This is a genomic window from Flavobacterium adhaerens (genome assembly GCF_040045115.1).
Taxonomy (GTDB): domain Bacteria; phylum Bacteroidota; class Bacteroidia; order Flavobacteriales; family Flavobacteriaceae; genus Flavobacterium; species Flavobacterium adhaerens.
Genome location: NZ_JBDLZX010000012.1, coordinates 1 through 57,671 on the forward strand (window position 1 = coordinate 1; position 57,671 = coordinate 57,671).

37 protein-coding genes (1 of these 37 running past the window's edge) are annotated in these 57,671 nt (G+C 32.2%); 10 read left to right on the forward strand and 27 right to left on the reverse strand.

What is annotated here, in order from left to right; translation table 11 throughout:
• Positions 1-73: 73 nt before the first annotated feature.
• From ABEB18_RS14660 to ABEB18_RS14705, 10 genes are all read right to left on the reverse strand, one after another.
• Positions 74-625, reverse strand: coding sequence for a tetratricopeptide repeat protein (locus ABEB18_RS14660; RefSeq protein WP_348800065.1), 552 nt, complete (start codon positions 623-625; stop codon positions 74-76).
• A gap of 195 nt (positions 626-820) precedes the next feature.
• Positions 821-2,077, reverse strand: coding sequence for a dicarboxylate/amino acid:cation symporter (locus ABEB18_RS14665; RefSeq protein ID WP_348800066.1), 1,257 nt, complete (start codon positions 2,075-2,077; stop codon positions 821-823).
• Between the two features lie 102 nt (positions 2,078-2,179).
• Positions 2,180-3,241 carry a chorismate synthase gene (gene aroC / locus ABEB18_RS14670; protein WP_348800067.1) on the reverse strand — a complete coding sequence of 354 codons (1,062 nt, stop codon included), beginning with the start codon at positions 3,239-3,241 and terminating at the stop codon, positions 2,180-2,182.
• Positions 3,242-3,755: 514 nt separating this feature from the next.
• Positions 3,756-4,889 (reverse strand): N-acetyl-alpha-D-glucosaminyl L-malate synthase BshA, encoded by a 1,134-nt coding sequence (gene bshA, locus ABEB18_RS14675; protein WP_348800068.1) that lies wholly within the window; start codon positions 4,887-4,889, stop codon positions 3,756-3,758.
• A 169-nt stretch (positions 4,890-5,058) separates the two neighbouring features.
• Positions 5,059-5,673, reverse strand: a complete 615-nt coding sequence (locus tag ABEB18_RS14680) for a phosphatase PAP2 family protein (RefSeq protein WP_348800069.1) — start codon at positions 5,671-5,673, stop codon at positions 5,059-5,061.
• Positions 5,674-5,691: 18 nt separating this feature from the next.
• A complete protein-coding gene (locus ABEB18_RS14685) occupies positions 5,692-6,174 on the reverse strand; it encodes an ABC transporter ATPase (RefSeq protein ID WP_348800070.1) in 483 nt (160 codons plus the stop codon).
• A gap of 45 nt (positions 6,175-6,219) precedes the next feature.
• Positions 6,220-7,011, reverse strand: a complete 792-nt coding sequence (locus tag ABEB18_RS14690) for a (Fe-S)-binding protein (RefSeq protein WP_348800071.1) — start codon at positions 7,009-7,011, stop codon at positions 6,220-6,222.
• A 69-nt stretch (positions 7,012-7,080) separates the two neighbouring features.
• A complete protein-coding gene (locus ABEB18_RS14695; protein WP_348800072.1) occupies positions 7,081-8,415 on the reverse strand; it encodes a 4Fe-4S dicluster domain-containing protein in 1,335 nt (444 codons plus the stop codon).
• A gap of 4 nt (positions 8,416-8,419) precedes the next feature.
• Positions 8,420-9,379: an MlaD family protein gene (locus tag ABEB18_RS14700; protein ID WP_348800073.1), complete on the reverse strand. Its 960-nt coding sequence runs from the start codon at positions 9,377-9,379 to the stop codon at positions 8,420-8,422.
• 53 nt (positions 9,380-9,432) lie between these two features.
• Positions 9,433-10,569, reverse strand: coding sequence for an N-acetylmuramoyl-L-alanine amidase family protein (locus ABEB18_RS14705; protein ID WP_348800074.1), 1,137 nt, complete (start codon positions 10,567-10,569; stop codon positions 9,433-9,435).
• A 134-nt stretch (positions 10,570-10,703) separates the two neighbouring features.
• Here ABEB18_RS14705 and ABEB18_RS14710 point away from each other — a divergent pair, with 134 nt between their 5' ends.
• Both ABEB18_RS14710 and ABEB18_RS14715 read left to right on the forward strand, forming a co-directional pair.
• Positions 10,704-13,379, forward strand: a complete 2,676-nt coding sequence (locus ABEB18_RS14710; RefSeq protein WP_348800075.1) for a putative LPS assembly protein LptD — start codon at positions 10,704-10,706, stop codon at positions 13,377-13,379.
• Positions 13,380-13,416: 37 nt separating this feature from the next.
• Positions 13,417-13,797, forward strand: a complete 381-nt coding sequence (locus ABEB18_RS14715; protein WP_348800076.1) for a RidA family protein — start codon at positions 13,417-13,419, stop codon at positions 13,795-13,797.
• On the opposite strand, the gene ABEB18_RS14720 is transcribed toward ABEB18_RS14715, so the two are convergent.
• The 5 genes from ABEB18_RS14720 to ABEB18_RS14740 form a co-directional block, all read right to left on the reverse strand.
• A complete protein-coding gene (locus ABEB18_RS14720; RefSeq protein ID WP_348800077.1) occupies positions 13,778-14,152 on the reverse strand; it encodes a methylglyoxal synthase in 375 nt (124 codons plus the stop codon). The genes ABEB18_RS14715 and ABEB18_RS14720 overlap by 20 nt on opposite strands.
• A gap of 4 nt (positions 14,153-14,156) precedes the next feature.
• The gene (locus ABEB18_RS14725; RefSeq protein WP_348800078.1) at positions 14,157-15,008 is read right to left on the reverse strand and encodes an N-acetylglucosamine kinase; all 852 of its coding nucleotides are present in this window, start codon (positions 15,006-15,008) and stop codon (positions 14,157-14,159) included.
• Between the two features lie 116 nt (positions 15,009-15,124).
• Positions 15,125-16,129 (reverse strand): type I glyceraldehyde-3-phosphate dehydrogenase, encoded by a 1,005-nt coding sequence (gap, locus tag ABEB18_RS14730; RefSeq protein WP_348800079.1) that lies wholly within the window; start codon positions 16,127-16,129, stop codon positions 15,125-15,127.
• Between the two features lie 47 nt (positions 16,130-16,176).
• Positions 16,177-17,163, reverse strand: a complete 987-nt coding sequence (gene pfkA, locus ABEB18_RS14735) for a 6-phosphofructokinase (protein ID WP_348800080.1) — start codon at positions 17,161-17,163, stop codon at positions 16,177-16,179.
• Between the two features lie 315 nt (positions 17,164-17,478).
• Positions 17,479-21,867: a translocation/assembly module TamB domain-containing protein gene (locus tag ABEB18_RS14740; protein WP_348800081.1), complete on the reverse strand. Its 4,389-nt coding sequence runs from the start codon at positions 21,865-21,867 to the stop codon at positions 17,479-17,481.
• A 266-nt stretch (positions 21,868-22,133) separates the two neighbouring features.
• Here ABEB18_RS14740 and tsaD point away from each other — a divergent pair, with 266 nt between their 5' ends.
• From tsaD to ABEB18_RS14770, 6 genes are all read left to right on the forward strand, one after another.
• A complete protein-coding gene (gene tsaD / locus ABEB18_RS14745) occupies positions 22,134-23,156 on the forward strand; it encodes a tRNA (adenosine(37)-N6)-threonylcarbamoyltransferase complex transferase subunit TsaD (RefSeq protein ID WP_348800082.1) in 1,023 nt (340 codons plus the stop codon).
• A 2-nt stretch (positions 23,157-23,158) separates the two neighbouring features.
• Positions 23,159-23,866, forward strand: a complete 708-nt coding sequence (locus tag ABEB18_RS14750; protein WP_348800083.1) for a 16S rRNA (uracil(1498)-N(3))-methyltransferase — start codon at positions 23,159-23,161, stop codon at positions 23,864-23,866.
• Between the two features lie 8 nt (positions 23,867-23,874).
• A complete protein-coding gene (locus tag ABEB18_RS14755; RefSeq protein WP_348800084.1) occupies positions 23,875-24,513 on the forward strand; it encodes a DUF4159 domain-containing protein in 639 nt (212 codons plus the stop codon).
• A 213-nt stretch (positions 24,514-24,726) separates the two neighbouring features.
• Complete coding sequence (locus tag ABEB18_RS14760) at positions 24,727-25,818, forward strand: AI-2E family transporter (protein ID WP_348800085.1); 1,092 nt, start codon at positions 24,727-24,729, stop codon at positions 25,816-25,818.
• Position 25,819: 1 nt separating this feature from the next.
• Entirely contained in the window at positions 25,820-27,001 is a 1,182-nt protein-coding gene (locus tag ABEB18_RS14765) for a THUMP-like domain-containing protein (RefSeq protein ID WP_348800086.1), read from the forward strand.
• Position 27,002: 1 nt separating this feature from the next.
• Positions 27,003-27,569 (forward strand): hypothetical protein, encoded by a 567-nt coding sequence (locus tag ABEB18_RS14770; protein ID WP_348800087.1) that lies wholly within the window; start codon positions 27,003-27,005, stop codon positions 27,567-27,569.
• Positions 27,570-28,190: 621 nt separating this feature from the next.
• On the opposite strand, the gene ABEB18_RS14775 is transcribed toward ABEB18_RS14770, so the two are convergent.
• Positions 28,191-28,772 carry a M15 family metallopeptidase gene (locus tag ABEB18_RS14775; RefSeq protein ID WP_438861451.1) on the reverse strand — a complete coding sequence of 194 codons (582 nt, stop codon included), beginning with the start codon at positions 28,770-28,772 and terminating at the stop codon, positions 28,191-28,193.
• A gap of 431 nt (positions 28,773-29,203) precedes the next feature.
• Between ABEB18_RS14775 and ABEB18_RS14780 the strand changes: the two genes are divergently transcribed.
• Complete coding sequence (locus tag ABEB18_RS14780; protein WP_348800090.1) at positions 29,204-30,526, forward strand: family 8 glycosyl hydrolase; 1,323 nt, start codon at positions 29,204-29,206, stop codon at positions 30,524-30,526.
• Between the two features lie 184 nt (positions 30,527-30,710).
• Positions 30,711-32,819 carry a thioredoxin domain-containing protein gene (locus tag ABEB18_RS14785; RefSeq protein ID WP_348800091.1) on the forward strand — a complete coding sequence of 703 codons (2,109 nt, stop codon included), beginning with the start codon at positions 30,711-30,713 and terminating at the stop codon, positions 32,817-32,819.
• 171 nt (positions 32,820-32,990) lie between these two features.
• Here the strand turns inward: ABEB18_RS14785 and ABEB18_RS14790 are convergent, their stop codons facing one another.
• The 11 genes from ABEB18_RS14790 to ABEB18_RS14840 form a co-directional block, all read right to left on the reverse strand.
• Positions 32,991-34,454 carry a RagB/SusD family nutrient uptake outer membrane protein gene (locus ABEB18_RS14790; RefSeq protein WP_348800092.1) on the reverse strand — a complete coding sequence of 488 codons (1,464 nt, stop codon included), beginning with the start codon at positions 34,452-34,454 and terminating at the stop codon, positions 32,991-32,993.
• 18 nt (positions 34,455-34,472) lie between these two features.
• Positions 34,473-37,622: a SusC/RagA family TonB-linked outer membrane protein gene (locus ABEB18_RS14795; RefSeq protein ID WP_348800093.1), complete on the reverse strand. Its 3,150-nt coding sequence runs from the start codon at positions 37,620-37,622 to the stop codon at positions 34,473-34,475.
• 53 nt (positions 37,623-37,675) lie between these two features.
• Positions 37,676-38,806: a hypothetical protein gene (locus ABEB18_RS14800; RefSeq protein WP_348800094.1), complete on the reverse strand. Its 1,131-nt coding sequence runs from the start codon at positions 38,804-38,806 to the stop codon at positions 37,676-37,678.
• Between the two features lie 273 nt (positions 38,807-39,079).
• Positions 39,080-42,373: a VCBS repeat-containing protein gene (locus ABEB18_RS14805; protein ID WP_348800095.1), complete on the reverse strand. Its 3,294-nt coding sequence runs from the start codon at positions 42,371-42,373 to the stop codon at positions 39,080-39,082.
• Positions 42,374-42,473: 100 nt separating this feature from the next.
• Positions 42,474-44,750 (reverse strand): FG-GAP-like repeat-containing protein, encoded by a 2,277-nt coding sequence (locus ABEB18_RS14810; protein WP_348800097.1) that lies wholly within the window; start codon positions 44,748-44,750, stop codon positions 42,474-42,476.
• Positions 44,751-44,752: 2 nt separating this feature from the next.
• A complete protein-coding gene (locus ABEB18_RS14815; protein ID WP_348800098.1) occupies positions 44,753-46,240 on the reverse strand; it encodes a vanadium-dependent haloperoxidase in 1,488 nt (495 codons plus the stop codon).
• A gap of 173 nt (positions 46,241-46,413) precedes the next feature.
• Complete coding sequence (locus ABEB18_RS14820; RefSeq protein ID WP_348800099.1) at positions 46,414-46,953, reverse strand: hypothetical protein; 540 nt, start codon at positions 46,951-46,953, stop codon at positions 46,414-46,416.
• Positions 46,954-47,166: 213 nt separating this feature from the next.
• On the reverse strand, positions 47,167-48,651 hold the full coding sequence (locus tag ABEB18_RS14825) for a RagB/SusD family nutrient uptake outer membrane protein (protein ID WP_348800100.1): 1,485 nt from the start codon (positions 48,649-48,651) through the stop codon (positions 47,167-47,169).
• Positions 48,652-48,662: 11 nt separating this feature from the next.
• Complete coding sequence (locus ABEB18_RS14830; protein WP_348800101.1) at positions 48,663-51,668, reverse strand: SusC/RagA family TonB-linked outer membrane protein; 3,006 nt, start codon at positions 51,666-51,668, stop codon at positions 48,663-48,665.
• A gap of 702 nt (positions 51,669-52,370) precedes the next feature.
• Positions 52,371-56,417: a hybrid sensor histidine kinase/response regulator transcription factor gene (locus ABEB18_RS14835; RefSeq protein WP_348800102.1), complete on the reverse strand. Its 4,047-nt coding sequence runs from the start codon at positions 56,415-56,417 to the stop codon at positions 52,371-52,373.
• Positions 56,418-56,874: 457 nt separating this feature from the next.
• Positions 56,875-57,671, reverse strand: the 3' portion of a protein-coding gene (locus ABEB18_RS14840; RefSeq protein WP_348800103.1) for an aminotransferase class V-fold PLP-dependent enzyme. The gene runs 691 nt beyond the window's last position; only the last 797 of its 1,488 coding nucleotides appear in the window; the start codon falls outside the window, past its right edge; the stop codon is at positions 56,875-56,877.

Sequence of the window (57,671 nt, forward strand, 5' to 3'; positions counted from 1 at the left end):
ACAGACGGTATTTTGGAGACAAACTCTTTGACAGACTAGTAATTGCGAATATAACAGGTGCATAAACGGATAATCAGTAATTATTTACTTGCTGCAAACTCTCTTCACCACTATTGAATTTGCCAATATCAAATAGAGCCCAAGTTAAATTAAGATTTGTAAAAGCCAACTTCGAAGAATCGGAAATTATTTTACCATACTCAATCGCTTTGCGGTAATATAAAATCCCTTTATTATAATCCTTTTTTTCAAAACAATACATATTCCCCAGATTATTATTAACCCTTTGTTTCAATGTATCGTTTTGAGTATTATTTGAATACAATAATGCTTTTTCGTAGTAAAAAATAGCCTTGTCATATTCGGCCAAAGAATTAAAATTTGCAGCAACTGTATTGTAGTTTTCAGCTATAAAACTATTGTCTTTTATAGCAACAGCTTTCTGCAAAGCCAACCTTGAAACCAAAAGTGATTTTTCGAAATCACAAGACTCCCTATGTTTGATTGCAGAAAAAGTTAATTTTTTAATTTCACTATGTGTAGGTAATCGAATTTGCCCATTTAACCATGTACTAGTAAAATTAAACCATAATATAAAAATTAAAACTATCCTTATTTGGGGCATAATAGATGTTGTTTTTTCAAATATACTATAAAATAGATTGCTTTATAGCTTTTTTATTGAGAATATTTTAAAAAACCTTTTTCAAATAAAAAACAAAAGCAGTTGTCTATCTTGAGCCAACTGCTTTATTTAAAATATTTTACAACCCTTTTTCTGGTATTAAAATAAAAAAATGATTGAAAGACAGAAAGTCATTTAATTTTCTTCTTCCCATTTGCCAACTACCGATGTCGCAAGTGCATTTCCTAACACATTTGTTGCACTTCTAAACATATCGCAAAAATGGTCGATTGGTAATATTAGTGCAATTCCTTCAATTGGAATATCAAACATTCCGCAGGTAGCTGCCACAACAACCAAACTTGCTCTAGGAACACCAGCAATACCTTTGCTAGTCAACATCAAAACGAGAAGCATTGTAAATTGTGTTGGATAATCTAAATGAATACCATAAGCTTGTGCAATAAAAATTCCTGCAAAAGTCATATACATCATACTTCCATCTAGATTAAACGAATATCCAAGTGGCAACATAAAAGATACTATTTTATCTTTTACACCAAAATTCTCCAATTCTTCTGTCAATTTCGGGAATACTGCCTCAGAACTTGTTGTACCAAAAGCGATAATCAGTGGTCCTACAATACGCTTTAATAACGCTTTCATTCTTGTTCCTAGAAAAATATAGCCTACAGCGATCAAAATAACCCAAAGCGAAGCAATTCCCACTAAAAAGGAACCAAAAAATTTGAAATATGTAATTATTAAATCTTGAAAATCTCGAACCGCAAAAACACCTGCTATGGCTCCAAAAACACCAATGGGTGCAAATTTCATCACGTAATTCACCATTTTGAGAATAACATGAGAAACAACTTCAAACAAATTGGTCACAGGCTTTCCTTGATCGCCCATTGAAGCTACTGCCAATCCAAAAAATATTGAAAAAATTACAATTTGTAATATTTCATTCGTTGCCATTGCCTCAAAAAGACTTTTAGGAACGATGTGTTCTACAAAATTATCAAAAGATAAATTTTGAGTTTTGGACGTTACATCCGATGCACTAGCCAAATCAACATCTGACAAATTCAAACCTACACCAGGCTCAAGTACATTCACATAAAACATCCCAATCAACAACGAAATAAATGAAGCGGTAAAAAACCATCCCAAAGCTTTCCCTCCAATTCTTCCAACAGCTTTTATATCCCCTAACTTTGCAATTCCAACGACTAAAGTAGTTAATACTAATGGAGCAATAATCATTTGCACTAATCGAATAAAGATTGTTGCCAACATTTTGATTTTGCTACTAAATTCTTGAGCCGCCTCAGTTGCTACAGAATTATGAATTGCAACTCCTAATAGCGCTCCTAAAAGCATTGCAATAAGTATTTGACCTGTTAATCCTTTAAAAAAGGAAGTTTTTGGGGTTTCATTTATAGACATTTTATTAATTTCAAGGTTAAATTTCAATATTTAGCTCGTCAAAATACTGAATATGCTTTTCATTTTTTTTAGAAAAGCTACTTGCATTGAAATTACAATCAATTACAAATACGTTTTATTCAAAAGGAAAAAATCTGCCAAAACAATAGCAGCCATTGCTTCAACAATAGGTACCGCCCTTGGAACTACACATGGATCATGACGTCCCTTTCCAATCATTTCGGTAATATTCCCTTGATTATCTAAAGATTCTTGCTTTTGCATTAAAGTAGCAACTGGTTTAAAAGCAACTCTGAAATAAATATCCATTCCGTTACTTATACCGCCTTGAATTCCTCCAGAACGGTTCGTTTTGGTAGTTCCATCAGGATTGTATAAGTCATTATGTTCACTTCCTTTCATTTTTACACCTTCAAAACCACTTCCAAATTCAAAACCTTTTACAGCATTGATAGACAGCATGGCTTTCCCTAATTCGGCATGCAATTTATCAAAAACAGGTTCTCCTAAACCAATTGGCACATTTTGAATTACACAACTTACAGTTCCTCCTACTGTATCTCCTTCTTTTCGAATTTGACGAATGTATTCTTCCATCTCTGCTGCAGATTTTTCGTCTGGACAACGCACTGGATTGCTCTCTATTTTAGAAAAATCCAATTCCTGATAAGGAGTATCCATAAAAATTGGTCCTACAGACGAAACATAGGCATTGAATTTTATCTCAGGCAACATTTGTTTCGCAATAGCTCCCGCCACTACTCTACTAGCCGTTTCACGAGCCGAACTACGTCCTCCGCCTCTATAATCTCTTACACCATATTTTTTTTCATACACATAATCGGCATGACTTGGTCTGTAATTATCTTTGATATGAGAGTAATCGTCTGATTTTTGATTGGTATTTGGGATAATAAATCCTATTGGAGTTCCTGTCGTTTTTCCTTCAAAAATCCCGGATAAAAATTGTACATCATCTGGCTCTTTTCGTTGGGTAACAATAGCCGATTGTCCAGGTTTTCTTCTTGTCATTTCGAGCTGAATTGCATCAAAATCTAATTCAATTCCAGAAGGGCAACCATCAATAATTCCTCCTAATGCTTCCCCGTGTGATTCTCCAAAAGTGGTTATTCTATATAGTGTTCCGTAACTATTTCCTGCCATTTTTAAAAAGTTTTTGGCAAATGTAAGTTTTATGAATTAAACTAAAAATTATAAACAGCTATTATTTCACATAATATCGTAACAAATCTTTAAGATCGAAAGGTAAGTAAGCAATAATCTCTAAAATTGATAATTAATCCAACAATACAATCTCTTCTTGTTATCAAATTTAGTTTTAAAAATATTACTGTCTGGTAAAACTTTTTAAAAACTTAGCTAAGTATTGAATTCGTTCATCTCACAAAATTTTCCTGTAATAGAGCTTGGCTTTGGATGTTTCTCACAAAGTCACAGAGCCATAAAGAAAATCCTAAAAAATTGCGTCTTAGTACCTTTATGAGAGTATAATTTTGTAAAATTTGTATAAATAGAAACTTTGCCAAAAATTACTTTAAAAAGTTTTTTTTACTGGACAATAATATTTTGAAAACAAAAACAGTAGCAAACCAAAGCTCACTACTGTTTGAAAATTGTATGGTCAATAATCCAAATCCTTTTGGGAAAATCACAACAGTTATTGGTATTTGTTAATTGCCTTTTGATATAAGTCTTCATAAATTGGCAAAACATTTTTTATATCAAATTTTTCTGCTACTTGCAAAGCATTCTTTTTAAACTTTTCGAGTTTGTTTTTGTCTTTTAAAATTTTCAAAGCATTTTTAGCCATTTCGTCAACCTCTCCAACATCGCTCAAATAACCAGAGACTCCATTTTCATTAACCTCTGGTAAACCTCCTGAATTACTCGAAATCACTGGAACTCCACAGGACATTGCTTCAAGAGCAGCCAAACCAAAACTCTCCGTTTCTGAGGGTAACAAAAACAAATCGGTTAGACATAAAATACGATCGATTTCATTACTATTTCCAAAAAAAATCACTTTATCTTCAATTCCGTACTTTCTACATAATTTCTCTGCTTTTTCTTTTTCTGGGCCATCACCAACCATCATTAATTTAGCAGGAATCTCTTTTTGAATTTTGTAGAATATCTTAACTACGTCTGGAATTCTCTTTACTTTTCTAAAATTACTGATATGCGTTACTATTCTTTCATCAGGATTTGCCATAACAGAGCGATTACAAGGAATAGTAGGATCATATTCATTTTTATCCAATTCAATAAAATTGGGTATCACCTGAATTTCATTTTTTATTTTAAACAATTTCAAAGTATCGTCTTTCAAACTTTGAGAAACAGAGGTCACATAATCCGATTTATTGATACTAAAAGTAACTGCGGGTTTGTAAAAAGGGTGATTGCCAACCAATGTAATATCGGTTCCGTGCAAAGTTGTTACCATCGGAATATCAATTCCTTCATCTTTTAGCATTTGTTTAGCCATATACCCAGCATAAGCATGAGGAATTGCATAATGTACGTGTAATAATTCTATTTTATACAACTTAACCATATCGACCAATTTGCTAGACAAAGCCAATTCATACGGTTGAAAATGAAATAAAGGATATTCTGGAACAATCACTTCGTGATAATGTACATTCGGATTTAATAATGCCAATCGTACTGGCTGTCTATACGTAATAAAATGAATATCGTGACCTCTTCTTGCTAATTCCAAACCTAATTCTGTTGCTACAACTCCACTTCCTCCAAAGGTTGGATAACAAACAATTGCTATTCTCATAAATATATTATTGGATTTTTGTTGATTATACTCTTTATGCAATCTCTTACATCTAACCGAAATATAAATCACTTTTAAGTCTAACGAAAATAAGGAGATTAGACTGGTTTTAAATCAAAAAAAAGTTAAATTTAACAGTTGATAAAATCAAGATTGCCGAAAAAACAAATTATTCCCAAAGCTTTTTTTGGTGCTTTCCTCGCTTCTTATTAATCCATTTATTTAGTTTATAACTTAAAAAAGCCGAACCACTACCAACAATAGCGCCGACCAAAACATCCGACGGGTAATGTACTCCAAGATGCATTCTTGAATACCCAACAGCACTTGCCCATACAAAAGAAGGGACAACTACATACCATTTTGGATATATCATACTCAAAGATGTTGCTGTCGCAAAGGCTAAAGAAGTATGAGCTGATGGAAATGAATAACTAGATTCCTCTGTAACATTATCTAAATCAGGATATGTCACATAAGGCCTTTCACGCTTGGTTATACTTTTTAATGCTACCGAAATAAATGCAGAAGCGGCTAAACTTTCACCAATAAAAATAGCCTTTCTTGTTGAAGTACTATCCTTTTGAATCAAACCAATTGTATAAACTATTACTGGAGCTCCAATACAAACAGGAAATGCACTATTAGTAATGCCTTCCATAAAAGGATCTATATGTGTATTTCGATCAAGATTTACATCTCTTAAAATATCAATATCTAAATTTTGAGCATTCGAGTACGAAAAACAAAATAACGACCATAGAAGTAAAATGATTTTACGCATCTTGAAGGAACAATTTTATTAAAAAAATCTACTGTGCCAACTATCTGCTGCAGGAACTTCCCAAGCAACATTAAATTCTTCAATATTATTAACCAAGTTATTAAAGACAATTGTGTTTTCGGTAACTGCTTTATCTTTAACCATTTTTTTAAACTCTATTAATGGTTTATGAGCAATATGCTCCCCTACTTTGAAAGTAACATTCATTTTATCTAACAAATCGACATCGTATTTTTTTTCTAAGCTCTGAATAAATTCAACAGAAGAATCTATAGAACATCCTGTAGCAGCCTGAACTTCTTGATTTACAGCCAAAATTATAAATCGATTGTATTTTAATAAATAGGAAGACTCCAGACTAGTTCCGTGTGCAGCCCATTCGTTAAGAAATGACTGCAAATCATTTTCAATTTCAGAAAACTCGGCATCCGAAAATTTTCGATTGGATTGATAAATCCAAACCCTAGATTCTACTGGTAAATTTTCAAAAGGAACGTACATAATAATTTTATTTTTTAGGGTTATGCTGTTTGACTGTGATATGAATTACAAATCTTGTGCATTAGCAATCAATTCGGCAATATCCATTACTTTCACATCGCCTTCTCTTTCTTTGTTTTTTACGCCATCTGTCAACATCGTATTACAAAAAGGACATGCAGCAGCAATGATATTAGGTTGTGTTTCTAGAGCATCTTCTGTTCTTTCTACATTGATTTCTTTGTTTCCAGATTCAGCATCTTTAAACATTTGCGCACCACCCGCTCCGCAGCACAAACCATTTGCTCTAGAACGTTTCATCTCTGTCAACTCAACATCCAATTTTTTGATTAAGTCTCTAGGTGCCTCATAAACATTATTAGCTCTACCTAAATAACAAGGATCGTGAAAAGCAATTTTTTTTCCTTTAAACTGTCCTCCTTCAATAGTTAATCGTCCAGAATCTAATAATGATTTAAGAAATTCGGTATGGTGAACAACTTCATAATGACCTCCCAGTTCTGGATATTCATTTTTCAATGTATTGAAACAATGCGGACAAGCTGTGACAATTTTTTTAGCTTCATAAGCATTCAAAACCTCAATATTCATCATGGCTTGCATTTGAAACAAAAATTCATTTCCGGCTCTTTTGGCTGGGTCTCCTGTACAACTTTCCTCTGTACCAAGAACAGCAAATTCAACATTGGCGCGGTTCAAAATTCGGACAAACGCTTTTGTAATTTTTTTTGCTCTATCGTCAAAACTTCCTGCGCAACCTACCCAAAACAAAACTTCAGGTTGTTTTCCTTGAGCCAGCATTTCAGCCATTGTTGGCACTATTAAATTTTCTGACATAACTATTTATATTATTTTACAAAAATCGAGAGTATCGAATTTGTACATTTTTTATTTTATCACCTAGAATTAATTCTCGTTTTTCCAATTTAAACGATCTTGTTGGCTATACTGCCAAGGAGCTCCATTATTTTCAATATTAGACATCATGGCATTCAGCGGCATTGGTGCTGCACTTTGTTCCATAACCAGATAACGTCTCATATCCATAATAATAGAAAGTGGACTAATATTTACTGGGCATTCTTCTACACAGGCGTTACAAGAGGTACACGCCCACAACTCTTCGGGAGTGATATAATCGTTTAATAGTGATTTATTATCTGGAACAAATACTCCTTTATTGGTATCGATATTACGTCCTACCTCTTCCAATCTATCTCTAGTATCCATCATAATCTTACGCGGAGACAATTTCTTTCCTGTTTGATTTGCAGGACATGAAGATGTACAGCGACCGCACTCAGTGCAAGTATAAGCATTGAGTAATTGAACCCAATTTAAATCCTGTACATCGCTGGCACCAAATTTTGTTGGAGCAACGTTTTCAGAAACTGGCACAGCGGCAAATGGGTCTGCATTGGGATCCATCATTAGTTTTACCTCGGCAGTAACCGAAGCCAAATTATCAAACTTGCCCTGAGGGTTTAAATTAGCAAAATAAGTATTAGGAAAAGCCAATAAAATATGAAGATGTTTTGAATAATATAAATAATTCATAAAACATAAAATCCCAACAATATGCAACCACCAAAAAATTTCATTGAGCAACAGTACCAATTCGTTTGACATCCCATTAAAAATTGGAGCAATATATTGACTAATTGGAAAAGAACCTGCTTTGATAAAGTGAGAATAGCCTCCTGGAACATTTTGCAAATGAAAATCGGATGCATTCATTAACAAAAACAAAGTCATCAAAATCATCTCAAAATACAAAATGTAATTGGCATCATTTTTAGGGAAACCATTTAAATCTGGATTAAAAAGACGTTTCAGCTTTATAATATTTCTTCTTATCCAAAAAGTAACCACAGCAACAAGTACTAATAATGCTAATACTTCGAAAGAACCAATTAAAACATCGTAAAGCATACCCATAGGAGCAAAAACTCTATGAGTTCCAAATAAACCATCAATAATAATTTCTAATAATTCGATATTAATGATAATAAAACCAACATAAACAAAAAAATGCAATATCCCAGCTACTGGGCGCTTTACCATTTTAGATTGCCCAAGAGCAATCATTGTCATATTACGCCATCTGGCTTTTGAATTGTCGTTACGATCAACTGCAATACCGAGATTGATATTTCTAATGATTTTTTTAATATTCAAATAAAAATATCCAAAGCCGATGATGAGAATAATAGCAAATAGAAGTGAACTAAGATAAGTCATACTACTAGTTTTTAGCTTTTGTTATAGTATCAGTAGGAGCTACATAAGGTTTATTTTTTTTACCAAAAAACGACACATTTACATATCGTGTAGGATTTAATCTAACATCTTGCAAAAGCAATTCTAATTCTTTAGATGTTCTTTCTAAATTTTGGTACAAAGCCTCGTCTTTCATTAATTTCCCCATAGATCCCTTACCAGAATCTATACCAGCCATAATTCCGTCAAGTTTGTTCAATGTAGAGTTTAAACTTTTGACCGTTGTACCTAAATCAGCCTTGTTTAAAGAATCAGAAATTTTCACAAAATTATCTGATACTTTATTAAAATTAGACACAACACCTTTTAACTGACCTTTATTTTCCTCAAGAATAATATTAGCATTCGAAGCTACTTTATGAAATTGCTCCATGGTAGCACTCAACTCGGTCAAGCTTTTTTTCAAATCAGCTTGTCCTTTTGCATCCAAAACTGAATTAAAACTTACAATTAATTGATCGGCACTTGTCATTAATTTTTCAAGTTTTGCCATAACGGGTGTGACTTTTTCTCCAACAGAATCCATCAAACCAGCATCGACACCGCCTTTTAGATAATCACCACTTTCAATTATATTTTTATCCGCAAAATTAGGATGTATCGCTACTTGCTTGTCTCCCAAAAGACCAGCTCCATAAATCGCAGCTGTACTTGTTTTGGATATTGGAAAGTCAGTCTGAATTTGTAATTCTACTAACAAACTTCCTTTCTCTGTAATTGTAATTGTTTTAACCTTTCCAACTATCAATCCATTTATGGTTATAGGTGCCGAAGGTGCAAGTCCTTCAACATTCTCGTATTCAACATAAATTTTTTTATACTTATTGAATAAGTCTTTTCCCTTTAAAAAATTATATCCCCAGATGAATAACAAAATTGATGTTATAACTAATATTGCAGTCTTTATTTCTCTTGTAATTTTCAAAATTTTTATTTTTTTTATTTGGGTAAAATTAATATAAATATTCGATTATAGTTTTATTTCAATGCCTCTTGGATACTGATTTTTTTTCCGTTTTTAAAAGCAATTAAAAAAGCCGTATCATAACCTTTTGATTTTGCTTCATTTAATTTAACTCTCGCTTCTTCAATATCAGATGATTCACCATATAAATATTTATAAACATTATCTTCAAACACTACAGAAACATCTTTCAATCCTTTAAAATTCCATGGTTCTAATGCTATTTTATTTTTACTAGCAGAAAGTTGAATTTTATAAATGGAACCTATAGTATCTTTCTTTATAACCGCTTTAGTAGTATCGATTGTTTCGGAGGTTTTTACGGGATTTTCTTTTAATATTTGCGAAGGTTTCTCTCCAAAAGTTTCGGCAGCCCCATCACCAAAGTATTCTTTTTTGTAACTTATAATAGCATCTGCAATGGCTTTTGCAACATCGTTTTGTCCTTGCTCAGAATTTAGCAAGTCTCCCTCTGTTGGATTAGAAATAAAACCTGTTTCTATTAAAACTCTTGGCATATATGCTTTATGTAGCACCATAAAAGGGGCTTGTTTTACTCCTCCATGACGTAACTTTTTGCCCAATAAAGCAAAAGCATCTTCAACTTTACTTGCCAATGAAATACTATTTTCAAGATACTCTTCTTGCATCAAAGTCATACCGATCATAGTCTCGGGAGAATTCGGATCGAAGCCTTCGTATTTTTGCTTGTAGTCTTTTTCAAGGGTAATTACGGCATTCTCTTTTTTGGCTGCTTCTAGATTTGAAGCAATTTTATTCATCCCCATCACATAAGTCTCGGTACCGTCTGCTGCTGTATTTTTATTAGCATTACAATGTATTGATACAAAAATATGCGAATCGGCTCTATTGGCAATATTGGCACGTTCTACCAAATCAATAAACACATCTGTTTTTCTTGTATAAATTACATCGAAATTTGGCTGCGCTTCTAATATTTTACCCACTTTAAGTACAATAGCCAAAGCAATATTTTTTTCAATTCTACCACTATATACTGCCCCAAAATCATGAGCACCATGACCTGCATCGAGAGTAACTTTGAAATTTGTTGACTGTGCATAAGTATCTACAACCAACATAACTAATAATAAAGTAAAAGCTATTTGAATTTTTTTCTTTACATTCATTTATCTAAATAGTTAATTTAATTAAAAGACATCCTTTATAATTTTGCGATTTGTTTATTTTTGCCAAAAAAAATATAGTAATTTTGCCTCAAGAACATTCTAATCTTCACTTTACAAAAATAGTATTTATACCTTTGCATACAAACTTATTTAATATCGTTTTACTATCGATTTTCCTATCATTGGGTTGTTCTAGTTTATATTCTCAAGACATAAAAAAGAGACAATCGGCAATCCCAGCTAGTAAACAAGAAAGCAAAAATCCTAATACAGAGTCGATTAAAAAAGATTCAATAGCTAAAACCACCAATGATACCATCAAATTAGATACTCTTAAAGTAAAAAAAAGTACTCTAAACGGAATCGTAAAATATAAAGCAAAACAATATACAAAAATGGAGCCAAAGAAAAAGCTCATTACTTTGTATGACAATGCCGAACTGTACTACCTAGATGTTGAATTAAAATCGGGTATTATAGTAATGGATTACGAAAAAAATGAGGTTTACGCTGGTAGAATCAAAGATTCCTTAGGGAACTATACTCAATTCCCAAATTTCAAGCAAGGTTCAAATGAAATCCAACCGGACTCTATTCGCTTTAATTTTAAAACCAAAAAGGCATTAATTTGGAATTCGAGAACATCACAAGGTGAATTTAACGTAAAAGCTGCAATTACAAAAAAAGAAAATGATTCGGTTTACTTTTTAAAAGGAGCCAGATTTACAACTGCAAAAGATGTTGACAATCCTGAATATTATTTTTACACGAATAAAATAAAATTTGTTCCAGGAAAAAAAATCGTTACTGGAGGGACTAATATGGTTATTGCTGGAGTTCCAACTCCAATTTATCTCCCTTTTGCCTATTTTCCTCTATCTAAAGAAACTAGTGTTTCTGGAATTATACTCCCTTCATATAGTGATTCTAATTCCAAAGGATTTTCTCTTCAAAACGGAGGGTATTATTTTGCATTAAGTGATCACTACAACTTGACCCTTACAGGAGATTACTACACTAATGGAAGTTTTGCAATGGCAGCACAATCATCTTATGCAAATAGATATCATTACCAAGGAAATGTAAACATAAGGTTTGAAAACAATATCGTTAGTGAAAGAGGTTATCCTGATTATTCGAAAACAAAAATTTACAACATCCAATGGTCCCACTCACAAGATTCAAAAGCGAGCCCAAACTCAACATTTTCGGCCTCAGTAAACTTAGGTAGTAGTGAATATTTCAAACAAACCATCAACCAAGTCAATGTTGGTTCATCATTAAACAACACACTTAGTTCCTCTATATCCTATAGTACGGTATTTCATACAATACCTGAGAGCAGAATTTCCTTAACTGCTACACATTCGCAAAACACCAATACAAAAGTGATTAATATGACTCTACCAACATTGCAATTTAGCGTAGATCGTATCTATCCATTTGCAATGAATGATGGTGCTAAAAAAGGTTTTTTCAAAAACATCAACCTACAATACAACCTTAATGGTAAAAACAACTTCGTCACAACCGATTCTTTGTTTTTCAAAAAAGAAATGTTTCAAGATGCCGAAATTGGTTTTCAACACTCCATTCCTTTAAGTACAAACTTTAAAGTTTTTAAATACTTTAGTGTTTCAACATCGCTAAATTATGACGAAGTATGGTATTTTAAAACCATAGAAAAACATTACGACAATCAAACAGCGCAGGTTGTCACTACAGAAATACCAGGATTTGATGCTTTTAGAACCTATTCTTCTTCTACCAGTATAGGAACCACCATTTACGGAACTTTTAATTTTGGAGAAGACAAAAAAATCAAATCCATAAGACACGTTATGCGACCTGCCATTTCCCATAGCTACTCTCCTAGTTATGAAAAATATTACGACACCTATGCAATTGACGGCAGTGGAGAAATGCAAAAGGATTATACCCGTTTTGAAGGCGGAATGTATGGTACACCTGGTTTGAACAGTTCAAATTCTTTTGGTTTTAATATCAGTAATACTTTTGAAGCAAAAGTAACAGATAAAGATTCGACCAAAACTGAACCCAAAAAGATAATGCTTCTGAACAACTTAAACATTTCTACCAGCTACAATGCTGACGCTACAACTTTAGCTTGGGCTCCTGTTAGAATAAGTGGAGGAACTCAATTCTTTGATAATAAACTTAGTGCCAATTTTGGAACTACATTAGACCCCTATGCTATTGATAATTCAGGAAACAGAATCAATACTTTCAATATAAACAACGGAGGAAGCCTTTTTAGAATGACTAGCGCCAATTTAACAATGAACTATTCTATATCCAGAAGAGGCGAAAAAGACAATAAAAAGAAAGATTCTCAAGCTCAACGAAATGGTGGTCGAGAGGATGATTTATTTGGTTCAGACATTGACACTGGTAGTTATAGAAAAAACAGTCAGTTTACTGATGAAGATGAAACCGAAGATGTAATAGGAGAATTCTTTAGATCAAAATTACCATGGGACATGACTTTTGCATATTCATTAACCTATGGTAATAATAACAGAGAGAAAAAGATCATTGGAAACTCGATTATGATTTCAGCCAATACTGATTTAACTCCAAAATGGAAAGCAGGTATTTCTACTGGATATGATTTTGTTCAGAACGGAGTTACTTTTACGCAATTGCGATTTGAAAGAGACCTTATGAGTTGGAGAATGGATTTTAACTGGACTCCATTTGGAACAAATGCCACTTGGAATTTTTATATAGGTATAAAATCAGGAATTCTTAGTGATATAAAGTGGGAAAAAAGAAATCAAAATTTCTAACAAATGTTTTAGTAAAACTATAAATCTAACAATTACCATGAAAGCAATAATCTATACAGAAAAAGCACCAGCTCCAATTGGGCCATACAATCAAGCAACTTTGAGCAACAATACCTTGTATATTTCAGGTCAAATTGCCTTAAATCCAACTACAATGGAACTCGTTACAGACTCAATAGAATCTGAAACCCAACAGGTAATGGAGAATTTAAAAGCAGTGCTCGAAGCCGCAGGAATGACTTTTGAAAATGTGGTAAAATCGACAATCTTCATAATGGACATGAATGATTTCGGGAAAATAAACACAGTGTACGGGGGGTATTTTAATGAAAAAACCGCTCCAGCTCGTGAAACGGTTCAAGTGGCTTGTTTGCCAAAAAATGTTAACGTAGAAATATCTATGATTGCGATGCTATAGCATTAATTAAAAGTTGTGCTGTAGCTTCGTTTGTTGCTAATGGTACATTGTGCACATCACAAACACGAATTAGCATATTAACATCGGCTTCGTGAGGGTGGCTAGAAAGTGGATCTTTAAAAAACAAAACCATTTGGGTTTTACCCTCTGCTACCCTTCCTGCGATTTGCGCATCACCTCCTAAAGGTCCAGACAGCATTCTTCTTGTTTTAAAACCAGCTGCTTCAGCTCTACCTCCTGTAGTACCAGTTGCAATAAATTGTATATTATCTTGCTGCAATACTTCACGGTTTTTAATTAGAAATTTTACAATATCTTCTTTTTTTCCGTCATGAGCAATAATTGCTATTTCCATATAATTAACTGTTTGCTATGTGGTACGCAATTAAACCATCGATAGGTCTTCTTAGCACATTACCTAATTGTAATTCGTATTTTTCAAAAATCTCGGCCAATTCATCTTTCAAATAAAAAGCAATTGAACCCACAAAATGAACTGGAACTTCTTTACAATTGTCAAATTGTTGAATATAATTTTTAATAAAAGATTTCATCCCTTTAAAAATTATCTTACGACAAAACGGGTGCTCTTTGTGTTGAATTAAAAATTTAGCAAAAGTTGCAAGATATGCATTAGGATTAGGCTCTTTGTATAATTTATTTTTAATAAAATCTGGTTCTAAATTGTATTCTTTTTCAAATTCAACTGCCAACTCATTAGGCATTTTATTAAAATAATACTTTCTGATTAACTCCTTACCAAAAACATTACCGCTACAGTCATCCATTGCGATGTATCCTAATGACTGAACTTTTTGTTCTAAAACTTTACCGTCAAAATAACTGCAATTAGAACCAGTTCCTAAAATACATACTATCGCACTTTCTCCTTTTGGAGTAGTAGCAAAAACCGCAGCATAAGTATCTTCCTCTACAACTACTATTGCATTTGGAAAATAAGCTTTAAAAACTTCAGAAAGCATAATTTTCATTCTTTCAGTTCCACAACCCGCACCGTAGAAAAATAAGTGTGTAGCCGTATTTTTGCTTTGTAAAATATCAAAACGGTCGTTCAAGCGAGAAACGATTTCGTCACCATTAAGAATTTCTGGATTTAAACCTAAAGTTTGAGTGGTAAACATGACTTTTCCATTATCATCGATTGCAATCCAATCTGCCTTAGTAGAGCCACTATCAACTATTAATTTCATATTATTTGGTTTATATTGGTTATGGTTTTTACATTTCCTTATTTAAAAATATTTAAGGAAAAAAAATACAAAATCCCACTAAAGCAAATTAATGGGATTTTATAAGGGAATATTTATTATTTTAAAGAAGAAATATGAACAGCCAAATCAATTAATTTACTTGAATATCCATACTCGTTATCGTACCAAGATACTAATTTGAAGAAAGTAGAATTTAATCCAATTCCAGCAGTAGCATCTACGATTGAAGTTCTCTTATCAGAAATAAAATCTTGAGAAACAACAGCATCCTCAGTGTATCCTAAAATACCTTTCATTGAAGTTTCAGAAGCATTTTTCAATACTGACATTATTTCTTCGTAAGAAGTTTCTTTTGCTAATTTAACCGTTAAATCTACTGTTGAAACGTCTGCAGTAGGAACACGGAAAGCCATACCTGTTAATTTTCCATTCAAAGAAGGAATAACTTTACCTACAGCTTTTGCAGCTCCTGTTGAAGAAGGAATAATATTGATTGCAGCAGCACGTCCACCTCTCCAGTCTTTTCTAGAAGGTCCGTCAGCTGTCATTTGAGTTGAAGTTGTAGCGTGTACAGTAGTCATCAAACCTTCTACGATACCAAAGTTGTCATTGATAACTTTAGCTAATGGAGCTAAACAGTTTGTAGTACAAGAAGCGTTAGAAACAATTACATCAGATGCTTTTGCTGTTTCGTGGTTTACACCCATTACAAACATTGGAGCATCTGCTGAAGGAGCTGAAATAATTACTTTTTTAGCACCACCTTTGATGTGCTCGTTAGCTGTTTCTAGAGTAGTAAAAATACCTGTACTTTCAGCTACTACATCAACACCTACTTCATCCCATTTTAAGTTAGCTGGGCTTTTTTCAGCAGTTACACGGATGTTTTTTCCGTTTACATACAATTTACCCTCTTTTACTTCAACTGTTCCATTGAATTGTCCGTGAACAGAATCATATTTCAATAAATAAGCTAAGTGCTCAACATCTAATAAATCATTAATTGCTACAACTTCAACATTATCTCTATTAAAAGATTCTCTGAAAACAATTCTTCCAATTCTACCAAATCCGTTTATTCCTAATTTTACTTTTGACATTTTAATTAATTTTAATTATTTTATTATTGTTTTTGATTTTTTTTTACTTAAATAGACATTATATCAGATACTCGAAGTAACTCTCTATCAATTTCCGATTTTCCTTTGATAGCTTGTTCTAACGGAGTCAAAACTATTTTATCTGCTAAAATTCCAACCATATAGTTTGAAGTTCCTTCTAATATACTTTCAACAGCTTTTACACCTAAACGACTAGCTAAAACTCTATCAAAACACGATGGAGCTCCACCTCTTTGCATATGACCTAATACAGAAACACGTACATCGTATTCCGGTAGATTAGAGTCAACATAATCTTTTAGTTCAAAAACTGTTTTACCAATTTTATCTCCTTCAGCAATAACCACGATACTTGAAGATTTACCAGTGGCTTTACTTTTTCGTAATGAATCTAATAAACGATCCAATCCTAAATCTTCTTCTGGAATAAGAATCTCTTCGGCTCCAGCACCAATCCCTGCATTCAAAGCGATATGACCAGCATCACGTCCCATAACTTCGATAAGGAATAGCCTGTTATGAGAACTTGCTGTATCACGAATTTTATCGATTACATCAACAACAGTATTCAATGCAGTATCATAACCTAAAGTATGACTTGTACCAAATATATCATTATCGATAGTACCTGGAATTCCCATTACTGGAAAATCATACTCAGAATTAAAGATTAAAGCTCCTGTAAAAGAACCATCGCCCCCAATAACAACCAAGGCATCGATACCTGCTTTTACTAAGTTTTTATGGGCTTTTGCACGACCTTCTGGAGTTTTAAATTCCAAAGAACGGGCAGACTTTAATATTGTCCCCCCTTTATTGATAATATTATTTACACTTCGGGGTCCAAGTTCTTTAAAATCCCCTTCAATCATTCCTTGATAGCCTCTGTAAATACCAACACATCCTATATTATGAAACGCACATGTTCTTACAACTGAACGAATTGCGGCATTCATTCCTGGAGAATCTCCTCCCGAGGTAAGTACACCTATCTTTTTTATTGTTTTTGACATTATTTTAAGTATTAAAGTGTAAATTTAGCAAATATCCAAGATATTTTTGGGGTGAATTCTAACATTTTAATAAATACATGAAATTCAAACGTTTTCGTTGATAAGTTTTTTCAAAACAAAAAAAACATTATTTTTCAATCATTTTTTTATATAAAATATTTGTTGTGGGATAATTTTTTTCAGCTAAATAATTTCTTAAAAATCAATATATTGATAACTATTTTTTAAATCAAAAAAAATAAAGCCGTTAAAATAATTTATAATCAAATTCTGTTTCTCTTAAAGATTAAAGTTTTCTCCAAATCTATCCAATCATTAATCCTCTTCTGGAAGTAAAGCGTCCTGATTTACTTTTGGCTTAGTTGTATTAGGCGCAGGAGTTTTTGATTTCTTAAAATTAATATTATTTGGATTCAAATTAGAGTCAGCATCTATTTCATTACCAGTAGTAGTACTCTTATTATTTTTATTTAATTTATTTCCTCTAAACATTTTATCCACTAACTCTTTAAAAGTATCAAAATCTACCTCGTACGATATCCCCACTCCTTGAGTATAACCAATATCTTGCCCAATATAATTGATATCATTCTCTTTATTAAAAAAATGGAGATTAAAAGATCCATCTTCATTAATCCTATACTTTATATCGATATCACCAACAATTGAGGACTCATGTACTCCACCAAATGGAACCCCGATTTTACCGTTTATTGTAATTCTTTCATTCACTTTTGATGAAACAATTGCTTCAAATCGACCATCAGTTTGAGAAGTTGGTCTATTATCCGGCGAAACAACATTAAAATTCATCTCAAACTTTTCATCGGTTGAATGCACAATACTTCCCAACATACTTGATGCCGTTTCATACAAACTAGAAGAAACGGCTTGACTGGAACCGTCTTTACTTAAAAAACTACCTGTTGACAATAAATATAAAGCTTGTGTTTGTCTAACATCTTTGTCTGAGAGTTCAGTTTGCAATTCGGATTTTAGAACACTTTTTATGGTCGGGAACTCAATCATAAAATCGGGTTCAGGACGTGTCAAATCGCCATGAATACCAATAACAACTTCAACATCTACTTTTTTATTAATACTAGAATTTTCTACCAAAAGAGCTGGATTAGCCGATGTTGTATATACTGCTTCAAGATTCAATTGTGCTTTCATTGGATTTCCTTCCCAAACAATAGAGCCACCTTTTCGAACATTGAATTTTTTATCAATTAATCCTCCGTATTTAAAATTATACGTTCCATCGTAAGGCAAGAAATCTCCCCACATGTTAAAATTACCGAGTGTATTGATTTTGAACAACAAGGTTCCATTACCTCTACCTTTCATTCCATGTCCAGAATTTCGATCTAAAATAACCTCCACCTCTGCATTTGGTGTGATCTCTAAATCAAAATCTAACTCTAGTCCATTATAATTTTTGGTTTTACTAACAATTCCTTTTTCTAAATTGAATTTTTCTTTTGGAGTTATAAAATGAATAAAACTATTTTCACTAACGCTTTCGGCATCATTTATTGGAATTTTAAGTGTTGTTCCTTTTTCAGATTTAGCATCTACTTTTATAACCAATCCATCTGTTGGACCTTTTATGGTGGCATTTCCATTAATAAATGCTGTCCCAAAATAGGCTGCATCCTCACTATCTTGCGTATCCAAAACAACCAATCTTTTAGAGCTTATTCCTAAATCTAATTTCCAGTCCGAAAAATTTTTATGCTCTATCACCCCATTCAAACTACCAGTAGTTTTATATTTAGTATCGGTCAATGAATTATTTCTAAACAAAAACTTCTCATCGGTCAAATCTATAATTGTCTTGTCTTTCAATGCGTAATCAACATTTAGATAAGGAATACCTAACCCTCCGCCATTTACAAAAAGACGACCATTTATATCTGGTTTTTTAATTCCACCACCTATAGTTGCATTTCCCGAAACCATACCTCTAATATTCGAAATAACATCTCCCCCTAGCGAACTTAGTGTGGCAAGATTGAAACGATCGAATTTTAGATTCAAATCAAACATAGTTTCTTTATTAACAATTTCGAAGGTACCGTCGGCACTAAACGACTCAAAATCTTCATTTTCTATCGTAGAATACAAGGTAAATTTCTTAAAAGTTTCATCTCCTTTAATATTAAAATTAAGAACCCCTAAGTCATAATTATTTACTTTTAAACTATCAATTTTTAGTGAAGCAGTTGGCTTATAAACAAGTTTGTTTTGATTAAAATTGACGACTCCATTGAGATTTCCATAAATTTCAAAACTATCTTGAGCATTGGTCAAAGCATTTATATCAAAATCCTTAAATTCTAAGTTAACATCTTTATAATCACTCCCCTTAAACTCACCATTAAGTTTAATTTCTTGTTGATTATTAGTAAGAATAAAATCATCCAGTTTAAACTCTGTCAAATTTTTATCAAAAATTAATCGATTATTAACGCTATTGGATTCATTTAAAAACCATAAATTATTTTTCAGCTTAATTTCTGATTTGCTAAATCCTACAACATTCTTATTGTTTTTATCAATTGTATGGTATAAGTCTAGATTGAAATAATCACTCCCTTTGGTACCTCCTTTAAACTCGGTTCTAAAAAACAAGGTATCTTTTGAAGTAACATTAATCAAACTAAAATCTCGAATTTTGTACATTTTGGTTTTAATGCTATCCAATTCGACATACATATTATATAACGGATTCTTGTTATCTATTGAAACCCGTATATTATCGAAAGAATTATCAGATGCTTTTACAGAAGGAGAGTTAAAATTAAATTTAAAGTCATTGGTATCAGAATTAATAACACCCTTTACAATAGTATTTTCACTTATTTTAATTTCTGGAAAAAAGACTTCGATAATTTTGTCATACACTTCAAAATTAAATTTTAAAAACTGCCCTTTTTTCACTTTAATTGGCTTATAATTCGTGTATAAACTTCCTAAAGAATTTGCTACGAGGTCTTTTAAAGCTGCAAATTTGAAATTCCCAACTATTGTTCCGTTAGTAATATCGGGAGCATCTATTTTAATTGTACGTATTCTTTTGGCATCAAAAGTTGAATTCAGATTAAAATCATTAAACTGATAGGTGTCTTTTGAATTGCTATAAGTAGCATTGTTTATGTAAATATTTCCATACAAATCCTCTATAGAATTTCCTTGTACATCAACAATAATATCGCCATTTAACTGAGCAATTGTATCCCTAACAAATTTTAATTTATGCAAATCTGAATTGGCAATTTTTATTTGAAAATCATATTGGTTTTCTTTTTTACTCAAATCTACCAATCCGTCGAAATTCATTTTCAGGTTAGGGTCATCAACCACAACTATACCTTTATACAATGGTAATTTAAAATTACCGTTGACTTTTATGTTTTTATAATTATATCCGTTGTAAGCAAAACTTGAAATTTCCCCTTTAACACCTGTATCTAAGTATTTTTCTGAAAATCCTTTTCCATCAACATCGATATCCATACTCACTTTAGACAAACTTTTATTATCTAAAAGCTGACCAATATCAAAATTATTTAGAATTACATCACCTTTATAAGCAACTTCACTCTCCTGATTCATATTAGTCATTTCAAATTTAGAGTTCACAACCCCTAAATCTGTTTTGGCAATAAAATTGGCATGAATAAAATCGGTTGTGAGTTGAGTATTTCCTACCAAAGATACCTTACCGATTTTTTTAACAATTTCTGGTAATTTTTTCCCTAAAACGTTGGGCAACAATTGTACTAAATTATCATAATTTGTACTCAATTGATCAAACTTCCCGTTCATGTAAAACTTTTGATATTGGTCGCCTAAAAGATTTTTAAAATTTATAAATCCAACCAAACGCGTACCTCTATTATCTTTTAGACTCAAATCTAAAAGTTTCAAATTATTTAGAGGACCTGTTATACGAGTTCTAAGTTTAAAGGTTTTATTTTCACCCAATTCATCATAAAAACAACGAATATCATTAGTAGAAATTCGTGCTGATTTTAATTTGAAATCAAATTCAACTTTATTTTCAAAATCTGAAAAATCATCTATTTCATAATTTAATGCAGCATAACCTTTGATCGAAGAATGTTCGGTTTTCAACTCCATTTTATCAAGAATCATATGTTGCTGCGTAAAACTATAATTTCCCTTTAAGTTTTTAACATAAATACCTCTATGATCCAAAAAAGACATTTTTTGAATATTCGCATAAACTTCGGGACCGTACACTTTAAAGTTGGTAACAACAATTTTTAATTTGGTAAAATCAACCGCTTTTGATGTTTCGAGATTTTCATCGGTTAAGGCAAAACGCCCATTGGATAAATCGATACTCGAAGCTGTCAACAAAAAACGTTTCTTTGATGGAGTTTCACTTTCTCCAAAAGCATCAATAAAATAATCGAGATTCGTTTTAGGTTCTTTTTTATACGTTTTTAAATTAAAAAGAACACCATTTAAAGCAATATCACCAAAAATCAAATCTCCATCGAGCATTTTTTTGGCTCCTAAAATATTAGTATTGACAGTTTTGGTATAGATTAAAGTATCTTTATGATGATCGAGAATTAAAACTTTTTTGAGTTTAACACCTCCAAAAATGGTGAGCTGTACTTCATCTACTTTTAGGTTTATACCAAAGTCTTCATTGAGACTTTTCATGACATACTGCGCCAACCTAGTTTGAACATATGGTGTAGTAATGGCTATAAAAAGCACCAATAAAAATAAAATTAGTCCAACGATAGTTCGGGATACTATTTTTTTAAACTTTTTGATACGAGTTGATTTAGTATTTTGGGTATAAATAAATTATTTGCCAACAGATGTGGCAATTTCTTAACTAAAATATTTAATTTTGGCACTGCTGTAAAAATACTATTTTTATAGTAATTCATCAAATATAGTTCAAAATTCATCTATTTCATATGCAAAATCCTGAGGTTTTTATACTTGCCATAGAAAGTTCATGCGATGACACTGCAGCCGCTATTTTATGTAACGACAAAGTTTTATCTAATGTTGTTGCTAATCAACAAATTCACAATCAATATGGAGGCGTTGTTCCTGAATTAGCCTCAAGAGCGCATCAACAAAACATAGTTCCCGTTATAGATGCCGCTTTAAAAAAAGCAAATATTACAAAAGAACAATTATCAGCAATTGCATTTACTCAGGGTCCAGGACTTATGGGGTCGCTTTTGGTAGGAAGCTCATTTGCAAAATCTATGGCTTTGGCACTCAATATACCATTGATCGCTGTAAATCATATGCATGCTCATATTTTGGCACATTTTATAGACGAAGATGGGTTTGACAAACCAGAATTTCCTTTTTTGGCTTTAACAATTAGCGGTGGACATACCCAAATTGTTAGAGTAGATGATTTTTTTGACTTGACAATTATCGGGGAAACTACTGATGATGCAGTTGGAGAAGCCTTTGATAAAAGTGCAAAAATTCTTGGTCTTCCCTACCCTGGAGGTCCTTTAATTGATAAGTATGCCCAATTAGGAAATCCAAAAGCGTATCCATTTACTAAACCTAAAGTACCTGGGCTAGATTTTAGTTTTTCTGGATTAAAAACAGCAATTTTATATTTCATCCAAAAGAAAAAACTAGAAAACCCATCATTTATAGATGAAAATATAAATGATATTTGTGCCTCTATTCAGCATACTATTATTGAAATTTTAATGGATAAATTAAAAATTGCCGTAAAAGAAACTGGAATCAAACAAATTGCCATTGGAGGTGGAGTTTCTGCCAATTCAGGAATTCGAAATACTTTAAAGGCAACCGAAAGTAAATACGGTTGGAAAACATTTATTCCAAAATTTGAATACACGACTGATAATGCCGCAATGATTGGAATTGTTGGTTATCAAAAATTTTTATCACAAAAATTTGAAAATTCTGATGTTGTTTCAAAAGCAAGAATACAATTTTAATTATGCAATTATTTTACAATCCTAACATAAACGAAACAACAAATTCATTCTCTTTTGATAAAGAAGAAAGCAAACACATTGTTAAAGTTTTACGAAAAAAAGAAGCTGATATTCTTTATGTAACCAATGGTTTGGGAGTGTTATTTAAAACAGAAATCGTATTAGCTTCGGATAATAAATGCACCGTTGAGATACTTTCAATTGAAAAAAAAGAAGCACCAAAATACAAATTACATCTTGCTGTTGCTCCAACAAAAATGAACGATCGATACGAATGGTTTCTTGAAAAAGCTACAGAAATTGGCATACAGGAAATCACTCCAATCATTTGTGATCGCTCTGAGAGAAAAATAATCAATGTTGATCGATTTGAAAAAATTATTCTTTCTGCAATGAAACAATGCAATCAATTGTATCTCCCAAAATTGAATCCTGCTATCTCTCTAAAAGATTTTTTAAAAGCAGAAAAAGAAGGAAAATTATTGATTGCACATTGCGAAGAAACAAATAAAAAAAGTCTCAAAACCATTCTTACTCCAAATACCGATTATACAATATTAATTGGTCCTGAAGGTGATTTCTCTACCAAAGAAATTCAACTTGCCTTTGAAAAAAAATACACCCCAGTTTCATTAGGCGAAACTAGATTGAGAACCGAAACTGCTGCTGTAGTAGCCTGTCATAGTGTTGTATTCACAAACGAGATTTAGACTCAGAAATGAAACATTTTTCCATATTCTTATTACTGTTTTCATTCTCTTGTTTTTCACAAGAAATCGCTTTATTAAAGTACAATGGCGGTGGAGACTGGTATGTAAATCCGACATCGTTACCCAATTTAATAAAATTTTGCAATGCCAATATCAATACCCAATTAAAACCCAAACCTAGGACAGTTACCCCTAATAGTCCCGATTTATTATCCTATCCTTTTGTACACATGACTGGTCACGGTAATGTTGTTTTTAGTGATGCTGATGTTACCAATCTTAGAAGCTATCTCGAAGCTGGTGGATTTCTTCATATTGATGATAATTACGGAATGGATTTGTACATCCGTAAAGAAATAAAGAAGATTTTTCCAAATAACGAATTAATTGAAATACCTGCAAATCATCCTTTATTTCAAAAACCGTATGCTTTCCCAAATGGTTTGCCTAAAATTCACGAGCATGATGGAAAAAGACCGCAAGCATTTGGAATTTTCATAGAAAACAAATTGGTTTTATTGTACACTTATGAGAGTGACCTTGGTGATGGCTGGGAAGATCCCGAAGTTCATAATGATCCTTTAGAAGTGCGTGAGAAAGCTTTAAAAATGGGGGCTAATATCATTAACTACATTTTTAAGAATTAAAAAACATCTTACGTTTATCAGGATTTCATAAGTGACATAATAATTCAAAAGAGATTAGATAATCATTTTGTGTGGGTTAGAAATAATTATTACTTGTTTCCCTATCTAACTTTTTGTGTATCTTTATTTTCGGGACGAGGCATTTTTTAGTTTTAAAACTCGCTAGATAAAGCGAGTTTTTTTTTTATATTTAATAAATTAAATGAGATTAATATGATAACATCAAAGATTATAGCAAATGGAATTTTGAGAGCTCTTTTTACAATTCTTATAGTTGCCTTACTACTCTTATTTCTATATCAAATCCAGAATATTTTAATTTATCTTCTCATTTCATTAATCCTTACATTAATTGGGATTCCGATACTGCATTTTTTGAAAACAAAATTAAAATTCAAACATACATTTGCCACCATAACAGTCTTGAGTCTTTATTTTTTAATCATTTTGGGTTTTATAATAATGTTTATCCCCTTGATTATTTCACAAGGGCACAACTTATCCCTTCTAAATACTGTAGAAATTGAAAGGAACTTCTTAGAATTATTTAAACAAATAAATAATTTTCTTGAACAACACCATATCGATTCCGAGGCTATTTTCAATCCAAACAATTTCAAATCTATATTCAGTTTCAACACAATACCAAACTTTTTGAATTCTGTTATGGGGACAATAAGTAATTTTGGAATGGGTTTAGGCTCAATATTATTTATTACATTCTTCTTCTTAAAAGACAAAAATATCATTGTGAATGGTGCCAAATTATTGATTCCGGATTCACATGAAGAAAAAATACTAAACTCATTAGAAAAAATTAACACATTACTTTCGCGCTACTTTATTGGATTATTAATTCAATTATCTGTGGTTTTCCTTTTATATACCATAGTCTTATTTATTTTTGGGATTCCAAATGCATTAGTAATAGCCTTTTTGTGTGCCGTTTTGAATATTATTCCATATATAGGTCCATTGATTGCCTCAATCTTGGCAGCACTATTGACAATGTTAAGTAATTTGAACTCAGACTTTCAGACCGAAATTTTGCCAACAACCATTTATGTTTTAATAGGTTTTTGGTTTGTACAATTAATAGATAACAACCTATCGCAACCCATTATTTTTTCAAAAAGTGTGAGTTCGCATCCATTAGAAATTTTTCTTATTATTTTGATTGCCGGATTTTCGTTTGGAATTTTAGGGATGATTATAGCAATCCCTTTATACACGATTCTAAAAGTGGTTTGCAAAGAATTTTTCCCAAATAATAAGTTTATCCAATATATTACAAAAAATATTTAAATTGAATTTAGAAATATTACATCCCAGAATACAAGAATTTATTAACTTAAACATTGATAATTCGGTCTCAAAATTAGCACTACAAAAAAATCCTTTCCCAGAGATAGAATGGAAATTGATTTTAAATCAAATAGAAGCAAAAGCAAAAGCAAGACACAAACTTCCTATCTGGTTTTCAACACCAAATATTTATTATCCGAGCAAAATTTCTGTAGAACAAACTTCATCAGAAGCAACGGCGCTCTATAAATCATCGCTAGTATCTGGAGAAAACCTAATTGATCTAACAGGTGGATTTGGAATAGATGATTATTATTTCTCAAAAAAAATAAAAAACGTTACGCATTGTGAAATCAATACCGAATTATCACAAATCGTGCAACACAACTATATACAGTTACAAACCAACAACATTTGCTGCTGCAATGGCGACAGTTATGAAACATTGCAAAAAACAACAACCCAGTGGGATTGGATTTATATAGACCCTTCAAGACGTAATGAAACTAAAGGAAAAGTCTTTATGCTAAAAGATTGTTTGCCAAATGTTCCAGAAAATCTAGATTTTTATTTCAAAAAAGCCAAATCAATTTTGATAAAAACTGCACCAATATTAGACCTATCAGCAGGAATCTCAGAATTAAACCATATCAAAACCATTCATATTGTTGCAGTAGATAATGAAGTAAAAGAGTTGCTTTGGGAATTAAACCATGGTTATCATGGAGCCATAAAAATTGAAACGGTTAATATTGTAAAAGATCAAATAGAAACTTTTGATTTTAACATGAATGAAAACCAATCACTCCCAAATTTGAGTTTACCACTTACCTATCTTTATGAACCCAACAGTGCCATAATGAAATCAGGAGGTTTTGACGAAATTGGTCATTATTATCAATTGAATAAGTTGCACAAACACTCTCATTTGTACACTTCAAATGAATTGGTTTCGTTCCCAGGAAGGGTTTTTGAAATCCAAAAAAGCTTTCCTTACAATAAAACTGAAATGAAATCAAATTTAGAAAATCAAAAAGCAAATATCACAACCCGAAATTTTTCAGATTCAGTTGATAGCATCAGAAAAAAATGGAAAATAAAAGATGGTGGAAATTTGTATTGTTTTTTTACAACAGATGAAAATAACAACAAAATTGTTTTAATTTGCACCAAAATAAAATAAAATGAAACACTTACTGATTATAGCATTCTGTTTTTTTAATGCTACAATTTACAGCCAAAAACCTTGTGAATATGCCTCAAATGTTACCGATTCTATTGGTACATATAAAACAACCAAAGAATATTTAATACACGAAAAAGTATTTGGAGGAAACACAGATTACATTTTTTGCTCATTGGCACTCACCGATGGTTTACCCACTTTAACATTGCAAATGATTCAAAAAAGTAAAGAATTTATAAAAGCTAATTGTTTTGATAAAAATTCTAAAATTTTCTTGCAACTGCAAAATGGAAAAATCGTCACTCTTATTCATATCGATCAAGAAAGCTGCGGCAGTTTAATAAGAGATGACAAAGGATATAATAACAGAATAAAATCTGGAATTTTTATGTTTGCCAAAGATAATTATGAAGAACTCCAAAAATCTCCCGTAACTTTAATGCGCATAAAATATTTAACGGACACTGAAGATTACATCCTTAAAAGAGAATTGACAGCGGAATTAGACGGTAAAGTGTATCGTCCGGAATCGTTTTTTATAGAAAATATTCGCTGTATAGAATAAATAAATACTCTAAAGAAAAAAAAATCATTTTTAAATGAACTTAATTATTTTCATTTAAAAATGATTTTTTTTATGCTACAAAAAGCTTCTCTTCTTTATTAGTCTTATGTGTATTAATCACGTAATTCTTCACATTTCGAACTACCATTGGAACTAATACACCAATAACCACAACTTCGACAAATGTAATACCCGACTTATTTTCTGGCCCTATACATTTAATAAAACTATTCTGCAATACCCTTTTCATCTTTCGATTTGTATATTCTTCTTTATTTAAGAAATAAAAAAACATCATTAGATTTTAAACAAAGAATTCAATTTTCAACGCTTTTAAATAATCCTTAGAACTTAAATTATCGTAAACTCTAAACCATTGTTTTTAAATAATTTATGAGGCTAATATAAAAATAGAAATCTATTAAATCACAATTTAATCGATTAAATACATGTTTTTTTACACATTTAAAGTTAAAACCTACAAAAAACACTAACCGTTGAAAATTAAACACTTATTATTTATTTATCAAAACCATGAAAAAAAAAGGAAATTTTTAATCAAAATAGTAACTCACTGATTATCTGATGAAGTAAAATTGACAGCAAAAGTTGAAGAAATAATTATGGACATTCCCATTTAAAATTTGACACAGCATCATTTAGACCTGCTTTCAAATTATAATGCCACCATTCAGAATCAAAAGAATTAAAATTTGCTTTTAGCATAATGTTTCTAAGAAAATTTCTGTTTTTCTTAATTTCAGAAGAAAAACCACCAAAACCATGACTTGCTTCTTTGCCAAAATAGTCAAAAGAAGTTCCCATATCCAATTCTTTACCATCAAAATCAACCAAGGTAATATCTACAGCTCCTCCTTTATTATGAATAGATCCTTTTGCTGGATTAGCAACATACTTAGGATTGGAAACAATCGCCCACATTTTTTTTTGAATGTCCAAAGGGCGATAACAATCAAAGAGTTTTATTTTATAGCCTTTTTCCATAAATTTTTTGTTCGCCAGAATTAAAGCTTTAACCGTTTTATAACGCAAATAACATTCATCGCATTCATAAACTTTTGACTTCAAAAAATTATCCTCGGTGGCGTATTTCATGTCATAAACAAAATCTTGACTATACTCTTTCAGATTAACAAAAGTGGTATCATTTACAGCTTGCTTATCAGTTGTAGATTGTGCCATACCAGCATTAAAATTGACTAGGCACCACAAAAAAAGTAAAAACTTAAAACAGTAATTCATATAATTTTCATTAAAAAATTTAAATAAAAATAATCAAAAAGGCTAAAAAGGAAGAATTAAAATTTATGTTCTAAAAAACTTTCAATTAAAAATTTTAAAAACCAAAACCAAAACAAGGCTAAAACACTGATTTACAGTAAAACTTACATCATTTATCTTACACAATGCTTCATTTGTAATACTCAATTTATTACAACTAAACCTACCTTTACTCTGAAATATTTTTTTTTAAAAGTCTGATGTTTGTAGCTTGTTGATTTAGTTAGTTTATTTTTAATAAAAATGGTTAAGTTAAATGAATTAATACGCAGTAATTTAAAAACAAGCTACTTCATCAGATATTTTATTTTAATATTCACCTAATAATCGACATGAAACGATATATTTATTTTTTACTATTCACCTATTCGTATTGCTGTTTTGGGCAAAACGAATTGATTACTAAAGATTGTCATAAAGATATCTTTGACAAGCGTGGAGTAATGAAACCTTGGAAAAAAGGAGCTTGGAAAACCTCAAAATACCGAAATTTATTCTTAGAAGCAGGATATAGTCAAGTAGCTATTGATGCAAAACTTACCAAAGCTTACTATGATGTTTTTGAAGGAGAGCGAAGAGTATATTTTGAAGTAGAAGACTCTTTGGCCTATGTGTCCGATATAAAAAATCACGATGTAAGGACCGAAGGAATGTCTTACGGAATGATGGTAGCTGTTCAGCTAAACAAAAAAGAAGTCTTTGATCGTTTGTGGCGATGGACAAAAAAGTATATGCAACATCAAAAAGGTTCTAGAGAAGCTTATTTTGCGTGGAGTATAAATCCAAAAACTGGAATTCGAAACTCGGAAGGATCTGCATCTGATGGTGAATTGTATTTTATAACCTCGTTACTATTTGCTTCTAACCGATGGGGGAATGATACAGGCATAAATTATTATGGCGAAGCAAGACGAATTCTAGATGCAATGTGGGCAAAAAATGGAACTGATGGCGTTACAAATATTATCAACATAGAGCATAAACAAATCACATTTGTCCCAGATAAATTTGGATACACTTGGACAGATCCATCTTACCACTTACCAGCATTTTACGAAGTTTGGGCAGAATATGCCAAAGACGGAAAAGAACAATTCTATCGAGATTGTGCTGATACGGCTCGAAATTTTCTTCATAAAGCTTGTGATTCTATTACTGGATTAACCGCAGATTACACAGAATTTAATGGTGTTCCCAAAAAACTCGGTAAAATGGGAGATGCTTTTCGATATGATTCTTGGAGAGTTCCAATGAATATTGCAATGGATTATTCTTGGTATGCCAAAGACATCAAATGGCAACAGGATTACAGCAAACGAATTCAAAATTTCCTGTTTTGCAGAGGTATTGATACCTTTGAAGACCAATTTAATATAGATGGAACCTTACCTACTTATATTTTGGATGCAGGTGGCTACAGAAAACTTAGACATTCTATTGGGCTCGTTGCAACATCAGCCACAGCTTCAATAATGGGAACACAAAACAAAAGTTGGCAATTTGTTGATGCGGTTTGGAATGCTAAATTAGAACCCTATTCTGATGGTTATTTTGACCCTTATTATGATGGCTTATTATATCTATTTAGCATCATGCATCTAAGTGGTAATTACCGTATTATTACCCCAACCAAAATAAAAACCAACACAAAATAATCACTTCGTACCTATTTGAAGTGGTTCGTTTTAAACAATCTACTATGATTATAAAACCTAGGAAATCTACTGATTTTTAATTACTTTAACCAAAAATTAGAAAGCATACTATTCTATTTTTATTTTCAAAAAATCAAAACCAAATTTCCTTAAAACAGAACGTAAACCTACCAGAAAACAATTTATGCGCAATACATTTTTACTCCTATTACTTGCTCTTTTTTTGTCAAATTGTAATCAAAAAAAAAATAAAGACGAAAATTTTGAACACACAAATGATCTAATCAATGAGTCAAGTCCTTATTTATTACAACATGCTCATAATCCTATAAACTGGAAAGCTTGGAATCCAGAAACTCTAGCCAAAGCAAAAGCCGAGAATAAACTAATCATTATCTCGGTAGGATACTCTTCCTGTCATTGGTGTCACGTCATGGAAAAAGAAAGTTTTGAAAACGATTCGGTTGCCAAAATCATGAATGACAATTTCATTTCAATAAAAGTCGATCGTGAAGAACGTCCTGATATCGATCAAATATACTTAGATGCGGTGCAAATGATGACAGGAAAATCAGGTTGGCCTTTAAATTGTATAACACTTCCTGATGGGCTCCCCATTTTTGGAGGAACCTATTTTACAAAAGATGAATGGATCAAAACATTAACCGAAATAGCTGCATTATATAAAAAAGACCCTCAAAAGGTAATAGCTTATGCCGAAAAATTAGTAGCAGGAATTCAGAAATCAGACTTAATTCAACTAAATACCAATAAAATTGATTTTAAAACTTCTGATGTGGATTTGGCAATAAAAAATTGGAGAGAAGTTATGGATTTTGAAAATGGAGGCTTTCAAAGCGATTCGAAATTTCCGATGCCAAAAGCACTACATTTTTTATTGCGATACAGCATTCAAAACCAAAATCAAACCATTCAAAAATATCTTGACAAAACCCTTACCAAAATAGCCAATGGAGGAATTAATGATCCTATTGGTGGTGGCTTTTATAGATATACAGTCGATCTCAAATGGCACATTCCTCATTTTGAAAAAATGCTGTACGACAATGCTCAACTAGTAAGTTTATTCTCTGATGCGTATTTAGTTACCAAAAATGAATTATACAAAAAGAAGGTAACAGAAACACTTGAATTTGTAGAGAGAGAGCTTATGGCTTCAAATGGCGCTTTTTATTCGTCTATAGATGCTGACAGCAAAAATCAAGCGGGCAAATTAGAGGAAGGAGCCTATTATACTTGGACCAAAGCAGAACTTCAAGATATTTTACAATCCGATTTCAAACTTTTTCAAGAATATTACAATATAAATACAACGGGTTTGTGGGAAAACGAAAAATACATTTTGTTTAAAACACAATCCGATGCTGAATTTGCCCAAAAAAACAAGCTAACCGAGTTACTAGTCAATTCAAAACTCAAAACTTGGAAAGAAATTCTTTTAAAAGCTAGAAACAAAAGACCTCAACCTCATCTTGATAACAAAACTCTTAGCTCATGGAATGCCTTAATGATAAAAGGTTATGCAAATGCTTATCGTAGTTTCAAAAATTCGCATTATAAAGATATTGCCATTAAAAATGCCACATTCTTATTAGAAAATCAATTTCAAAAAGACGGCAGCTTACACCATAGTTTTAAAGAGGGCAAAAGTAGTATAACTGGATTTTCGGAAGATTATGCTAATGTAATTGATGCTTTTATTGCAGTTTATCAAATCACGTTGGATGAAAAGTGGTTGCTAAAAGCCAAACAACTAATGGACTATTCATTGGAGCATTTTTTTGACAAAAAAAGTAATCTCTTTTATTTCACCTCCAATAGCTCAAATAAATTAATTACTCGAAAAATGGAAATTAGAGACAATGTCATCCCTGGATCAAATTCAATTTTTGCTCAAAATTTATTTCTTTTGGGACATTATTTTTCGAATGAAAATTACTCAAAAATTGCCCAAACTATGCTTCACAACGTCTCAGAAGATGCCATAAAGTTCCCTACAGAATATTACAATTGGCTGAATTTATTTTTGAATTATACTGGAAATTATTACGAAGTAGTCGTTTCTGGCAAAAATGCACTATCAAAAATCAACACCATACAAGCACATTACTTACCCAATATCCTGATTGCGGGATCTGTAAACGAAAGTTCATTGCCCATTATGGAAAGTCGTTATGTCGAAAACAAAACCTTGATTTATGTATGTGTTGAAGGATCTTGCAAACTACCTGAAACAGATGTTTTGAAAGCTATTTCGAAACTACAATACTAGAAAATAAAAAACAAATAGGTATCCAAAAAATCTTGTTTTGTTGATTTCGAATTTATTTCGGAATCTAAAAAAAAAATGATAGTTAAGCATATACAGAAGCTGAAACAAGTTCAGCTTGACAAGATTATGTCTTTTTGGATACCTCTTTGTTTTTTTTATTATACATACCGTTTAAGGATTTGGAACCATCAAACGATTGGTCGAAATTTCGCCACTGGGTATTGGCCAAATATAATTGCTACTTGTAATTAAAACTAATGGTGCTGTTCCGATAGATCCCGTTTTGGCTGGTAATGTTTTCAAATGTCTTTGCAAATCTTGCAATCTGAATCCCTCCCCCAGCAATTCTATTTGCCTTTCGACAAGAATAGTATTGATGAGTGCATCTTTACTATTGATATCTGTACTAGGAAAAACATAGTTTGGGTTAGAACGATTACGAACAGCTTTTAATAAATCAGCAGATTTTTGCAAATCATTCGCATTAGCAGCAGCCTCAGCATAATTAAGTAAAACCTCAGCATATCGAATGACTGGAACGTAATCACGAAAAGGAGCTGTTGTAATGGCAAATTTTTTCAACACTTTTTGTTTGGCCGAATTTGTTCCAATTAAACTAGATCGGGCATCATCGGCAGAAGTCAAAGCAGGATTGCTAACAATTCCAGCCGTTGCCAAAAAAAGAATAGGCTGTTTTAAATAATTAAATGCTAAAGAACTTTGTGCATCAGGAGTTTCTGTAGTAGAATTGGCAAAAGGTATCGAAAAAACCGATTCAGGCCCTATGTAGCTTCCTCCGTAAACAGTGGTTATATTAGACTCTAGTTTATGCGAAACCGAACCCGATGTAAATTGAAACGGCACTGAATACGAAACAATTTTTGATGCTTCTTCTATAACTTTTTCATAATTATTCATATTCAGATAAACTCTTGTTTTTAGAGCTATTGCAGTACTTTTATGGGCTCTGGAACTATTTAATACTGCTGATGTATAAGAATCCGGCAAATCCATTTCGGCCTCATCTAAATCTTTTACAATTTGATTGTAAACTTCCTCAATGCTACTTCTAGCCAAATCATTGTTACCTGAACTTGTTATTGCCGTTAATCGAAGTGGAACTCCCAATCCGTTTTTATCATAATTATAGGGTTTTGAGTAGGTTTGAATCAAACTCAAATAAGATAACGCCCGCACGAATTTAGCTTCGGCGATATAAAATTTAGCATCAGCTTCGGATATAACTTGAGTTTCATTTAGTTTACTAATCAATATATTAGATGCATTAATAGCAGTGTAAGCCGCTGACCAAACATTATTGACAAACTCATTGGTAGATGCCACATTTTGATTCCAAACTGCTGAACCTGTTGCTGCATTACCGTCATTTTGACCAAATTCATCCGCCCTTTGTTCATTAAAAACAATAAATCTTCCTCCGTAAAAAGTGGCTTTTTGCAATTGTCCATATAAATTATTGACTTGTGCCAAAATTTTCCCGGGTGTACTAAAAGCTTCATTTTCGGGAATATTAGTTTTAGGAACGGTGTCCAATATATCTGTACTACAAGCTGACAAACCAATAATTAGTAATGATAAGAATAAAATTGACTTTATATTTTTATACGTTTTCATATATTTTTAAATAATAAATTAAAACCTAACATTCATACCAAAAGTAAAAACACGGGCATTTGGAGGCACATTCTGATCTTTTCCAGAATTGATAGAGTTACCATTAATAGAAACCTCTGGGTCGGAACCTCTATATTTAGTAGTAGTAAACACATTTCCAGATTGCAAATAAATACGAGCCGATGCAATTTGATTTGCCAATGAAGTTCCTGAAATCGGAATAGTATAGCCTAATGAAATATTTCTCAATTTGATATAATCGCCATCTTCAACTTTAGAAGTACTACTAAATGAGAAACCTGCTGATACATTATCTCCGTATTGTAATTTTTGAATTTCGGTTACTTGACCAGGAGTCGTCCATCTATCCAAAATAAAAGTACCATTGTTAAAATAACGTTGATCCGAATTTGTTGCTCTAGTTCCATTATATAATTTATTGCCTGAAACAAAAGTGAAATTAAAATTCAAATCAAAATTCATATAACTAATTTCGTTATTAAATCCGCCTGTAATTTTGGGAAGCGAAGGGCCTTGTATTACCCCATCTTTATAATTATCAATAGCTGGTGCTGCTGATCCGTCAAGATAAGTCCATTTTGGCGAACCCGTATGATTGTATTGCACAATATCTCCTTCGCTATTGGTAAACATCATCAAACCGTTTTCGGGATTAACACCATTACAAGGCACTGCATAAATTGATCCGATAGAATATCCAACGCGTGTCATATTTTGTACTCCAAAAACACTTGGTACAAAAACATCGCTCACCAATGCAGTAACTTTATTTTCTAGAGTCGAAAAATTAAAGTTTGATTTCCATCTGAAATTTTTAGTATTAATGATTAATGCACCAACACTTACCTCTATACCTTTATTATACAGACTCCCTACATTAGAATTAATGTAATTCCCAGGAATTCCTGCTGAAAGTGATTGCGGATCTTTTAGAATCAAATCGTCAACTACATTTTTATAATAATCAAATTCAAAACTTATTCTTTCGTCAAACATTGTAAAATTAAGACCTATATCCGTTTTTGTATTGGTTTCCCATTTCAAATTCGGATTAGCAGTTTGCGAATAAGCCAAAGTCGGCTGTCCTCCGTAAGTATTAGAATTGTAAGTTCCTAATGCAGGGTAATCTCCTATTTCACTATTACCTACTACTCCATAACTAGCTCTAACTTTTAAATTATTAATAACTTTTGGAAGCGATGAATTTTTATAAAAAGATTCTTCAGATATGTTCCATCCAACTGAAGCACCACCAAAATTTCCGAATTTATTTCCTGTTGTCAATGCTGAAAGTCCATCTCTTCGGAAATTAAAACTCAATAAATATTTTCGGTTATAATCATAGGAAATATTCGAAAAATAAGACAGTAACACATTTTCAGAATACACATTCCCATAAGGCGAAATATTTATAAATCTGCCTTGATAATTAGTGTAACTCGGATCGGTTAAGTTTGATTCTTGCGCTCCCCAACCATCTGTAGTAGTCTTAATCGTTTCAAGACCTAGCATAGCCGAAAGATGATGATTTCCGTTAAAATTAGATTCATATACTAATGAATTGGTAAAATCCGAGCGACGGAAATTAGTATGAGTGTTTGTTGCAACACCATTAGATGCTGCTCCACCACCATGAACTGGGTTCAAAAAAGATTTATTGACAACCTGTAAATTATTTAATCCAAAATTAGAGCGAAATTTTAAATTTCTAACTAAATCAATTTCTCCAAAAATATTTCCTATAAACGTATTATTTTCGGAGGAAGCCAAATCTAACGCTTGAACCATTGCCAAATTATAAGCATTAATTGTACCAATCGTACTCGGATTATTGGCCCCATACCCAACACTAATTCCGTTTTGAATACTATATGAGCCGTCCTCGTTATAAACAGGAACATTAGGAGGAAGAACATAAGTCATTCTTGCCAAAGATTCATTGGTAATATATTGTGAATTATAAGCCGATGAAGACATAGAATTGCTAGGGATAGCTCCTGTTTCGGGTCCAACATTTTTACTATTACTATAGGTGAAATTTGAACCAACTCTTATGCCTTTTGTCAATTGGTGTTCGATATTGAATCGAGCAGAGAAACGCTCATATGTGTTATTTTTTATATAACTATCTTGATTGGTATAATTAGCTGAAAAAAAGTAAGAAGTCTCCTCATTTGCTCCCGAAATACTGATGTTTTGATTTTGAGAAAATCCTGGTCTAAAACCAACATCATACCAGTTAGTATCTACAATACTACCATCTGCATTATATGACAAAGCATATCCAGGAGCCTTTCCAGCATTGACCATTGCTTCATTTTTGATCATCGTATATTGTTCTGCGTTTAATAGTTTTGGTAGATTATAAGGAGTACTCATACTATACCAACTATCATAATTAACTCTTGGTTTTCCCTTTTTTCCTTTCTTTGTTGTGATAACCATTACACCATTGGCTGCCCTAGAACCATAAATAGCTGCTGCCGAAGCGTCTTTTAACACATCTATAGATTGTATGTCGTTAGGATTTATGTCGGATAAAGGATTGTTACCAATTGATCCTCCTACTGAACCTACAAAAACTGTTACTCCATCGACAACTACTAACGGATATAGCCCAGAAGTTATAGTACTTATTCCTCGAATACGCATTACTGGAGCATTGTTTAAAGCATTTGTTGGGGCAATAATATCGACACCTGTAGCTTGTCCACCCAACAATTGGTCGAAACTTGTAGCTGGTCTATTGGCTAATTGCTTGGCAGAAATAGTAGATACTGCACTCGAAAATACTTTTTTGTCTTGTTGCATATAGCCACTCGAAATAACTACTTCGTCTAATTCGTTTGAATTTTCCTTTAATTTAATTGTTATCAAATCGTTTGAACGAACAATAATTTCTTCCGATATATATCCAAGATAGGTTACTTTTAATGTAAAAGGAATTGATTGCTTTTGAATGACAAATTCGCCATTCTCATTAGTTATACTTTCGTAATTTCCGCTTTGTAGTATCGCTCCCATCAATGGCAGATCATTTTTAGCATCGATAACAATTCCCGATATATTTTGTTGTTGAGCCTGAACTATAGTTGTTAGTAAAAAAAAAAGGCACAACAGATACTTAAAATATTTTTTTTTAATCATAATAAAATTTTTAACGTCTGTTTTTTTTATGAGGTTTATTGAAGTTTTACGCATTATTTAGTCATAATGTGTTTCTTGTTTTTTCCAAAATCAAATCGATATGAGTAACCAAGATTTATAGAGTAGTCTGCAAAAGCTGCATCTCCTTGTACATGCACATATTGATTTGGATCTGTAATTACGGAATTTTGTAAATTTTGGCTAGCGATATCTGCTGCACTTTGAATACGATTTTTGACGATATTATACGGAATAAATAAACTAAAACTATGTTTATTCAATCGATACGAAAAACCATACTCGACAGCAATGACATATCCCGGACGGCGGTAAGCGACTTGTCCGCCAAATGCATCATAAGCAGGAATTCCCTCTACCCTTCCGGCAAGCGAAACCACAAAATTTTCTCTTTTATCAACAGCCACAGACAAACCTGCTCTAGCAAAATATTGATCTGGACAAGCGTAAATTTCATATCCTTCTAAACCTGGTTTAGGATCAGATTTGAAAGAACCATTTGATTCTTTAGGATTGAATAAATAATAGCCATTTGCAAACCCATACAAACGACCAACTATTTGTCTAAATACCTGAGCTTCGAGTGAAACTCCAATTCCACCATCACCTGGTTGAATGGCCTGATCCATAACCACACTTTTTGTAGTACCATCTGCTTGTGGTGCATTGTCTCTTTTATCATGACTACCTGTATTCAATTTTAGCCCTAGGCCAATCATTGCATTTCCTTTATAAGCCGTTTTGGGATCAAAAAACCAATAATTGGCGCTTATACGAGCATCTGCAAATCCCTGTGCATAAACACTATAACGCATTGTATCTTTTACTGGGCTTGTTTGCCTTAATACTTGAGAACGTTCGTTGTGTACATACGGCAACGTAACATTTAGTTGCACTCTATCGGTAATTCCGTACGAAAAATTAAGATCAACCGCATGCGAATAAATATTTACTGCATTACCTTGTTCGACCCCATTTTCGTCATGACCTCCACCAGTTGTTTGACGATGAAGCTGCTCTTCTTTACCTACAAAATGGCGCCATGAATGAAAGTAGCGGTAGTTTGTTCCTACTTGAAATTCATTTTTGTTTAAATTATAAGAACTGGCAGAATTCAAATAAAGGCCACCCATTTGTCGTACTGCAACACAACCTTGTGCGCTCATTTTCTCTGTTTGAAAAGCTATCGCAATAAACAGCAGAAAACAAAATATGCATTGTAATCTATATCTTTTTTTCATTTTGATTTTAAGTTTCAATATTCAACTTTGTGAATTTTGGTTTATAAAAATCATGAGATTATCGCTTCTCAATTAAGACTATTGCTAAATGAGAATTGAGAAAATATCCAATCCGAAATATGTTTCGGAATCAATCGAAAGTTAATTTACCTTGCAAGCATAGGATTTTAAGAATACCAATACTTGCAAGGATTTCTATTAGTTAATTCGAATGGTTTGTAAAAACGAATTGTTCTTGGTCACTAGAAAATAATTTTTATCCTTCACTTTGATTCTTTCCATATTTTTTACATCTCCAGGAGTAAAGAATCCACTTGTTAGAGGTGATATTGGTTTAAATCCACCCTTACCATTTCCTTTTAAAAACAAACCATAGCCAGCATCATTTCTTGGTGTTTCAACTTCGGAATTGAACATATTACCTGTTATTACAGCATCTAGATTGCCGTCTTTATCAAAATCATCAACCGCTATTTGATTGACACATGATAACTGTGCCTTGGTTGGAAGTTTATGAATAACAAATTTTCCGTCTTTATTTTCTAAGTATATACTAGCAAAAGATTTTACTTTATAATGCAGTGCTTCGTTAAGCGATTTTTCAGTATAAACATCTACCAAAGTCGCTTCAGAAAAACTTTGATAATCTTTAAACTTTTTCTTGATACCAGGAATTTGTTGCGATGAACAACCTCGACCTCGAACAGGAAATTGTTTCCCATCATTGTAATAACTCAGTACAATATCTTTATGTTTATTATTGTCAAAATCTTTTACATAAATATCAAAAGTTTCATCTGGAGTTGCTTGGTATTTGTAATTAAGACCATTATTTCCTAGCACATAATCCATATCACCATCTTTATCAAAATCACCTTGTTGAATACTCCACCACCATCCAGCACTATCTATTGTAAGCCCTAAATCGTTCGAAACCTCTTTGAATCCTGTTTTATTGTTTTTAAAAACACGAATTGGCATCCATTCGCCAACAACTATAATATCTGAAAAAGTATCGTTATCATAATCGGTTACAACTGCACTGGTGGCCATTCCTAAATTTTTGAATTCCTTTGGTTGGTTTTTAGAAATTTCGAATTTTACTTTATCGACTGTGCTTATATTATGTAACAAATAAGTATTTACAGGTGAAGGATATTGACCTGGCAATTGTCTTCCTAAAACTAAAAGATCTTGTTTTCCATCTTTATCATAGTCTATTGTATAAACTTTAGAACCGCTGGTTAGCATAACTGGAAGACTTTCTTTATTGGTTTTTACAAAATTACCTTTCCCATCATTTATATAAAGTCTGTCTTGCAATGCGGCATCGTTTACCAAAAATTCGTAGCCTCCGCTTACAACATACAAATCTTTATCGCCATCATTGTCAGCATCAAAAAATACAGCTCCAGCATCTTCACATTTTTTATCGGCATCGAATGCAGCAGTTTTTTTCTCAACAAATCCGTTACTGGTTTGCACAAAAAGTTTTCCTGCAAATGTTGAAGAACCTCCAATAAAATAATCATCTAGGCCATCTTGATTGATATCACCTACCGCAATTGGTGGCCCAAAAGACGACATTTTGTGTGGCAATAAAACTTGGTCTTTGAAGTCATCATATCCATTTTCCTGATGCTTAAAAGCAGGGAAAACGGATGTTACAGTTGTAAATAATGTTTTTACTGGGGCATTTTTTTCATTATTTACGGTAGCATCTTGCTCTTTAATTATTAAAGTTTGATTCGCCTTTACATTTGATAGTTTCTGAACTTTTCCATTTGTCCAAACTACTTTTACTTCTTCAATAGTGCTTGATTTACCTAAACCAAAATGCAGTTCGGGTGCTACAGATGATTGAAATCCTCTAGTCAGTGTAAGTTCTTGCATTTGAGTTTCACCTTTGTTTTTTAGGTACACACGATTTCCAAGACCTTGTTTATTTTTAGAATTTCCTTTAAACTGAATTTTTATATAATTACTTTTGGAAGCGCTAGAATTTTCAAAAACCGACGCATAATCGTCTATATTATTGATGACTATGTCCAAATCTCCATCATTATCCAAATCGGCATAAGCAACCCCATTTGAAAAACCTTTGTATTCAATTCCCCATTTTTTATTTACTTCTTCAAATTTTAAATTTCCTTTATTTTGAAACATAAAATTGTCAATCTTTTCAGAAGGAATTTCTTTTGATTTTTGGAGTAAATCTTTTGGTTTTAACTTTAAAGCTTCTAAACTATTAAAAAAATCATTGTTGTTAATTTCTCTTCGAGTACCATTAGAGATAAATAAATCCTTGTTTCCATCATTGTCAAAATCGGCAAATAAAGGTCCCCAGCTCCAATCGGTAGAAGAAGTTCCGGTAATACGGGAAACATTGCCAAAATGAGGAATTCCGTTTTCATTAACTCCCGTATTCAATTGCATACAATTGTGCATGTACTGGTAATTGAAACCAGCGTCAACAACATCCCAAAAAAGTTGCGGATTCATGCTTGACATATTTGCTTTTTTACGACGATTGTCTTTGGCATCCATATCAACCTGAAAAATATCTAAATTTCCATCGTTATTAAAATCAGCAATATCTACTCCCATTCCGTAAAATGAGTTATGAGATGTTGCCTCTTTTACAACTTCTTTGAAAGTTCCGTCTTGACTATTGAGGTACATGAAATCGGGTGAATTAAAATCATTTGAAACATAAATATCAGGCCAGCCGTCGTTATTTAAATCCCCAATGGTTGCGCTCAATGATAGTCCATAAGCTTTTACACCAGCTTCTTGAGTTACGTTTGTAAAATGGTTTCCTTCATTTCTGTATAAATGTCCAGATTCATTGTCCTTGACATGAGTCATCATTTGCACATAATCCTCTGTTGCAGAACCAAATCGTGTAGGCGGATAATTGGCAACAAATAAATCCAAATCGCCATCCTTGTCATAATCAAAAAATGTTCCTTGAACACTATTTCCGATATCATCAATTCCGTATTCTTTTGCTTTTTCTGTAAAAGTTCCGTTTCCGTTATTGATGTAGAGTTCGTTATTTTTAGGACCAAATTTCCCTCCAACACTACAATAAATATCCAAAAAACCATCACCGTTTACGTCTGCCATGGCTACTCCTGTGTACCAACGAAAATCTCCGCCAACACCAGATTTTTGGGTAATATCTTCAAATTTCAGGTTACCTTTGTTCAAGTATAATTTGTTTGACACTTGATTTCCTGTAAAAAAAATATCGATCAGGCCATCATTGTCAATATCACCAGTGGCAACTCCTCCACCCATATAGATATAATTATAGGTAAAGTAATTCAAGGAGTCATTCTCGGTCAAAGTATTGCTAAAATCAATTCCTGTTTCAGAATGTTTCAAAGCAGAAAAAATCTTCTCATCTGAATTATCACTTGAACAGTTGGTAAGCAATACTAAACATGCTATGCAAAAAAGAATTGCTCTTGTATTTTTATTTTTCATCTTAATAATTCTATAAATTTATAATTTATCTATCATCACCTTATGACCAAAACCATAAAGGCATTTCATTATTCTTTTTAGGCTTCACTATTGAATTTGCTCAAATACAAATAGCATTTTTTGCTCTTGCGGCGGGAAAAACTATTTTTTTGATATTGATTTTGGAAAATTTTTTCTCGCCTTCTATGATTTTGATGTATTGATTCGGTTGTATATTTCGGAACACCTCTTTTTTATGACTTCTAGACCAAACAATTTCGATCTCATCAATAATAGTTGCCTTTCCAATTCCGATTTCCATTCTCAATGCCGATGCTCCAAAACTTCCACCAGAATTTAGTACTCTATAAACCGATCTAGAGACACCATTTTCTCTAAAACTCACTTTTACTTTTGTATCAATAGCAGATCGATTGGTATTGGTACCTTCTAATTTCAATTTTATCCAGTGATTATTGTTTTGTCCAGGATTAAGATATAAAGCATTGTTTGCAGCATCACCAATGAAAGCTCCACCAACTTCGACAAAAATGTCTGTATCACCATCATTATCCAAATCGCCAAAAGCAACACCGTGTCCTTTTTGTAAATTCCCAACTCTACCAGAAACGGTGACATCTACAAATTTTCCGTCACCCAAATTTCTAAATAATTTATTCGGAATAAGCGATTTATAATCCGGATTTCCGGTTCCGAGATACATGTCTAAAAAACCATCATTGTCAATATCTCCAAAATTGGATCCCATTGCAAAAACAGATTTATCTAGACCAGCAGCTTTAGTAACATTAGAGAAAGTACCATCATGATTATTGCGGTACAAATACATTTTGCTACTTTCATTAGAAACATTCAGGGCTTCTTTGGCAATTTCACTGCTAATTGATCCCGTATATTGGTACCCACAAACAAAGAGATCTTGCCATCCATCGTTATCATAATCCCAAAACCATGTTGGAAAAGTCATTACATTGATAGCGCTTAATCCTGCTTTTTCTGTAGCATCTATAAATTGAGGAATCCCATTTTTGATACCAACATTCTTCAATAATGTTTTTCTTTTATTCATTCCCGAAAGAAACAAATCAATATCGCCATCATTATCATAATCGGTTGCGGTTACCCCTTTAATAAAATCAACAAGATCACAATTGGCTGTTTTGGCAACATCAGTAAATGTTCCGTCTTGATTGTTTATAAATAATTCACAAGGATTTGACTCACCAGCTGTTGACTCGTTTCCTATAAATAAATCGAGAAAACCATCATTATTAAAATCGTTCCAAGTACCTGCTTGGGTTGGAAGTTCAGAATACAAACCACTTTTTATCGTAACATCTGTAAAAGTTCCGTCTCCATTATTACGCAATAAAGAATTTGGTTGTTTCCCAAATTCACGCATCCAAGCACCTCTTAAAACCAAAATATCAATATCCCCGTCGTTATCATAGTCCGCTTGAATCATGCTTAAACCTCCTTTAAAACGGCCAATTTCTGAGATTTTCGAGTTGTTTATAAATTTCCCTTTTTGGTTATTTTGATAATAGTGCATGACACCATCCAAACTCCAATTTGAGGTTACGATATCTAGATAATTATCATTATTAAAATCGTCAACAATAACCCCTCCAGACATATTCTTATCTACTATTCCTACATTAGAAGCTACATCTACAAAAGGTTTTATGGTATAGTCTGACTTATCTTTATTTAAATCAGGAATCAACCATTGCTTAGGTACACTCGAAGGGTACCCCCCAATAGTCATATAAGCAATATTCATAAGCCACCTAGATTCATAATCATTAGGATCTATAGCCATTAATTGTTTATAAATTTCTATAGCTTTTTGAGAACCTTGTTGTTTGGTATGAATTCCGTTTTTTTGAATCGGAATAATACACGACTCCGAATTATGGTAATTAATGCAATTTTGTTTTTCACCCAATCGCAGGTAAGCAATTGCCAAAAATTTTAAGGTTTGAGAGTTATCTCCGCCACCAAGGGCTTTTTGCTTACCCAAAACAGTCTCGATAATGGCAACCGATTCGGCCTCTTTACCCAATTTTAGAAAAGCATTTCCCTGGCACAATTCGTTGAACAATTTCAAATGTCCGTCATACGATATTTTTATTATTGAATCAAAATAGGCGATTTCTTTTAGAGAAGCATACGGATTTTTGTTTACGTTGTACATCTTATTTCGAGCATCCAAAATTTTTACCATTTTGTCATTCGGATTAGAGAAATAATCACATGATTGCACAAAAAAAGATAGCACATACAGCAAAACGAGGCGTTTGATTTTTAAAAAATCAACACCACAAAATTCATTAAATGCACTTATATTAAACAACTTAGCCAAGAAATCATTCATTATCAATTGACCATTTCGTTACCGATATGCACATTATAAAATTTCCAAACTTCATGAGCCACGTTTCTACCCAGTTTGAGTCCTTCTATATTATCCGATTGGATATGATAACCACCCATAACTCTTGAAATTCCGGCCATATTGGCTGTTTCAGTAAATGTTGGAAATTTTAGTTCGACAGGTTTTCCGATGTTATCTGGTTCTGTCAACGCTCCTGGTGTACTCCAAACTGCTGAATCGCCGAAAGTATCACTACCTGTCCATAATTTGAGTGCTTCACCACAACCACCGCTAATGGTACTATGACCTGAAACATAACCTGGAAAAGAAGGACACAAAAAAGTGTCTGGCGAATAGGGTCTCCAATCTTGACCTTTCATCTCAACATTACCAAAACCTGGACCTCCCCAAGCATTTATAGTTTTATCTTTATAATAATGATGGATTAAAGCATAAGGTCTTGCGAAATCATAAAACATTTTAGTATCCCAACAAGCTATAAAGCAATCCATAGCGGTCACTTGATTAAAGAAATACATCTTTACATCTTGATCTAACGTATGTTTATCACGAATAGAAACGTTTTGAGCAAATTTTAACCAATGCCCCGCTTGTTGCACTGATTTTGGACCATCTCGCATAAACTCTACCAAAGCCTTTTGTTCGTTAGTAAGATTGTATTGCAAATAGATTAATTCGTCAACTTCTTTTTTTAATTCATCGGATCCAATCAATGGAGGTGGTCCAGGACGAAACTGATCGCCTGATTTTAATCCTACTGGTTTTACCTTATTCCAGAATGGAGTTGCACAACCAGGAGCAAATTTCCCTCCTTTTCCGTCTGAAAAATATTTTGGTTGCCAATGGTTTACATCTATCATTTCATCTGGAGAATTGATAGGTTTATAATTAACATAGTTAAAATAAGGAACTCCATTAGATCCTTCCTCTTCACCATATTGATTTGAACCATCATGTTTTCTAGCTTCAATCACAGCTTTTGCTGCTAGATTTCCAATCCCTTCTGGAGTGTTTGGGTCTAATGATTTATTATTGGGATCAAAACCCAATTCTTTCATATAAGACGTAAGCAACTCTTTATCTGAAAAATAATACTCACAAAGAGCATTATATGCCGCATAGCTGATAGCAATTTCTTTGTTTTTGAGATTTTGTTCGGCTATTGGCCTTCTACTTACGGTATTCCCGTCTAAATAAACTGGAATTGCTTTTTGATCGTATCGGCTCCAAGCATCAAAAACAGCCACAAAAGTTAACCCTAAAAAACGAGAGGTTACTGTTGGCCTAGGTTTGAATCTATCGGTGTCATTTCCTGTTACAACAATAGCAATTTGTGCCCATTTGTAAGCGATGTTTTCTTTTCCTATTGGCTCTTTTACTAGTTTTTTATCTTCTTTATTATGAGCGAGCAAACTCATATTCAAAGCACTAAACAATAGCACTTTAAACAAAAATTTATAAATTTTCATCTTGATGGTTTTAGTGGTTTTTAATAGTCTTCTTAAATCAATTAATACTAATTGAATGTTCAGTACTAAATTTTAAATACTAAAATCTATCCGAAGTTTTACACTGCAGACAAAATCTTGAGCAACAAAGAAACTTTGAACTCATTTAAAATTTAAATATGAATTACGAAATACTATACCACATCAGGAGGAGGGTAATTTGTAGAGAAATATCCAGAAAGCAGATTTACTTTTGGATGGTGTGGATATAAAGTTATAGAAGAAAAAGACTTGATAGAAGGTAGTAAATATTTAACATCCATTTGAATAAAGTCCTTGATAAAGGATTTAAACATTTTTTTGCTTGAATTCTCTTTATCCGAATTGGAATCAAATAATTGACTGTCGATAATTTTAGACAAGTCTTTATTTAGAACTTCTTTATTGGATTTTTTTAGGCAATATAATTTTAAAACATTGTTTACAATTCTTTTCTTGAAAACGTGGTATGTTTTTTTTCCAATCACAAAATCTTCGTTGGTTTCTTCAAAACCAGAATCGACAATATAAGCATATGGATTAATATGTACTTCTATAATTTCAAAATTAGAGTTATCTATTTTCTTCATCGCATTTACCCATACTTGCTCTTGTTGTTCAGCAAACATCAAATAAAGCCCTAAAACATTGTAAAACAACGTTAAGATTAAGAAAAGTGACGCAATTCTCTTCATTTTGAAAAAATCAAATCTTAAAAATATTTTATTTATTATTTGAAAATTGGTTTTGATGGAATTATAGTATCCAGTAATGACGGAATACTTTTACTTACTGTTTGCAATAAAAAAGTTTATAGGTGAGATTATGATAACATTAGTAAACAGCGCATTTAACTGCGCTGTTTACTTAATAAAAACTAACTCAAACCAAATTTATTTAATCGTTTTTTAATACCCTGGATTGTTACTGCTTGGTGGAATATTTGGATTAGAAGTTGTCTCTCTGTTAGGTATAGGCCATAATTCGCTTTTACCAACTTTGAAACCAGTTCCAGCAAGTTCTGTACTTGCAATTCCCCATCGGATAATATCGTCAAAGCGAACTTGCTCTCCTGCCAACTCTACTTTACGCTCATGAACAATGGCTGTAAAGACAGCCTCTTTAGTAGCGGTAATATTAGTTGTTAATCCTGCTCTGTCTCTAACTTCTTTGATATAAGCAATTGCAGCAGTTTGTGAGCCACCAGCTCTTTGGTTTTCACATTCTGCTTTCATCAGCAAGACATCAGAATAACGCATTACTTTGAAATTAATACTTGATTGTTGCTGCTCATCAATACGTTTGTAATAGTTTTGATATTTTTTCCAACCAGCTCTTCTATTTCCTTCAGAAGATGGAAAATTAGCAGCTGTCATAGTATTAGCATCATTATTGTATTTTGATCCTGGTACATAAAAAGTTTCGGCAAATCGTTTGTCATCTGCTTCATACTCATCTAATATATCATCGGATGGATACACATTGTACCAGCCTAAATTACCATATTCTTGACCTCTTAATGTTGACTCTGCATAACCTGTTCCAGAAGTATCGCTACCCCATTTGTCACCAGTCCCTAAAGATTCATCAAATTCGATTTCAAAGATTGATTCAGGACCATGCTCTGTTTCATCCATAAAATTGTTATAGAAATTTGTCTCAAGGGTAAAGCCTGTAACTTTGTTAAAAGCAGCCAAAGCTTCATCATATTTCTTTTGATATAACAACACTTTACCTAAATAAGCAAAAGCAGCTTCTTTGGTAGCTCTTCCTTTCTCCTCAGTAGCCTTACTTAATAGATTTTTAGACGCATAATCAAAATCTGCTTCAATCAATTTATATACTTCCTCTTTTGGACTTCTAGCAGCTCCCACAATAGTTTGAGAAGTGTAAATTGGTAAATCACCAAAACGAGGAACTAAAAGAAAATAGTAATAGGCTCTTAAAAAATGAGCTTCTGCTAAAAACTTATTCTTTTTTTCTTGTGATAAAACTGAGTTCGATAAAGCTTGAATTTTTTCTTCATTATCCAAAACGAAATTGGCTTTTGAGATTCCTAAGAAACAAGTCTCCCAATAAAACTGTATGATATCATTACTGGCATCAAAACTAAAGTTTAGGAACGGTTTTTTATTTCCTTCCAATTGTGGGTTTCCTTTATTCTCCTGAGACATATTATCTAGTGCAAAGAAGATATGTCTCGCATAAAGTCCTCTTGTTTGCAAATTGGCATAAACCGCATTTACCGAAGATTGCACCTGAGTTTCCGTAGCAAAGAAAGTTTCTGGAGATAATTCGTTAGGGTTTGTTAATTCTAAATCTTTAGTGTCACAGGAATTTATTACAAAAATCCCACTTAATATAACAGCTATATATTTTATATTTCTCTTCATCTTTTTATAAATTAAAATGTAACTTCAAGTCCAAAAATTACTGATTTTGGTTGTGGATATCTTCCCAAATCGATACCAGCAGAATTAGCTGCATTAGCATCTGTACGAGCAATTTCAGGATCTAAACCAGAATAATCTGTTATTGTAACAAGATTTTGTCCGCTTAAATAGAATCTCAATTTTGAAAAATATTTATTGAATTCATTTCCTGAAAAAGTATATCCTATAGTAACATTTTTTAATCTTGTATAAGAACCATCTTCTATATATCTCTGACTAGCAGAACTCCAGTTTGTACCGTTTCCTAATGCCCTTGGAATTGAAGAAGAATTAGTTACCACTCCATTTGTTACAATACTTCTATCCAATACCTCAGTCCCAGCATTGAACAAACGTTGCATCCCTTGCAAATCAAAAATATTAGCATTGAAAACATCATTACCTTGAACTCCCGATATAAAACAGTTGAAGTCGAAATTTTTATACCCTGCAGAAAGATTTAAACCGTAAGTAAAATCAGGATAAGGATTACCAATATTTGTTTTATCCTGTGAATTAATCACTTTATCCCCATTACGATCTACAAATCGGATATCTCCTGGCTGTACAGCTGTTTGACCAGTACCTAGAGCTGCATCAACTTCAGCCTGATTTTGATAAATACCATTAGTCTCATATCCGTAGAAATAGAATAATGGTTGACCTACTTCTAACATTGAAAAATTCTCTAAACCAGCTCTTGGAACTGGACCTCCTAACACACTTGAAACACCTGGAGCTAAAGCTGTAACTTCATTTTTATTAGTACCAAAATTTGCAAATGCCGACCAAGTAAAATCGCCTTCTCTATCATTGTATCCTAATGTAAATTCATAACCACTAATTTTCATATCAGCTATGTTCTGCATTTGGGTTCCCGCTGGAGAACCTACAGATGCAGGTAGTGGTACAGCAAATAGAATATCATTAGCTTTGTTGTTAAAATACTCAAATGAACCAGTGATTTTTTCGTCAAACAAACCAAAATCTAAACCAAAGTTATTATCTTGTTTAGCTTCCCATTTCAAATCTGGGTTTGCAGCTGTTCCAGAAGTAACACCGCCAGCAGCTGCCCCATTAATTGGATAATAATAATTCGAAGCCAAAGTTGCACTATACTGATAATCAGCAATTCTATCATTCCCTGTTGTACCTGTACTCGCTCTAAGTTTTAAAGTACTAAATACAGAATCTTCCATAAAACTTTCCTTTGCTATGTTCCAACCTAAAGCGATAGAATAGAAATTACCCCAACGATAATTTGAACCAAAACGAGAAGACGCATCTCTACGGAAAGATCCTGCAAATATATATCTGTCATCATAATCATAATTAAGACGTGCAATGTATGCCAAATTATTAGCCTCATAATTATTAGAACTTAAGTTTGCATCTTGAAGACTTAACTGATCTATTTCATTAGAAACATAATAACGACTGCTTGCTATAACACTTTGATTTTTACTTTGAATTTGAGAAATAACTCCCAAAACTTCCAAATTATGCTTATCAGCAATAGTTGTTTTATAAGTCAAGCTATTATCAATTACAATTGTTTGTCCTTGAGAATTGGTCTCGGCAGTTGTTGAAAATCCTTGATTGGATGAACCATCACTAAAACTTGGAACAAATGTATGATCCTTGGTAGTGTAATAATCTAATGAAACTTGTGATCTAAATTTTAATCCTTTATATAATTCTAATTCAGCAAAAATGTTTCCGATTATAGATAATGTATTAATTTTTTGAAATCCTAAATTGGCTACACGAACAGGGTTTTCTGCATCTTGACCATCGGCTGCCGTTGGACCTTGATAACCACCTAAATTATTTTCATTATAAACAGGTAAATAAGGTGCCATTTTGATAGCATGCTCTAATAGAGTTCTTCCTCCTCCACTACGCTCAGGATTTATTTCATTAAAAGACAATCCAATACTGCTACCTAGATTTAATTTACCAACTTTTTGTGTATTATTACTTCTGAAAGAGTAACGTTCGAAACCTGTACTAATAACAGCTCCTTCTTGCTTTAAATATTCAGCAGAATAACGGCTTGTTGAAGTCTCCGTTCCGCTTGAAAAACTCAAATTATAATCTTGCATAAGACCAGTCTGAAAAATTTCGTCTTGCCAATTAGTATTGATATTACCAAATTCAGCAGCTCTTGCCGTTAAATCGCTTCCTAAATCTTTAGCGTATTGAAGATACTGTTGAGTATTTAAAACATCATATCGTTTAGTAACGGTTTGCGATCCTAGATAAGAACTAAATGTTAATTGCCCTGGTCCTTTTTTCCCTTTTTTTGTGGTAACTACCACAACTCCGTTAAAAGCTTTAGATCCGTACAAAGCCGTAGTAGAAGCATCTTTTAAAACAGACATAGATTCAATATCATTTGGGCTTAATCCAGATAAATTACCTGTTAAAACTCCATCAATTACATATAAAGGAGCACTATTTCCCATAGTAGATAGACCACGAATACTTACAGTTGGGTTGGATCCTGGAGCTCCATTTACCACTGTAACCCCAGCAGCTCTACCTTGCAAAGCTGATTCCGCATTAGTAATTGGCACTGCAACTATATCTTTTGAATTTACAACTGCAACTGCTCCTGTTACTTTGGCTCTGTTTTGTGTACCATAGGCTACAACCACAACTTCTTTTAGATCTTGTGAACTTTCTTTTAAATTGATATTCAGCGAAGTGTTATCCCCAACACTAACCACTTGAGTTATCATACCTATATAGGTAAATATTAATTTATCGCTTGAAGTAACATTGCTAATTACATATTTACCATCAAAATCTGTAATTGTACTATTAGAAGTTCCCTCTACAGCAACACTTACACCTCCCAATGGCATACCTGTATTGTCAGAAACAACACCTTGTACAGTCTTGGTCTGAGAAAAGACAGCTTGTGCACAAAAAAATAGCAGTGCTATAATTGCTAATTTTGTTTTTACTTTCATAATTTGTTTAGTTATTTTTTTTAAAGTTTGGTTATTAGATTTATTTAAAATTCGTTAGATCTTAAATGTGTCATTCGGTTAAGTTTCTTCTATTCATTTGTTTTTTTTTAGTTAATAATTATTTTTGGTTATCTGTATAAATAGTGTCTTAATTAAAAATGAAATCGGTTGCGCATTAATAGCGAGCTCTTAAAAAAACATACAATTTTTACTAAAGAATTTTCTTCTTTACAAATAAGGATTATTTACAATTATTTTTATAAAAACTTTAACAAATTTATCTTGTTTTGCTGTAGTATTTATAAAACAAATGAAGCATAATACAATACAAATGTTGCAAAAAACACCAAAACACCTTAAAAATCAGAGGGTTTTAATTAATTAACTATATATTTCGAAATTTTGATATGCTAATTTTTTTTAACATTAAATTTCATTAAACAAATTAAAAACGTTAATTTTTTGAAGATTTTTACATAACAGAAATAAGCATAGGTTTTTTAAAAGAAGATGTTTCTTATAATTAAAATTTTAAGAAAAACTAAAACCTCCTCAAAAGAAAGATTTGTTACAGTAGGATTTCTACAGTATTATTCACAACAAAAATGTTCAAAAATCAAACACAAAAAAAAACTCCAATTGTTCAGAAACAACTTCTAAACAATTGGAGTTTTATACTAAAAAAAGTGGGAATCTAAAATACTATTCTACTTTTTCATCTTCGGTTGGTAAGTGTCCATATTTAGCCTTAAAACATTTAGTAAAATACGAAGAAGAAGAAAAACCTACTTTATAACTGATTTCATTGATATTATGACTTCCTAATTCTATTAATTGTTTTGCTTTTTCAAGCCTAACATTTCTAATAAACTCATTTACAGAAACACCTGTGAGCGTTTTTATTTTTCGATACAATTGACTTCGGCTTAAAAACACAATCGAGGCCAATGTTTCAACACTTAGTTCAGGTTCACTAATATGTTCATGAATATAATTTAATATTTTTTGCATAAAATCATTATCCAAAGTAGTGGTTTTGAGTTCTGCTTTTTTACTAATTCCCTCATAGAATTTATTAAAAATAATTTGCCTGCTTGTAATCAGCTGCGCTAAACTTGATTTTAAAATTTCTAATTCAAAAGGCTTACTCAAATACAAATCAGCCCCTGAATCTATCCCCTCTAAACGATCTTTTACCAAAGCTTTTGCTGACAACATCAATAATGGAATATGGCTGGTTTTTATATTACTTTTTATTTTCTTACACATTTCCAACCCATCCATAACTGGCATAATTACGTCTGTTAAAATCAGATCTGGCAATTTTTGAACCGCCAAGTCATATCCTTTTTGACCATTTTCGGCAACAATAACTCTATAATCTTTCTTTAATACTTCTTTTAAATAGCTCCTTAAATCCGAATTGTCTTCAACAATTAAAACCGTATGAAGCTTGTCGTTTTTTTCCTCTGCAGTTGCCATTTCCTTTTTGGACTCTAATACCTCTATTGGCTTAAAACTATTTCTCTTCTTCGTTTCAGATTTAAAAATATCTTTAGCAAACTCTTCGGTTGCAAAAAAATCTTTTCCTAATGGAAGAATTACTCTAAAGACTGTCCCCTCACCTAAAACGCTATCGACTTCAATCTTACCTCTGTTTAATTCAATAAACTCTTTTACAACCTCCAAACCAATACCTGTGCTACCATAATATGTTTTATTAAGATTATTTACTTGATAAAAACGTTCGAAAATCTTTTTTAACTTCTTTTTGTCTAATCCTGAGCCAGTATCTTCAATAGAAATCTCATAACTTTTGACTTCTTTATCGATATTTATCAAAGGAAAATACACTAGTTTATTATTTTCTTTTATTTTAACCTTTATACGACCATAATCAGGAGTTACTTTGAAAGCATTAGAAACAATATTGAATATTATTTTTTCTAACATTTTAGGATCTACCCAATCAAGTAATTTTTCTAAAGGAGACGAAAAAGTTAACTCAATTTTTCGAAAAGTTGCCTCCTCGTCAAAGTGACTCAAAATATCTTTTGTAAAACTTATAACATCAATTTCTTGCACTTGTAATTGCACTTGATTGAATTGCAATTTTCTAAAATCCATCAACTCATTTATCAATCTCGACAAACGATCAGAACTTTTATGAATCACATTCAACTTATCCAAGACTTCTTGTTTTAAATCATACGAATTATTTTTTAAAAGATCTTCTAGTGGATTTATTATCAATGTTAAAGGTGTTCTAAACTCATGAGAAATATTGGTAAAAAATTGAAGTTTTTTATTATTCAATTTTTCAATTTGAATTCTTTTTTCTCTTTCAAAACTAATAGCCTGTTTAGCCTTAAATCTATTTTGATAATACACAATAGTATAATAAGTCGCTAATCCAAAAATAACCCAATATATAAGATAAGCCAAGTCTGTTTTCCACCAAGGAGCTAAAACTGTAATTTCTAACTCCAATGGTTTTTCACTCCACACCCCTCCTCTATTAGCTGATTTTACTTTAAAAACATAATCGCCCGGAGCCAAATTTGTATAAGTTGCTGTACGAACATTTCCAACATAGTTCCAAGATTCATCAAAACCTTCTAGATAATAGGCGTATTCATTTTTACCAGGATACGAATAATTAATTCCGATATACTCTATCGTAAATACCGATTGATCGTGATTTAGTGTAATTTTTTTTGTTTCAGAAATAGCTTTACTTAATGGCGAATTTTCGCCTCTCGGAACTACAGAAGTGTTGAAAATTTTTAAATCATTAAAGTACAACAATGGTTGTTTTGTACTTTTTGACATTTGATTAGGATCGAAATAATTTATTCCTTCTAAGTTTCCAAAATAAATAATTCCATTATCATCTTTCAATACCGAATTATTATTAAACTCATTAGCCAATAACCCATCTTCTGTATTAAAATTGTAAAATTTATTGTTTTTCAAATCAATTTTTGTAATTCCAGACCTACCACTCACCCAAATCGCACCATTATTATCTTCAACAATAGCACATACTGATTTTTCTTGTACCGATTGAGGCCCATTAAACCAAGAAATCTTTTTTGTTTTCTTATTATAATTAAAAAGCCCTGAGCCGTCAGTTCCTATCCAAATTAATTTGTTTTGGGATTCATAAATTGAAAGAATAGTATGCGTACTATTGGTATTCAAAACCTTTGCCATCTCATCTCTCAAAGAAGTTACCGAAAAAGAATCACCATTTTTACGAACCTTATAAAGCCCCTTTGTCGTTCCAACCCAGATATTATCATCAGAATCTACTATAATTTTACGCACAAATGCAGAAGTCAGTAAATGTTCTTTAAACGGTTTTGAATCACACCTAAAAATTATATTCTTTGATGGATCATAATAACTTAATCCATTTAAAAATGTGGCAATCCAAACATTTCCTTTTGAATCTTCAGTAAAACTCAAAACTCTATCAGAACTCAATCCCTTTGTATTTCCTGTGTTATAATTTACAAAGTTTTTAGATCCTTTTTTTAGGAAAAAAATCCCCTCATTCCATACACCTACCCATAAATTTTGATTACTATCAAAAAATAATTCTTGCACATTATTACTCTTTAAACCAGAAATAACAGAACCAGAAGAAGTGTTTATGTGCTGAAAAATTTTAGTTTTAGGATTAAAAATATCGATTCCGCCTCCTTCCATACTTATCCAAAGTTTCCCACTAGCGTCTTTAGCTATACAAGTCACAGAATTCGTTTGCAAAGAATTTGAATTATTGGCAAAACTTTCGATAGCGTTAAATTGCCCGGATAATTTATCAAAAACACAAACTCCTTTATTATAATACCCCAGCCAAATCCTATTGTCTCTATCTTTTAGTAAAGACCAAATTGAATTAGATTTTAATCCATTTTTTTCAAACTTATTGGGTACATATTTCTTAATTACTTTTCCTGAATTATTAATCAAAAACAGACCATCGTTTTCTGTGGCGCAAAAAATATTTTCAGCATCAATAGCAACAATAGAAAATATTCTCTTGTTCGTAATAGTATAAAACTTTTTATGAAAGCCATTAGCATCTTCAACAACCTTAATCAAACCCTCATGAGTGGTACCTACCCATAGATTCCCATTCGTTTCATAAAACAATGATTCTAATGAGATCGTAAGTTTTGAATTGGTTTGATTACTATCAACAAAGTTTACTTGTTTTAAAACATCTTGCTTTTTATCAAAATTGAGCAAACCAATATTAGTAGCAACAAGAACTTTTCCTTTTTTATTTTTTGCAAAACTCCTAACGAATAGTTCTCCTGCCAACGAAAAATTTGTTTTTACTGTGGTTACTTTAAACGTTTTTAAGTTTAACTTCAAAAGACCATATTGCTCTGTTCCTACGAGTAAATTATCATCATTATCCTCAATAAGACTTCTAACCGTTGCCATGTCGGTTTTTTTAATCTTGAGAATACTTTTTAAATCTATAGTCTCAAATTTATTTAAGTCTCGGTCATACAAACACAATCCTTCTTCGGTACCGACCCACAATCTATTTTGCGAATCTACATAAGTGGTATAAACCAGATTACTATTTATAGATTTAGAATCGTTCCAATCAGATTCATAGACGACGTAATTTGAGCCATCATACCTATACAATCCAGCGCCATTTGTACCAAGCCAAATGTATCCTTTTTGGTCTTGAGTAATAGACCAAACCCCTCTTTTTGACATTCCCTCTTTTATAGATCGAAACTGGAAATTATCAAATCTTGATTGTGAATAAGAAATAGTAATAAAGGAAATAAAAAATAGAAATAAGAACCTAATATTTATCATTACTTACTATATAAATTTGAAATATTTTTTTCTCAAATATATACATTATTATATTTTAATTCTTAAAAATATAAAAATACACAAACAAAAACACCAATTACACAAAAAATACACAATACACATTAGCGTAAAATCCAAGCAAAAACAAGCCTTAAAACAAAAAAGTTTAACAAAGAAATTCTTGAAATTCAATTAAAAAAGATTGCTAAATTTCAAAAAACAAAATAAAAATACACACCTCTACGTTGAAAACATTTAGATACATCTAAATTTATGTATTGATTTTATATAAACAAAGAGCCACCAATAGGCGGCTCTTTCAAATATGTTTTGATAACTATCTTTTTATAAATTACTTCAGATCGAACCAATGTTTAACATCATTCTCAATTGTTTCTTGCACGAGCTGATTTTCAAATTCATTTGTTTCTGGATTATATTTGTAAGACATCACCAATTCCTCAATATTTTGAATAACACTCTTTACAGCGTCACATATATACAAAAGCTCTTCATTTGTCATCGTTGGATGCAATGACAATCGAACCCAACCTGGCTTGATCTTCAAATCTTTAGCAAGGATCCCACATGTAATTTCCTTAGACTTCTCTTTGTTTATTCCAAAAAGATTATGTGCATAAGTACTTGCACACGACCAACCTCCTCTTACTTGAATTCCATAATAATCATTCAACAATCTTACTATTAAATTATAATGAATTCCCTCTACCACAAATGAAACACATCCTATCCTTTCACTTTCAAGATCTCCTAAAATAGATATTTCTGTAATTTTTTCAAATTCCGAAAAGCATATTTCAAGTAGTTCTTTTTCTCTTTTCTTGATATTCTCCACCCCCATTTGATCTTTTAATCCCAAACATAAAGCAGTTCTTATCACTTGTAAAAAACCAGGAGTACCTCCATCTTCTTTAACTTCCAACGAATCATTATAATAGAAACCTCCCCAAGGATCTGTACATTTTACATTACCTCCACCTGGATTATCAGGAAAATCTGCATTGTATAATTTTTTATTAAACACCAAAATCCCACAAGTACCTGGTCCTCCTAAAAATTTATGTGGCGAAAAGAAAATTGCATCTAATTGCATTTCCAAATCATTGGGATGCATGTCGATTTTTTCGT

Bases quoted from the DNA above. Each gene is read 5' to 3' on its own strand.
- ABEB18_RS14660 (WP_348800065.1), bottom strand. From the start codon at position 625: ATGCCCCAAATAAGGATAGTTTTAATTTTTATATTATGGTTTAATTTT.
- ABEB18_RS14665 (WP_348800066.1), bottom strand. From the start codon at position 2,077: ATGTCTATAAATGAAACCCCAAAAACTTCCTTTTTTAAAGGATTAACA.
- aroC (WP_348800067.1), bottom strand. From the start codon at position 3,241: ATGGCAGGAAATAGTTACGGAACACTATATAGAATAACCACTTTTGGA.
- bshA (WP_348800068.1), bottom strand. From the start codon at position 4,889: ATGAGAATAGCAATTGTTTGTTATCCAACCTTTGGAGGAAGTGGAGTT.
- ABEB18_RS14680 (WP_348800069.1), bottom strand. From the start codon at position 5,673: ATGCGTAAAATCATTTTACTTCTATGGTCGTTATTTTGTTTTTCGTAC.
- ABEB18_RS14685 (WP_348800070.1), bottom strand. From the start codon at position 6,174: ATGTACGTTCCTTTTGAAAATTTACCAGTAGAATCTAGGGTTTGGATT.
- ABEB18_RS14690 (WP_348800071.1), bottom strand. From the start codon at position 7,011: ATGTCAGAAAATTTAATAGTGCCAACAATGGCTGAAATGCTGGCTCAA.
- ABEB18_RS14695 (WP_348800072.1), bottom strand. From the start codon at position 8,415: ATGACTTATCTTAGTTCACTTCTATTTGCTATTATTCTCATCATCGGC.
- ABEB18_RS14705 (WP_348800074.1), bottom strand. From the start codon at position 10,569: ATGAATGTAAAGAAAAAAATTCAAATAGCTTTTACTTTATTATTAGTT.
- ABEB18_RS14715 (WP_348800076.1), top strand. From the start codon at position 13,417: ATGAAAGCAATAATCTATACAGAAAAAGCACCAGCTCCAATTGGGCCA.
- ABEB18_RS14720 (WP_348800077.1), bottom strand. From the start codon at position 14,152: ATGGAAATAGCAATTATTGCTCATGACGGAAAAAAAGAAGATATTGTA.
- ABEB18_RS14725 (WP_348800078.1), bottom strand. From the start codon at position 15,008: ATGAAATTAATAGTTGATAGTGGCTCTACTAAGGCAGATTGGATTGCA.
- gap (WP_348800079.1), bottom strand. From the start codon at position 16,129: ATGTCAAAAGTAAAATTAGGAATAAACGGATTTGGTAGAATTGGAAGA.
- pfkA (WP_348800080.1), bottom strand. From the start codon at position 17,163: ATGTCAAAAACAATAAAAAAGATAGGTGTACTTACCTCGGGAGGAGAT.
- ABEB18_RS14740 (WP_348800081.1), bottom strand. From the start codon at position 21,867: ATGAAAAGTCTCAATGAAGACTTTGGTATAAACCTAAAAGTAGATGAA.
- tsaD (WP_348800082.1), top strand. From the start codon at position 22,134: ATGCAAAATCCTGAGGTTTTTATACTTGCCATAGAAAGTTCATGCGAT.
- ABEB18_RS14750 (WP_348800083.1), top strand. From the start codon at position 23,159: ATGCAATTATTTTACAATCCTAACATAAACGAAACAACAAATTCATTC.
- ABEB18_RS14755 (WP_348800084.1), top strand. From the start codon at position 23,875: ATGAAACATTTTTCCATATTCTTATTACTGTTTTCATTCTCTTGTTTT.
- ABEB18_RS14760 (WP_348800085.1), top strand. From the start codon at position 24,727: ATGATAACATCAAAGATTATAGCAAATGGAATTTTGAGAGCTCTTTTT.
- ABEB18_RS14770 (WP_348800087.1), top strand. From the start codon at position 27,003: ATGAAACACTTACTGATTATAGCATTCTGTTTTTTTAATGCTACAATT.
- ABEB18_RS14775 (WP_438861451.1), bottom strand. From the start codon at position 28,772: ATGGCACAATCTACAACTGATAAGCAAGCTGTAAATGATACCACTTTT.
- ABEB18_RS14780 (WP_348800090.1), top strand. From the start codon at position 29,204: ATGAAACGATATATTTATTTTTTACTATTCACCTATTCGTATTGCTGT.
- ABEB18_RS14785 (WP_348800091.1), top strand. From the start codon at position 30,711: ATGCGCAATACATTTTTACTCCTATTACTTGCTCTTTTTTTGTCAAAT.
- ABEB18_RS14790 (WP_348800092.1), bottom strand. From the start codon at position 34,454: ATGAAAACGTATAAAAATATAAAGTCAATTTTATTCTTATCATTACTA.
- ABEB18_RS14795 (WP_348800093.1), bottom strand. From the start codon at position 37,622: ATGATTAAAAAAAAATATTTTAAGTATCTGTTGTGCCTTTTTTTTTTA.
- ABEB18_RS14800 (WP_348800094.1), bottom strand. From the start codon at position 38,806: ATGAGCGCACAAGGTTGTGTTGCAGTACGACAAATGGGTGGCCTTTAT.
- ABEB18_RS14805 (WP_348800095.1), bottom strand. From the start codon at position 42,373: ATGAAAAATAAAAATACAAGAGCAATTCTTTTTTGCATAGCATGTTTA.
- ABEB18_RS14810 (WP_348800097.1), bottom strand. From the start codon at position 44,750: ATGAATGATTTCTTGGCTAAGTTGTTTAATATAAGTGCATTTAATGAA.
- ABEB18_RS14815 (WP_348800098.1), bottom strand. From the start codon at position 46,240: ATGAAAATTTATAAATTTTTGTTTAAAGTGCTATTGTTTAGTGCTTTG.
- ABEB18_RS14820 (WP_348800099.1), bottom strand. From the start codon at position 46,953: ATGAAGAGAATTGCGTCACTTTTCTTAATCTTAACGTTGTTTTACAAT.
- ABEB18_RS14825 (WP_348800100.1), bottom strand. From the start codon at position 48,651: ATGAAGAGAAATATAAAATATATAGCTGTTATATTAAGTGGGATTTTT.
- ABEB18_RS14830 (WP_348800101.1), bottom strand. From the start codon at position 51,668: ATGAAAGTAAAAACAAAATTAGCAATTATAGCACTGCTATTTTTTTGT.
- ABEB18_RS14835 (WP_348800102.1), bottom strand. From the start codon at position 56,417: ATGTCAAAAAGAGGGGTTTGGTCTATTACTCAAGACCAAAAAGGATAC.